This window comes from Methylobacterium sp. HJ2 (genome assembly GCF_056431005.1).
In genome coordinates this window covers 562,021-618,712 of record NZ_JBWJYM010000001.1, presented here as the reverse complement: position 1 = coordinate 618,712, position 56,692 = coordinate 562,021, and the positions used below count along the sequence as shown (strand labels likewise).

At 67.8% G+C, this 56,692-nt stretch carries 50 protein-coding genes and 1 pseudogene (2 of these 51 running past the window's edge); 28 read left to right on the top strand and 23 right to left on the bottom strand.

Annotated features, from left to right (window positions below; genetic code table 11):
* The 3 genes from ACS5RC_RS02930 to ACS5RC_RS02920 form a co-directional block, all read right to left on the bottom strand.
* Positions 1-378: the 5' portion of an SCP2 sterol-binding domain-containing protein gene (locus ACS5RC_RS02930; RefSeq protein ID WP_478342312.1), read on the bottom strand. 951 nt of this gene lie to the left of the window's left edge; the window shows 378 of its 1,329 coding nt (coding positions 1-378); it begins with the start codon at positions 376-378; the stop codon falls past the left edge of the window.
* A gap of 121 nt (positions 379-499) precedes the next feature.
* Positions 500-1,354 (bottom strand): class I SAM-dependent methyltransferase, encoded by an 855-nt coding sequence (locus ACS5RC_RS02925; RefSeq protein ID WP_478342311.1) that lies wholly within the window; start codon positions 1,352-1,354, stop codon positions 500-502.
* 293 nt (positions 1,355-1,647) lie between these two features.
* The gene (locus tag ACS5RC_RS02920) at positions 1,648-2,301 is read right to left on the bottom strand and encodes a TetR/AcrR family transcriptional regulator (RefSeq protein WP_478342310.1); all 654 of its coding nucleotides are present in this window, start codon (positions 2,299-2,301) and stop codon (positions 1,648-1,650) included.
* Between the two features lie 122 nt (positions 2,302-2,423).
* On the opposite strand from ACS5RC_RS02920, the gene ACS5RC_RS02915 reads away from it, so the two are divergent.
* The 3 genes from ACS5RC_RS02915 (at position 2,424) to ACS5RC_RS02905 (ending at position 5,865) form a co-directional block, all read left to right on the top strand.
* Entirely contained in the window at positions 2,424-3,605 is a 1,182-nt protein-coding gene (locus ACS5RC_RS02915; RefSeq protein ID WP_478342309.1) for an HlyD family secretion protein, read from the top strand.
* A 25-nt stretch (positions 3,606-3,630) separates the two neighbouring features.
* Positions 3,631-5,214 carry a DHA2 family efflux MFS transporter permease subunit gene (locus ACS5RC_RS02910; RefSeq protein ID WP_478342308.1) on the top strand — a complete coding sequence of 528 codons (1,584 nt, stop codon included), beginning with the start codon at positions 3,631-3,633 and terminating at the stop codon, positions 5,212-5,214.
* A gap of 135 nt (positions 5,215-5,349) precedes the next feature.
* Positions 5,350-5,865, top strand: a complete 516-nt coding sequence (locus ACS5RC_RS02905; protein ID WP_478342307.1) for a DUF1993 domain-containing protein — start codon at positions 5,350-5,352, stop codon at positions 5,863-5,865.
* A 479-nt stretch (positions 5,866-6,344) separates the two neighbouring features.
* Here ACS5RC_RS02905 and ACS5RC_RS02900 read toward each other — a convergent pair whose 3' ends face one another.
* Complete coding sequence (locus ACS5RC_RS02900; RefSeq protein ID WP_478342306.1) at positions 6,345-6,830, bottom strand: MarR family winged helix-turn-helix transcriptional regulator; 486 nt, start codon at positions 6,828-6,830, stop codon at positions 6,345-6,347.
* 115 nt (positions 6,831-6,945) lie between these two features.
* Between ACS5RC_RS02900 and ACS5RC_RS02895 the strand changes: the two genes are divergently transcribed.
* The 11 genes from ACS5RC_RS02895 (at position 6,946) to ACS5RC_RS02845 (ending at position 19,285) form a co-directional block, all read left to right on the top strand.
* Positions 6,946-8,331 carry a DHA2 family efflux MFS transporter permease subunit gene (locus tag ACS5RC_RS02895; RefSeq protein ID WP_478342305.1) on the top strand — a complete coding sequence of 462 codons (1,386 nt, stop codon included), beginning with the start codon at positions 6,946-6,948 and terminating at the stop codon, positions 8,329-8,331.
* Between the two features lie 99 nt (positions 8,332-8,430).
* Entirely contained in the window at positions 8,431-8,919 is a 489-nt protein-coding gene (locus ACS5RC_RS02890; RefSeq protein ID WP_478342304.1) for a MarR family winged helix-turn-helix transcriptional regulator, read from the top strand.
* A gap of 365 nt (positions 8,920-9,284) precedes the next feature.
* The gene (locus tag ACS5RC_RS02885; protein ID WP_478342303.1) at positions 9,285-9,800 is read left to right on the top strand and encodes a hypothetical protein; all 516 of its coding nucleotides are present in this window, start codon (positions 9,285-9,287) and stop codon (positions 9,798-9,800) included.
* Between the two features lie 180 nt (positions 9,801-9,980).
* Complete coding sequence (locus tag ACS5RC_RS02880) at positions 9,981-10,838, top strand: alpha/beta fold hydrolase (RefSeq protein WP_478342302.1); 858 nt, start codon at positions 9,981-9,983, stop codon at positions 10,836-10,838.
* Positions 10,835-11,272: a hypothetical protein gene (locus ACS5RC_RS02875; protein WP_478342301.1), complete on the top strand. Its 438-nt coding sequence runs from the start codon at positions 10,835-10,837 to the stop codon at positions 11,270-11,272. The genes ACS5RC_RS02880 and ACS5RC_RS02875 overlap by 4 nt, the downstream gene beginning before the upstream one ends.
* A gap of 38 nt (positions 11,273-11,310) precedes the next feature.
* Positions 11,311-11,859: a carbonic anhydrase gene (locus ACS5RC_RS02870; protein ID WP_478342300.1), complete on the top strand. Its 549-nt coding sequence runs from the start codon at positions 11,311-11,313 to the stop codon at positions 11,857-11,859.
* A 120-nt stretch (positions 11,860-11,979) separates the two neighbouring features.
* Positions 11,980-12,858 (top strand): NmrA family NAD(P)-binding protein, encoded by an 879-nt coding sequence (locus ACS5RC_RS02865; protein ID WP_478342299.1) that lies wholly within the window; start codon positions 11,980-11,982, stop codon positions 12,856-12,858.
* A gap of 139 nt (positions 12,859-12,997) precedes the next feature.
* The gene (locus ACS5RC_RS02860; protein WP_478342298.1) at positions 12,998-13,462 is read left to right on the top strand and encodes a DUF4126 domain-containing protein; all 465 of its coding nucleotides are present in this window, start codon (positions 12,998-13,000) and stop codon (positions 13,460-13,462) included.
* Positions 13,459-14,850 (top strand): FAD-containing oxidoreductase, encoded by a 1,392-nt coding sequence (locus ACS5RC_RS02855; protein ID WP_478342297.1) that lies wholly within the window; start codon positions 13,459-13,461, stop codon positions 14,848-14,850. The genes ACS5RC_RS02860 and ACS5RC_RS02855 overlap by 4 nt, the downstream gene beginning before the upstream one ends.
* Before the next feature lie 93 nt (positions 14,851-14,943).
* On the top strand, positions 14,944-16,209 hold the full coding sequence (locus ACS5RC_RS02850; protein WP_478342296.1) for a cytochrome P450: 1,266 nt from the start codon (positions 14,944-14,946) through the stop codon (positions 16,207-16,209).
* 1,042 nt (positions 16,210-17,251) lie between these two features.
* Positions 17,252-19,285, top strand: coding sequence for a YgiQ family radical SAM protein (locus ACS5RC_RS02845; protein WP_478342295.1), 2,034 nt, complete (start codon positions 17,252-17,254; stop codon positions 19,283-19,285).
* A 213-nt stretch (positions 19,286-19,498) separates the two neighbouring features.
* Here the strand turns inward: ACS5RC_RS02845 and ACS5RC_RS02840 are convergent, their stop codons facing one another.
* Genes ACS5RC_RS02840 through ACS5RC_RS02830 form a run of 3 tightly spaced genes read right to left on the bottom strand, consistent with a single transcriptional unit; the run spans position 19,499 to position 21,719 of the window.
* Positions 19,499-20,344, bottom strand: coding sequence for an ABC transporter substrate-binding protein (locus ACS5RC_RS02840; RefSeq protein ID WP_478342294.1), 846 nt, complete (start codon positions 20,342-20,344; stop codon positions 19,499-19,501).
* Positions 20,317-21,027, bottom strand: coding sequence for an ABC transporter ATP-binding protein (locus tag ACS5RC_RS02835; RefSeq protein WP_478342293.1), 711 nt, complete (start codon positions 21,025-21,027; stop codon positions 20,317-20,319). Before ACS5RC_RS02835 ends, ACS5RC_RS02840 begins: the two co-directional genes overlap by 28 nt.
* Positions 21,024-21,719, bottom strand: coding sequence for an ABC transporter permease (locus tag ACS5RC_RS02830; protein ID WP_478342292.1), 696 nt, complete (start codon positions 21,717-21,719; stop codon positions 21,024-21,026). The genes ACS5RC_RS02835 and ACS5RC_RS02830 overlap by 4 nt, the downstream gene beginning before the upstream one ends.
* A gap of 733 nt (positions 21,720-22,452) precedes the next feature.
* Between ACS5RC_RS02830 and ACS5RC_RS02825 the strand changes: the two genes are divergently transcribed.
* Positions 22,453-23,544 (top strand): molybdopterin-binding protein, encoded by a 1,092-nt coding sequence (locus ACS5RC_RS02825; protein WP_478342654.1) that lies wholly within the window; start codon positions 22,453-22,455, stop codon positions 23,542-23,544.
* A complete protein-coding gene (locus tag ACS5RC_RS02820; protein WP_478342291.1) occupies positions 23,541-25,529 on the top strand; it encodes a molybdopterin biosynthesis protein in 1,989 nt (662 codons plus the stop codon). Before ACS5RC_RS02825 ends, ACS5RC_RS02820 begins: the two co-directional genes overlap by 4 nt.
* A 261-nt stretch (positions 25,530-25,790) precedes the next feature.
* Here ACS5RC_RS02820 and fdhF read toward each other — a convergent pair whose 3' ends face one another.
* The 3 genes from fdhF to ACS5RC_RS02805 all read right to left on the bottom strand — a co-directional run bounded on the left by fdhF (position 25,791) and on the right by ACS5RC_RS02805 (position 30,914).
* Complete coding sequence (fdhF, locus tag ACS5RC_RS02815; RefSeq protein WP_478342290.1) at positions 25,791-28,763, bottom strand: formate dehydrogenase subunit alpha; 2,973 nt, start codon at positions 28,761-28,763, stop codon at positions 25,791-25,793.
* A gap of 55 nt (positions 28,764-28,818) precedes the next feature.
* Positions 28,819-30,537 carry an NAD(P)H-dependent oxidoreductase subunit E gene (locus ACS5RC_RS02810; protein WP_478342289.1) on the bottom strand — a complete coding sequence of 573 codons (1,719 nt, stop codon included), beginning with the start codon at positions 30,535-30,537 and terminating at the stop codon, positions 28,819-28,821.
* Between the two features lie 62 nt (positions 30,538-30,599).
* Positions 30,600-30,914: a hypothetical protein gene (locus tag ACS5RC_RS02805; RefSeq protein WP_478342653.1), complete on the bottom strand. Its 315-nt coding sequence runs from the start codon at positions 30,912-30,914 to the stop codon at positions 30,600-30,602.
* A 250-nt stretch (positions 30,915-31,164) separates the two neighbouring features.
* On the opposite strand from ACS5RC_RS02805, the gene mobB reads away from it, so the two are divergent.
* From mobB to ACS5RC_RS02770, 7 genes are all read left to right on the top strand, one after another.
* Positions 31,165-31,683: a molybdopterin-guanine dinucleotide biosynthesis protein B gene (gene mobB / locus ACS5RC_RS02800; protein ID WP_478342652.1), complete on the top strand. Its 519-nt coding sequence runs from the start codon at positions 31,165-31,167 to the stop codon at positions 31,681-31,683.
* 4 nt (positions 31,684-31,687) lie between these two features.
* On the top strand, positions 31,688-32,947 hold the full coding sequence (locus ACS5RC_RS02795; protein WP_478342288.1) for a molybdopterin molybdotransferase MoeA: 1,260 nt from the start codon (positions 31,688-31,690) through the stop codon (positions 32,945-32,947).
* 827 nt (positions 32,948-33,774) lie between these two features.
* Complete coding sequence (gene soxC, locus ACS5RC_RS02790; RefSeq protein ID WP_478342651.1) at positions 33,775-35,091, top strand: sulfite dehydrogenase; 1,317 nt, start codon at positions 33,775-33,777, stop codon at positions 35,089-35,091.
* Positions 35,072-35,614: a c-type cytochrome gene (locus ACS5RC_RS02785; RefSeq protein ID WP_478342287.1), complete on the top strand. Its 543-nt coding sequence runs from the start codon at positions 35,072-35,074 to the stop codon at positions 35,612-35,614. Before soxC ends, ACS5RC_RS02785 begins: the two co-directional genes overlap by 20 nt.
* 497 nt (positions 35,615-36,111) lie before the next feature.
* A complete protein-coding gene (locus tag ACS5RC_RS02780) occupies positions 36,112-36,609 on the top strand; it encodes a Ros/MucR family transcriptional regulator (RefSeq protein ID WP_478342286.1) in 498 nt (165 codons plus the stop codon).
* Between the two features lie 172 nt (positions 36,610-36,781).
* Positions 36,782-37,039 (top strand): hypothetical protein, encoded by a 258-nt coding sequence (locus ACS5RC_RS02775; protein ID WP_478342285.1) that lies wholly within the window; start codon positions 36,782-36,784, stop codon positions 37,037-37,039.
* A 429-nt stretch (positions 37,040-37,468) separates the two neighbouring features.
* Positions 37,469-38,305, top strand: a complete 837-nt coding sequence (locus ACS5RC_RS02770; RefSeq protein WP_478342284.1) for a glycosyltransferase family 2 protein — start codon at positions 37,469-37,471, stop codon at positions 38,303-38,305.
* 893 nt (positions 38,306-39,198) lie between these two features.
* Here the strand turns inward: ACS5RC_RS02770 and ACS5RC_RS02765 are convergent.
* Complete coding sequence (locus ACS5RC_RS02765) at positions 39,199-39,351, bottom strand: hypothetical protein (protein WP_478342283.1); 153 nt, start codon at positions 39,349-39,351, stop codon at positions 39,199-39,201.
* Positions 39,352-39,950: 599 nt separating this feature from the next.
* Between ACS5RC_RS02765 and ACS5RC_RS02760 the strand changes: the two genes are divergently transcribed.
* Complete coding sequence (locus ACS5RC_RS02760) at positions 39,951-40,325, top strand: response regulator (protein ID WP_478342650.1); 375 nt, start codon at positions 39,951-39,953, stop codon at positions 40,323-40,325.
* Between the two features lie 262 nt (positions 40,326-40,587).
* On the opposite strand, the pseudogene ACS5RC_RS02755 reads toward ACS5RC_RS02760, so the two are convergent.
* From ACS5RC_RS02755 to ACS5RC_RS02715, 9 genes and pseudogenes are all read right to left on the bottom strand, one after another.
* Positions 40,588-40,987: pseudogene (locus ACS5RC_RS02755) on the bottom strand (YidB family protein).
* A 118-nt stretch (positions 40,988-41,105) separates the two neighbouring features.
* Positions 41,106-41,849 carry a MauE/DoxX family redox-associated membrane protein gene (locus ACS5RC_RS02750; RefSeq protein WP_478342282.1) on the bottom strand — a complete coding sequence of 248 codons (744 nt, stop codon included), beginning with the start codon at positions 41,847-41,849 and terminating at the stop codon, positions 41,106-41,108.
* 79 nt (positions 41,850-41,928) lie between these two features.
* Entirely contained in the window at positions 41,929-42,330 is a 402-nt protein-coding gene (gene copM / locus ACS5RC_RS02745; RefSeq protein ID WP_478342281.1) for a CopM family metallochaperone, read from the bottom strand.
* A 23-nt stretch (positions 42,331-42,353) separates the two neighbouring features.
* On the bottom strand, positions 42,354-42,719 hold the full coding sequence (locus ACS5RC_RS02740) for a hypothetical protein (protein WP_478342280.1): 366 nt from the start codon (positions 42,717-42,719) through the stop codon (positions 42,354-42,356).
* Between the two features lie 20 nt (positions 42,720-42,739).
* Positions 42,740-45,889 (bottom strand): efflux RND transporter permease subunit, encoded by a 3,150-nt coding sequence (locus ACS5RC_RS02735; protein WP_478342279.1) that lies wholly within the window; start codon positions 45,887-45,889, stop codon positions 42,740-42,742.
* An 11-nt stretch (positions 45,890-45,900) separates the two neighbouring features.
* A complete protein-coding gene (locus tag ACS5RC_RS02730; protein ID WP_478342278.1) occupies positions 45,901-47,646 on the bottom strand; it encodes an efflux RND transporter periplasmic adaptor subunit in 1,746 nt (581 codons plus the stop codon).
* Between the two features lie 86 nt (positions 47,647-47,732).
* Positions 47,733-48,155 (bottom strand): hypothetical protein, encoded by a 423-nt coding sequence (locus ACS5RC_RS02725; RefSeq protein WP_478342277.1) that lies wholly within the window; start codon positions 48,153-48,155, stop codon positions 47,733-47,735.
* A 174-nt stretch (positions 48,156-48,329) separates the two neighbouring features.
* On the bottom strand, positions 48,330-49,463 hold the full coding sequence (locus tag ACS5RC_RS02720; RefSeq protein WP_478342276.1) for a nickel/cobalt efflux transporter: 1,134 nt from the start codon (positions 49,461-49,463) through the stop codon (positions 48,330-48,332).
* Between the two features lie 15 nt (positions 49,464-49,478).
* Positions 49,479-49,757: a metal/formaldehyde-sensitive transcriptional repressor gene (locus ACS5RC_RS02715; protein ID WP_478342275.1), complete on the bottom strand. Its 279-nt coding sequence runs from the start codon at positions 49,755-49,757 to the stop codon at positions 49,479-49,481.
* 44 nt (positions 49,758-49,801) lie between these two features.
* Here ACS5RC_RS02715 and ACS5RC_RS02710 point away from each other — a divergent pair, with 44 nt between their 5' ends.
* From ACS5RC_RS02710 to ACS5RC_RS02700, 3 genes are all read left to right on the top strand, one after another.
* Positions 49,802-50,074: a DUF1289 domain-containing protein gene (locus ACS5RC_RS02710; RefSeq protein ID WP_478342274.1), complete on the top strand. Its 273-nt coding sequence runs from the start codon at positions 49,802-49,804 to the stop codon at positions 50,072-50,074.
* A 507-nt stretch (positions 50,075-50,581) separates the two neighbouring features.
* Positions 50,582-50,773 carry a type II toxin-antitoxin system ParD family antitoxin gene (locus tag ACS5RC_RS02705; protein ID WP_478342273.1) on the top strand — a complete coding sequence of 64 codons (192 nt, stop codon included), beginning with the start codon at positions 50,582-50,584 and terminating at the stop codon, positions 50,771-50,773.
* Positions 50,770-53,154, top strand: coding sequence for a PAS domain-containing protein (locus ACS5RC_RS02700; protein ID WP_478342272.1), 2,385 nt, complete (start codon positions 50,770-50,772; stop codon positions 53,152-53,154). Before ACS5RC_RS02705 ends, ACS5RC_RS02700 begins: the two co-directional genes overlap by 4 nt.
* Before the next feature lie 127 nt (positions 53,155-53,281).
* Here ACS5RC_RS02700 and ACS5RC_RS02695 read toward each other — a convergent pair whose 3' ends face one another.
* On the bottom strand, positions 53,282-53,554 hold the full coding sequence (locus ACS5RC_RS02695) for a hypothetical protein (RefSeq protein WP_478342271.1): 273 nt from the start codon (positions 53,552-53,554) through the stop codon (positions 53,282-53,284).
* Positions 53,555-54,141: 587 nt separating this feature from the next.
* Between ACS5RC_RS02695 and ACS5RC_RS02690 the strand changes: the two genes are divergently transcribed.
* Entirely contained in the window at positions 54,142-54,279 is a 138-nt protein-coding gene (locus ACS5RC_RS02690; RefSeq protein ID WP_171070245.1) for a hypothetical protein, read from the top strand.
* A 314-nt stretch (positions 54,280-54,593) separates the two neighbouring features.
* Here ACS5RC_RS02690 and ACS5RC_RS02685 read toward each other — a convergent pair whose 3' ends face one another.
* Together ACS5RC_RS02685 and ACS5RC_RS02680 are read right to left on the bottom strand one after the other, a co-directional pair.
* Positions 54,594-55,997 (bottom strand): ATP-binding protein, encoded by a 1,404-nt coding sequence (locus ACS5RC_RS02685; protein WP_478342270.1) that lies wholly within the window; start codon positions 55,995-55,997, stop codon positions 54,594-54,596.
* Positions 55,994-56,692 carry the 3' portion of a response regulator gene (locus tag ACS5RC_RS02680; protein ID WP_478342269.1) on the bottom strand. It continues 21 nt past the right edge of the window, so the window shows 699 of its 720 coding nt (coding positions 22-720); its start codon lies off the right edge, out of view — the gene reads right to left on this strand; its stop codon occupies positions 55,994-55,996. The genes ACS5RC_RS02685 and ACS5RC_RS02680 overlap by 4 nt, the downstream gene beginning before the upstream one ends.

Below are 56,692 nucleotides of genomic sequence, written 5' to 3'. Positions count from 1 at the left end.
CGGGAAGCCGGCTGCCGGATGGAGGGCCGCGACGCCCTTGTTCTCCAACGCGACAGCCACCCGATGCGCGACCTCGTTGATCGCATGGGCGTTGCGGTGGAATTCCAGGTTCCCGATTGATCGCGCTGGCGAGCGGACGGCCTCGCGGTGCAGCCGTGTCACAAGGCTGATCAGCGTCCGCGCCTTGGGGAAAGCTTCAAGGATGTGAGGCTTCTCACCAGCGAGTTCCGGACGGTCGATGGAGACAAAGCCGACGTCGTCGGCGCCCGCCTCAAGGCAGAGTGTTCGTAGCCACTCCTGATCCAACGGGGCCGGCACTGGAGGCGGTTCGTTTCGGCGAACCCGAACGACAGTTGGGTGCTCTTCGAGCCGAGACATATCGATCTCCTGAAACCAATCCGTGCACGTTCAGGCGAGGCCTCGCGAACGGGTCAGAAAGTCCTTTTTGATCAGGCGGCGCACCGAACATCCGCAGCCAACGGTGATGGATGTCCTGGGCCTAGTCGCGAGACGCGATGTCTCGGGTCGCTTCGAAACTTGGGTCTCGCTTGAGGACCGCCGAAAGGATGGCCGCCCGACCCTCGCGGATGTTCCGGACGAGATTGGCGGCCCGGCCGGGGAACTCGGGTCCGAGAATGGTCGCCAGGGAGGGGCCCGGGGTCGGCTGCTCCGCTGCCGTAGAGAACCATGACAGGGCACTAGCAGTGTCGTCGCGCCAATGGATGGCCTCGAAGCCGGCTCGCCTCAAGGCAGCTTGCGTTGCATCGGCGCTCAACACGAAGCTCGTCGAGGCGTCCAATGCCCAAGGTACCGGATAACGCAGCTCGCCTTGGCGCTGGACCACGTCATAGATGGCCAGGCGGCCACCCGGCCGGAGTACGCGGTGTGCCTCCCCGTAGAGCCGTTCGCGATCCGATATGTTCATCGCGACGTGCTGCAGGAACACGACGTCGAAAGTCTCGTCCGGGACCGGCAGGTCGAGGGCGCTCCCGAGCTTGAACGTCACTCGGTCGCTCAAGTCGCATCGTTGGGCCAGGTAGGCAGCGGCCTCGACGAACTCCTGACTCAGATCGACACCGACGACCCGGCAACCAAACGTCGCCGCCAGGTAGCGGGCGGGACCGCCGAGCCCGGATCCTAGATCCAGGACCTCGGTCTGCCCGTCGATGCCCGCAAGCCCCGCCAAGTCGGACGTAGCTGCGAGGCCGCGCGTGTGAAACTGGTCGAGCGGGGCAAGCTGCTCGACCGTTAGACGCTGCTCACCTGGGGCTAGGTCCGCTAGCAACCCTACGATGCGCGCTGTCAGGTTGGAGGGGCTGTAGTGCTCCCTGACCGCCTCGATGAGCGCATCCATGACCTTCTCCATTGACCATCGAGCTGACTAAGGTGCATATGCACCATCACGTTTGGACAGTTCGAACGATGCCGCGTCAAACCACTTCAACCGCGTCGACGACCTTGCCTGTCTAACCGCTCCGGAATCACGGCAAAATGGTGTATATGCACCTTTCGGTCAAGCGGTCATTTCAGCTTTGCCGGCGATCCCAAATCGTCGGCCCACGCTCATCGGCACGAATGCGAAGACCATGCCCTGTGATGCCACGGCGGACCGGTTGCGACCTGTGCGGCCGGTCGGGCCCTGGCGGGTCAGGCTTTCGCTACGGTGCCGTACAGGAACACTTGGACACAATGGCGAGCCCTCGCCGCGATCTCCTCATGGGACGGCAGCGCACGCTGTTTCATCATCGCCGCTCTCTGCGGCTCCATCGCCATCATCCCCCGAAGCATTCCCGCCGCCATGTCGGGATCTTCGATACTGAGGACGCCTCGCTCGCATTGCTGGCCGAGATAGGCGGCCAGCACCCTCTGGGTCGCCACGACCGCATCCGCGAAGAAGCTGGTCGCGAGGTCCGGGAAACGGTCGCTCTCCGCGATGACCAGCTTCTGGATCGCCACCGTGTCCGGCGACAGGGTGAGAAGGCCGTACTGCTCCATGATCCGGCCCAGCGCCGCGGCGACAGGCAGCGCGTCCAGGGTGGTGGGATCGACCGCCAGCATGAACCGAGAGATGCGGTCCGTCACCGAACTCTCGAACAGGCCGGCCTTGTTCGGCACCAGACGGTAGAGCGTCTTCTTCGACACGCCGGCCGATTGGGCGACCTCGTCCATGCTGGTGCCGGCAAAACCGTTCGTCATGAAGGCCTGCCGCGCCGCCTCCGCGATGAGGCGGCAGGTTTCGTCGTCCGACCGTGTCGGCGGTCGGCCACGGGAGCGGCGGGCCGGCTGGGTTTGGGGGTCCATCAGAAAAAACTCGGCGGCTCGATTGACTCCGGAGATTATAGGAACCATTTTGGAAACTAGCAAGTTTCCTAATTGCCGGATCAATCCTGAGGCCGGCATCCGCCTCATAAGGAGCAGCGGTCATGTCGAAGCACCCGGATGCATTCACCGTTGACCGCCAGGTCTCGCCGGACGAGGCGCTGGCCGATCCGAAACTTGTCGCCCAAGCCAACGAGTTGCACGCCGCTCGGAAGGGGCGGGGTGGGTTCCGCCGGTTGCTCATGGTCGGCGCGAGCCTCGCTGCAATCGCCGGCGGTTCGTACTACGGCTGGGACTACTGGACGGTCGGCCGCTTCAACGTCTCGACCGACGACGCCTACGTCCAGGCCGACAGCGTCACCGTCGCTCCCAAGGTCTCGGGCTACCTCGGCGAGGTGCTCGTCGGCGACAACGAAGCCGTGAAGGCCGGCCAGGTCCTGACCAGGATCGATGACCGCGACTACCGGGTCTCCCTGGATCAAGCCAAGGCCGATGTACTGGCCGCGCTGGCGACCATCGAGAGCAAGAAGGCCGCCTTAGAGACGCAGCAGGCGGTCATCGAAGCCGCCAAGGCGACCGTGACCGTCAGCCAAGCCACGCAAGTCTTCGCCGAACAGGAGAACAAGCGCTACGCCGACCTCGCCTCCACCGGCTACGGCTCCGTCCAGAACGCCCAGCAGGCGGCCTCCCGAATCGCCGCCTCCCGGGCGACCGTTCAGCGCGACGTCGCGGCGCTCGCCTCCGCAACCAAGCAGGTCGGCCAGCTCAAAGCCGAGCTCGCGCAGGCCGAGGCCGCCCTGGCACGCGCCCGGGCCCTAGAGCACCAGGCGGAGCTCAACCTGTCCTACACGGAGGTCCGCGCCTCGGTAGACGGCGTCGTCGGTAACCGCACGCTTCGCGTCGGCCAGTACGTCAATGCCGGCACCCAACTCATGTCGGTGGTCCCGACCGCGGCCGTGTACGTGGTAGCAAACTACAAGGAGACGCAGCTCACCGATGTCCGCCCGGGCCAGCGTGTCACGGTCGAGGTCGACATGTTCCCGGGCCGCACCTTCACCGGTCACGTCGACAGCTTGGCGCCTGCTAGCGGCCAGACCTTCGCGCTCCTTCCCCCGGACAACGCCACCGGCAACTTCACGAAGGTGGTGCAGCGCATCCCCGTGAGGATCACGCTGGACCCGGCCAGCGTCCGCACGGGCGACCTGCGGCCCGGAATGTCCGTCGAGCCGGTGATCGACACCAAGGCGCAGGCCCAGGGCCGCTCAGCCTTCGCGCAGGCCGAGTGAGGCATCGTCCCAGGAGGGTCGTCCCATGTCGAACGTCCAGCAACCCACCGCCTCCCAGCCGGCCCGCGCCAGCACCCGCGAGTGGATCGCGGTCTCGGCCAGCATGATCGGCGCCTTCATGGCGATCCTGAACATCCAGATCACCAACGCCTCGCTCCTCGACATCGAGGGCGGCATCGGCACGGGCGTCGACAACGGCGCCTGGATCTCGACCTCGTACCTGATCGGCGAGATCATCGTGATCCCGCTCACCGACTACCTCAGTCGGGTCTTCTCCTTCCGCCGCTACATCCTCGTGAACAGCATCCTGTTCCCGCTGTTCTCCATCGCCTGCGCGTTCACCCACGACCTCGGGTCCATGATCGCGATGCGGGCCCTGCAGGGCTTCGCCGGCGGCATCCTGATCCCCATGGCCTTCACCATGGTGTTGACCAAGCTACCGAAGCCCCAGCAGCCCATCGGCCTGGCGCTCTTCGCCATCGCGGTGACCTTCGCCCCGGCCATCGGCCCGACCATCGGCGGCTACCTGACCGAGAACTACGGCTGGCAGACCATCTTTTACGTCAACGCCGTCCCGAGCGCCGTGATGGTGGTGGCCCTGGCCCTCACGCTCGACCCTTCGCCGATGCGGCTCGACCTCCTGAAGGAAGGCGACTGGGCCGGCGTCGTCACCATGGCCATCGGCCTGGCGGCCTTCCAGACGGTGCTGGAGGAGGGCAACAAGGACGACTGGTTCGCCTCGCCCTTCATCCTGCGGCTGGCCATCGTCGCCGCCGTGTTCCTGACGGCCTTCGTTGCCATCGAGCTGACGGTCGCGAAGCCCCTGATCAACCTGCGCCTCCTGAAGCAGCGCAACTTCGGCATCGGCGTCCTGGCGAACACGCTCGTCGGCTTCGCCCTGTTCGGCACCGTCTACATCCTGCCCCAGTACCTGGGACAGGTGCAGCGCTACAACGCCGAGCAGACCGGCAACGTGCTGGCCTGGACGGGCCTGCCGCAGCTCCTGCTCATCCCGCTCGTGCCCATCATGATGAAGCGCTGGGACGTTCGCTACGTCGCGTTCGTCGGCATCGCCATCTTCGCCGCGAGCTGTTTCATGAACATCCAGCTGTCGCTCGACAACTCGGGGGACCAGTTCTTCCTCCCGAACGTCGTGCGGGCCATCGGGCAGGCGCTCGTCCTGACCCCGATCAGCGCCATCACGACGGGCGCCATCGCCCCGAGCGAGGCCGGTGCGGCCTCCGGGCTGTCGAACATGATGCGCAACCTCGGCGGCGCCGTCGGTACGGCGACTTTGTCGACCGTCCTGACCAAGCGTGAGCAGTTCCACTCGAACATCATCGGGCAGTCGATCACGCTGACCCGAGACGAGGTCCGCGCCCGGCTCGAACAGATGACCGACTACTTCATGGCGCACGGCGTCGCGGATCGCGCCGTAGCCACGGCGAAGGCCGTCGGCCAGCTCGGCGCCGTCGTGAAGCGGCAAGCCCTGATCATGGGCTTCAGCGACACCTTCGCGGTGATTGGGGTCATCCTGTCCATCGCGGCCATCGCCGTCCTACTGGCACGCAAGTCCGGAGCTGGTGCAGGCGCGGCGGGCGCGCACTGACTTGGATTCCGTCTCGGTGTCCGTTTCGAACGGGCAGAGGCAACTGCGAAGAGAGATGAAACGACCGAATGGCCCTGCAAAGGGTCCGACGGGTGACGGCCTGACCATCGAAGACCTGCAACGGAGAACAGAGCGATGTCCCTCTCGATGTATCGAGTCTCCATCCCCGTTTTCACTCGCGGGCTCGGGGTGCTTGCGGACCTGCTGGCTAGAGGAGCCGTTCACGTTCAGGAGAATGGTCTCGTTTCCGGTTCCATCCTGGCCACGCGGCTCGCGCCCGATATGATGCCCCTGTCGGCCCAGGTTCAGCGGGCGAGCGACACGGCGAAGTTCGCCGCCGCCCGCCTTGCCGGGGAAGCCGGGCCGTCCTTCGACGACGACGAGGCGAGCTTCGAGGAACTGCGTCAGAGATGCGCCAAGACGGCGTCATATCTGGATACGATACGGCCCGAGGCACTGGAGGGCAGCGAGACACGACAGGTCGCCTTCGGTGGCGGGGCGCTCAAGGCGACCCTCCCGGGCGATGACTACCTGCTCCGCTTCGCGCTGCCGAACTTCTATTTCCACGTGACCACTGCCTACGACATCCTGCGGCACGTTGGAGTTCCTCTGGGCAAGCTCGATTACCTCGGGATGCACGAGCGAAACTGAACGAAAGCGCCGCCGTTCTCGAATGGCGCACCGAGGGGCTGACGCGCTGGTGAAGACGCGATGTTGAGCGAAACATCGCGTCACCATGTCGGTCGGCTTCGCGCAGGAGCCGGCGGCCTGAAGGCGCCCACTTGCCGCGTTGGTGGGAAGCGGAACAGACTTCACGCTCGCAAACATGGCGACCTAGCGTTCGGTCCGATACCCGATCAGGGAAACTCGCGTCGGCGGAGAAACTCGGCCCATCGCCGAAAGGAGTTGCACGAGATCCTCGATTGGCGCGCAACGGGCAACTTGAGTTGTTGTGCTCCCGGCAGGCCCGCGCGGGCCATCGCGACGTCAATGTCGCTGGTGCCTGTGCGCTGCGGCCGTTTGATCATGCGCCTATGGAAGATCGGCGAGATCTCAATCGGACGCTGGATCAGCATACCATCGGCGTCGAGCAGCGGCCTATCTTGGATGGGGCTGCGAAACGATCCACGCTACGCGTCCATCAGGCCGTCACTGATTTCCATGATGGCAGCGGCTCCTGCTTCGCCGAGCAACGCTAACGCCCGCTTCTGCGCGGCGCGCCAAGCGGGGATTGTGGAGAGAAGCAGCTCCCTACCCTGCGGTGTGACAGCGAGGGGTCGCGCCCGAGCCCCACCGTCAGGTCTGCGCTCCTCGATCCACCCTGCTGCCAGCAGGGGTTTGAGGTGGCGTGTCAGGGTCGAGCGATCCTGCTGGTTGAAGTTCGCGATCTCCGTGCGGCTCGCCGGGCCAATGCGGAGGATGACCGAGAGCAGGATGAGCCGCGGTGCATCGATGCCAAAGGGTCGGTATGCCTCGTTATAGATGCCGGTCAGCACCTTTGAGATGAGCTGGGTCTGAGTCACGACGAGGTCGCTGGAGACCTCCGCGGGTACGTTCGCGCATTCCATGGCAGAGACCCTTTTCATGATCGAGCGATAATGCTGCATATACATCATGGATCTAACGAAGCCACCGCCGAATGGTCGAGCGGGGGGCGGATGCCGACGTTGATCGCGAAACCGCATCGAGGAACGCACATTGCTCCCGCCGCCTCAGCCTAAGCCTCGGACTTTGAGCTCGGGCGAGCCTACGGGACACCCGCGGCTGATCCTGGCCGCCTGCATCCTCGCATCGAGCCTGGCCTTCGTGGACGGGTCGGTGGTCAATGTTGGGTTACCCGCGCTGGACCAAGACCTCGGCGGCAATGCAGCGGGCCTGCAATGGGTGATCAACGGCTACCTTCTCCCGCTCACCGCATTGCTTCTGCTCGGCGGGGCGCTCGGCGACAGGATCGGACGGCGCAGGACATTGATCCTCGGCGTCCTGCTTTTCGCGGTCGCGTCGCTCGCCTGTGGCCTGGCGGCGAACCTCGCGACGCTGGTCCCCGCCAGGGTCGGGCAGGGCTGCGGCGCCGCGCTCCTCCTGCCGAACAGCTTGGCCATCCTCGGCGCCTCGTTTGCCGGGGAGGCGCGTGGTCGCGCGGTCGGAACCTGGTCGGCGGCAGGCGCAGCAACTGCTGCCATCGGACCGGTGCTCGGAGGCTGGCTCATCGACGGGATCGGCTGGCGCGCGATGTTCCTCGTCAATCTGCCTTTCGCCGCGGGCGCCGCGTTTCTGGCGTGGCGCTACATGGAAGCGGATCGAGCGAGCGATGACGCCCATCTCGATCTCGGTGGCGCGGGGCTCGCGACCGTCGGGCTCGGCGCGATGACCTGGGGACTCATCCTTGGCTCCAGCGGTCGGGGTTTCGATTTGGATGCGATGGCGCTTCTCGCCGTCGGGGTCGCGTTCCTTGCCGCGTTCGTCCTGTGGGAACGGAATCTGGGCGACTCGGCCTTGATGCCGCTCGCCCTGTTCAGCACCAGGACCTTCGCCGGCCTCACGCTCCTGACGCTGCTTCTCTATGGGGCGCTCGGAGGTATGCTCGTCCTGTTGCCTTACGTTTTGATCGAGGCTTTCGGGTATTCGAGCACGGCCGCCGGAGCGGCGCTGCTGCCGCTGCCGCTCGTCATCGCCATTGGCTCACCGGTCCTCGGCGGCCTCGCTGGCCGCATCGGATCCAAAGCCCTACTCACTGCCGGTCCACTGGTTGTCGCGGTCGGGTTCCTGCTATTCCTGCGTACCGGCGCAGACGCTGATTACTGGTCAACGGTGCTGCCCGGCCTGGTCGTCGCGGCGCTCGGCATGGCCTGCGCCGTCGCGCCCCTGACGACCGCGGTTCTCGGGTCCGTCGATGCGCGCCACAGCGGCTCCGCCTCGGGGTTCAACAGCGCGGTCGCCCGTGCGGGCGGTCTCGTGGCCACGAGCCTGATCGGGGGCATCCTGTCTGCGCGCGGAGCAGCTCTGATAGAGGCATTTCACCTCGCCACTCTCGTAACTGCCGCGGTCTGCATAGCTGCCGGTGCCAGCGGCCTGATGCTGGAGAAGCGGGAAGGCCGCAGCCTGCCTCGTATGTAGGATTGCGATAAGGTGGTGACCCGTCCCATTCGGCCATGGAGCGTCATCGTGCAGGCTGCGCAGCTGATCGGGATACGGGGCCTTGACTTGATGGTGTAGGTGCATCATATCGAGGCGATGGCGAAGAGGAAGGCTGCCGATCCCGGAAAGGATATCATCCAGGAGATTGGCAGCACATGCGTCCTGATGCGGACGCGCCTGATCTCCCGCGTCGTCACGGCGATCCATGACGAGGCGCTCCAACCTTTCGGTATTGGCGCCGCGCAATTCGTTCTGCTTGTGGTCATCGGTACGCTGGAACCGGCGAGCCGGTCGGAGATCGGGCGGTATCATCATCAAGATCGGTCGACCTTGTCGCGCAATCTCAAGGTCATCATCGGACAGGGTTGGGTTGAGGAAGACCGGGCCCGGGCACAGGGCCGAACTAGACCCCTGGTTCTGACAAAGGCCGGGATGGACTTGTTGATGCAGGCGACACCAGCTTGGCGGAAGGCCCAGGCAGCGGCCAAGGCGTTGCTCGGCCAAGTCGGCACGGAAGCCGTGACGACGATTGCCAATGGCATACTGGCTAAGCCGACGTATGCCTGAGCAGGCATTCAAAGTCTCACGAGCGAAAATTCCGACCTTTGGAGTAGGGTAGCGCTGTATCGGTTCGGTGATGCGTCTCTTGACCTGCCAATGATAGTGTATATGCATCATAGGGCAGATCGTGTCGCTAGCTTCGTCGCGAGCTCAGGCCTAGCCTACTGCAATGGTGTTTTCGGCGAATATGTCGGATAAAAATGATGAATACTCAGAGCTTCGACACAAGCCAAGCTTACTCGACAAATATATGTATAAAAACAATATTTACTATCGAAATAGTATGATTATTTCTGTCTAATAAGCACTGATTTCCGGATCCGGAATAATAATTATCGATATGAAATGCCTTAGTAGTCACGGAGATTCAAATGGATGACCGCGCATTGTTTGGCCTAAGCGTCGTACTCGGCTTGATGGCGTGGGCGGCGGTCTGCTTGACGTACGTTTGGCCGTGGGTCAGCCGGAAACCGTTCATGGAGGCGGCTCGACCGCTCATCATGCTCCATCTCTTTCGCTTCGTTGGCGCTTCTTTCCTAATCCCAGGGGTCGCGGGCGTAACGCTTTCCAACGACTTTGCTGTTCCGAGTGCATATGGAGATCTCCTCGCTGTCGTGCTTGCCTGGATTGCACTCGCAACTATGAAACGCTTGATCGGAGTCATTGCGCTCTGGGTTTTTAATGTTTGGGGAACGCTCGACCTCTTGTTCGCATTCTACAAGGGCACGGTCGGAGGTGATTTTCAGCCATCGGCGTTTGGCGCAACATTCTATATACCAACGCTGTACGTACCATTGTTGTTTTGCTCGCACTTTATGCTATTTGTCCTGTTATATAAGCAATCGGCATCTAACATCAGTCGAAGTCCGAAGGAAAAGCTTATTTGAAGCTGCGCACCTCGACTGGAAAATTGACACAAAAGCCGCGACCGCCCCTCTACTGCTTGTTTTTCCGTGGTAAACGTGGATTGCGTCAGCGGTGTCCCGAATCTCGTACTTAATGTTGCACATACACCAAGCAAGGCCATAGGGGTTGCGATGCTTACGTCACCATCTCCCATAACCGGGATGCCGTCCTTTGTTGAGCACCGCATCACCGGTCCGCTGGGTGAAATCCATGCTCGTGACTATGCAGGTGACGGCCCTGCCTTCGTGCTGATGCACGGGTTCCCCGACAACCTGCACATCTACGACGACCTGGTCCCCCATCTGGTTGCAGCCGGCCGACGAGTGGTGACCTTCGATTTCCTGGGCTTCGGGCAGTCGGAGAAGCCCGCCGGAGCACCGTACAGCTTCCGGCAGCAACTCGGTGACCTCGAAGCGGTCGTCGATCAGCTCGGGTTGGACCAAATCGTCCCGGTCGCGCACGACTCTTCCGGTGCCGCGGCGTTGAACTTCGCGCTAGGGCATCCCGGCCGGACCGCAGCCCTCGTCATCCTCAACGCCGCCTTCGCCTCCTCGCCGGTCGCGAGATGGCCGGAACTCATAACCCTGTTCGCGACCCCAAGCCTCGGGGCGCTGTCCGGTGCTCTCATCCAGAGCCCGGAGCAGTTCGGATGGGTCGTGAAATTCCAGCGCGAGGCGTTCAAGCGGCACCTCGCCGACAAGCACAGGGCGCACTACGACGCCTTCCTCGGTCCGGTCATCGACAGGAACTTCCGCGTGGACGGCGCGGGACCGGCCTTCGTGCAAATGACCGCGCAGTTCTTCGAAGAGCTGGAACGAAACGCGGCGCGCGTCCAGGAGCTCGTCAACCTCGACGTGCCGGTGAAGGTCATCTGGGGCGAGAACGACCCTTACCTGAACGTCGACCACGCGCGTGAGTACGTCTCCTTCCTGAGGAACGCATCCCTCAGCCTGCTCCCGGCCGGGCACTGGCTGCAGCTCGACGAGCCTGCCCTCGTTGCCGCGGAGATGCTGTCATGAGCCGCCTATTCACTCGCCCGGTCCCTTGGCTACTCGGCGGCCTCGCTATGGCAGCCCTGCCCAGCACTTCCCGCGCCCAGGGGGTGACCGTACCGGAGACGGCGGCGTCGCGGGCTCCGGCCCCCGTTCCCACGACGAAGGTCCTGGCCATTGGCAGCTTCACGGCGAAGGCGACCCCGGCGGACTGGCAGAAGGTGCTGCCTGACGAGGTGCGCGCGACCGTGCTCCTCTACCTCGATGGCAAGATCGACCAGTGGTTCGTGAAGCAGGATCAGAGCGGCGTCGTGTTCCTCATGAACGTCACCGAAGCCGGTGAGGCCAGGGCGCTCCTGGAAAAACTTCCGTTTGGCCCGGCTGGACTGATGGAGTTCCAGCTCATCCCGCTCGGCCCGATCAGCCCCCTCCGGACGCTTCTGAACAATCCGGCCAAGTGAACGGCCGACCGGGTCCCTCGCGCGAATAGGAAAACATCATGGATTTCGTGGAGACGCTTACGCAGCGCAACAAAGCCTTCGCCGAGCGGACGTTCGCTTCGGGCCTCAAGATGTTGCCGTCCGAGAAGACCATCATCGTTGGCTGCGTCGACCCGCGGGTCGATCCCGTGGATGTCTTCGATCTCGCTCCCGGTGAGGCCGTCGTCATCCGCAACGTCGCCGGCCGCGTCGACATGACGACGCTCCAGACGATGGCGATCCTCAGGAGGATCGCACAGGGCGCCGGCAAGGACATCGGCGAGGGCTGGAACCTGATCGTCCTCCACCACACCGACTGCGGCATCAACATCGGGTACCGGCTCGTGCCCGACCAGATCGCGGAGTACCTGCGCGTGGACGAGGCCGCCCTCGAAGGCCTGGCCATCACGGATCCCTACAAGGCGGTGGCCTTGGACGTGGCCGCGGTAAAGGCCAACCCGCGGCTGCCCGCCGGCCTCGTCGTCACGGGTGTCGTCTACGACGTCGCGACCGGACGCGTGGACACGGTCGTGCCGCCAAGCCGGCTCCGCCCGGACGCCGACGCCTGAGCGTCACTCCCCAAGGATGCCCGCGTCCATGCAGGGACGCGATCACCGCTGACGTGAACGCCCCTCCGCAATCGAGGTGCGGCGCGCGGTTCCGGTCATGGACGCAGAAGGATGCCGACGATGCAACGCAAGGTCTTGATCACGGGCGCCACCGGGGACACCGGCCGTGCCGCCGTGAGGTCGTCCATCGAGCTCGGTCTCTACGTCAGGGCAATGGTCCACAAGCAGGACGCCCGTTCCGAGGCGCTTGAGAAGCTAGGCGCCGAGGTCGTCGTCGGCGACCTGCAGGAGATCGACACCGTCCGCACCGCCATGGAGGGCGTCGACGCGGCCTACTTCGTCTGGCCGGTCGCCCCAGGCCTCCTGAGTGCCGCCGTCAACTTCGCCCAGGCCGCCAAGGAGGCGGGGGTCGGGACCATCGTCAACCTCTCGCAACGCTCTGCCGACCGCCACTCGAAGAGCGAGTCCTGCCGGGACACCTTCATCGCCGAGCAGGTCTTCGACTGGTCCGGCGTCCCGGTGATCCACCTGCGGCCGACCTACTTCCTCGAATGGCTGCTTTATCCGTGGCAGCTCCCGTACCTGAGGCAGGGCGTGCTGCGCATGCCGGTGGGGAAAGGGCGGCACTCGCCGATCGCCGCCGACGACCAGGGTCGCGCCATCGCGGCGCTCCTGAAGGATCCCGCGGCCCACATCGGCAAAACCATTCCGCTCTCGGGTCCCGTCGAGATGGACCACGAGCAGATGGCTGTCGAGCTGTCCGAGGCGCTCGGACGCAAGATCATCTTCCAGGATCTGCCAGTCGACGAATACTGCGCCTCGCTCGCCGCGATGGGCGTGCCTGCGTACATCGTCCAGCACTTCGGCGGTGCGATGGAAGAGTACCAGCACGGAGCGATGTCCGGAGCGGACAACAATGTCGAGCTGCTGACAGGCAGGCGTTCGATGACGGTCGGCGAGTTCGCTCGCGCTCACGCCGACGTTTTGAACGGGGCCTGAGAGGATCGAGGCTTCTTCTTGTGCTGAGCCGCTTCGGGCATTCCCCGAAGAATTCGGTGCCGCATGTTCCTGCGGCACTCACCCAAACTCCGGCATGACCTTGGCTTGCCTGGCAATTACCCCGCGATGGAGATCACCGGTGACCGTTTATCTTCTGGCGTTGCTCGTCGGTATCATCGCGGGCCTGCGCGCCTTCACGGCCCCAGCGGTCGTGAGTTGGGCTGCGGCCTTGGGTTGGCTCAACCTCGACGGGTCGTGGCTCGCCTTCCTAGGCTACCGGTTCACACCCTACGTGTTCACGGTGCTCGCCCTGATCGAGTTCGTCACCGACCAATTGCCAAGCACCCCGAGCCGTAAGGTCCCGATGCAGTTTGCCCCGCGACTCCTCAGCGGCGCCCTGACCGGGGCTGCCATCGGTGTCCCGTCCGGCCAGCTCGTCGGTGGCCTTGTGGCAGGCGTCGTCGGCGCCGTGGTAGGCACTCTCGGGGGCGCCGAGGCACGCGGACGCCTCGCGGCATCCTTCGGCAAGGACCGACCGGCGGCGCTCATCGAGGACGCCGTCGCGATCCTCGCCGGCGCGCTCGTGCTGGGAGCACTGGGATGAGCCAACGGTTCGATGCCATCGTGATCGGCGCGGGCCAGGCCGGTCCGGCCCTGGCCGGGCGCCTCACCGCCGCGGGCCAGCGCGTGGCGGTGATCGAGCGCAAGCTCTTCGGTGGCACCTGCGTGAACACAGGCTGCATGCCGACCAAGACCCTCGTCGCCAGCGCGTACGCCGCCCATCTCGCGCGTCGGGCCGCCGAGTACGGCATCGTGCTTCAGGGTGGCGTCGGCATCGACGCCAAGGCAGTCGCCGCGCGTCAGCAGGGTGTCTCGGCCCGGGCAAGGGCCAATGTCGAGACTTGGCTGCGCGGCATGACCGGCTGCACCGTCCTCACCGGACATACCCGCTTCGTGTCGGCGCACGCGGTGGCGGTTGGGGACGAGATCCTGGAGGCCGAGCGGATCTTCATCAACGTGGGCGGCCGCGCGCGAGTGCCTGAGATGCCTGGCATCGACGCGGTGCCGTTCCTGACCAACACCTCGCTGCTGCAGCTCGACACGATCCCGGAGCACCTCGTGGTGGTCGGCGGCAGCTACATCGGGCTGGAGTTCGCGCAAGCCTACCGCCGGTTCGGGAGTAAGGTCACCGTCGTGGAGATGGGGCCGCGGTTGATCGGCCGCGAGGACCCGGACATCTCCGAAGCGGTCGCCGGCATCCTGCGAGACGAGGGCATCGCCCTGAGGCTGAACGCCGAGTGCATCAGGTTCGAGCCTCATGCCGACGGCGTCGCTGTCGGGGTGAACTGCACCGAGGGCGAGCCGGAGGTTGTGGGCACTCACGTGCTGCTGGCGGTGGGCCGCCGGCCCAACACGGACGACCTTGGCTTAGAGGCGGCCGGCATCGCCACGGACACGCGCGGCTACATCACCGTCGACGACGGCCTTCAGACCAGCGTGCCGGGCGTCTACGCGCTCGGCGATTGCAACGGGCGAGGCGCCTTCACCCACACCGCCTACAACGACTTCGAAATCGTAGCCGCCAACCTGCTAGACGGGGCGAGCCGCCGGGTCAGCGATCGGATCCCCGGCTACGCCCTCTACATCGACCCGCCGCTGGGACGCGTGGGGATGAGCGAGGCAGAGGTGCGCGCGAGCGGTCGCCCGGCTTTGATGGGCACCCGGCCGATGACGCGGGTGGGTCGGGCCGTGGAGAAGGGCGAGACCAAGGGCTTCATGAAGGTGCTGGTGGATGCCGAGAGCCAGGCCATCCTGGGCGCGGCGATCCTGGGCACCGGCGGTGACGAGGCGGTCCACGGCATCCTCGACATGATGAACGTGGGCGCGACCGCGCCGACCCTGCAATGGGCGGTCCCGATCCATCCCACCGTGTCCGAACTGATCCCGACCGTGCTCGGAGATCTCAAGCCACTGCCGTCGAGTGGTGGCTGACCGAACGAATTGACCGAGAGCTCGTGATGGAAGGCTCGGTGGCCACGAAGCCGCCAACCCGACAGGTGAGCCTGCACTTGGCAGCAACCCGACATGCCTGACGCCCGTCCTCACGCCGAACAGCGGGATGCGCTGTTCTCCGAGATCATCGACCAGAACAATCGCGCCGACCCGTACCCACTCTATGCGCGGTTGAGGGAGAACCCGGTCTCCCGACAGCGCGATGGAAGCTACGTCGTGAGCTCGCACGCGGCGATCCGGAGCCTGATCTTCGACCCCCGTCTCAGCTCAGAGGACCTGCCGCCGTCTCGACGCCCTCACACCGGGAACCCGCTTCGAGATTGGTTCCTCAACCCGATCAAGAACCGGATCGTAAGCGCGCATCGCCCGCTGATCTTCCGTGACCCTCCGGACCACGACACCTTGAGACGCTTCGTGATGCGCCAGTTCATGGTGGGGCGGGTGAACGCGCTGCGTGAAGGCATCGTGCGCGAGGTGGACAGGCTCATCGACGCGTGTCGTGGACGCGACTGGATCTGCCTCGTGGATGACTTCTCCTACCCCCTCCCGGTCACGGTGATCTGCGAGCTTCTCGGCGTGCCGGAGGCGGACGAGCCGCGGTTCCAGGCCTGGGCGACGCAACTCGCCACCGCCATAGAGCCGGACGCTCGCCACGATGAGGCGGGCCGACACAGGACGGTGGCGGCCTTCGATGAGATTTCCGCCTACATGCGCGACCTGATCCGTGAGAAGCGACGCCGCCCGGCCGACGACATGCTGAGCGGGCTTGCCGCCCCGGCCTCCGCCGGAGGCAAGCGGATGGGCGACTTTGACCTGATCGCCACCGCCGTCCTGTTGCTGGTGGCCGGCCACGAGACCACGGTGAACCTCATCACCAACGGGATGCTTCAGCTCCTGCGTCACCCTCACGAGTTGGAGCGGCTGCGGGCCGATCCCGAGCGGGCGCCGCGGCTGATCGAGGAACTTCTGCGCTTCGATCCGCCGGTGCACTTCCGGACCCGAAAGGCGCTTGGGGCTATCGAGATCGCCGGCGAGACCATCCCGAAAGGCGCGCCCGTGATCCTGGTCTTCGCCGCCGGCAACCGCGACCCCGCTCGCTTTCCCGAACCCGACCGCTTCGACCCCGACCGTGAGGATAACCAGCACTTCGGCTTCGGTGGCGGCCTGCATTACTGCATCGGTGCGCCGCTCGCGCGGATCGAGGCCGAGATTGCCCTCGTCGCACTGAGCCGCAGGCTCGTGTGCCCACGCCTTCTCCAGAACCCGCCGCCCTACCGGCCAGGCGCCTCACTGCGGGGGCCTCAGCAACTCGGGATCGCTATCGCAGGAGTCGTCTGAACCAAATTCCGGGGGCCGAACAGGGACAGGAGGGAAGTCACCGGAGGAACTCGGTGCGGCATCCACCACCTGCGCTTGCACCAAACCCTGGGCGGTTTGGCGCCGTCATCGCAACCGTCCCCAGACCGATGCAGGGATGGGCCTGCAGCCTCTTGTCGGCAAGCATCCGATAGGCCATTTTGGTGGTACACACAATTTCATGCCCGGCGGTCTAAGTCATTGCCCGGCAACGTTTTTCTGGAAGGCGGGCGGGAATCCCCCCCTCTCCGCCACTCGCGTCCGATAATCGCTTAGATTTATTACGTTTTCTCAGGCCTTTAGCATTTTGGCCCCAGCGTAGGCCCCAACACAGCCCTCGGATCTGAACGGACGTCGGCGGACGCGACGCGGCGTTGTTACGCTGATACAGTGGGATCGCTCGCGTCGACATATGCTCCGTGAGCTCGGGCCGGATTGCACACCCTCGAGTGCATCGTGCTTGGCTGAAACGGAAGCACCAGCTTGCCCAGTCAACCTGCGCCTGGTGATCTTGCAATCGATGTAATCGCCTCCCGCCGGGTTAGCCTTGCGCATTGGCGCGTCTGTGGCCGACGCTGAGGGTGCGGTCGTGGGTGCGCCGAGCTGCTCGTCTGGCTGGTCCAGGCCCGGCTGCTTGCGCGCTCGCGGTTGGGCAGCTTTGAAAAGGGGCCCCATTCTTTATTCGGCATTGGGGGGCGGCCTCGGGCAACGGGCGCGTGGCCTGCCCCCTGAAAAGCGGTCCTCTCTGTGGTTCGGATTGGGCTCGCCGCAAGAGCGGAGAGACTTCTTCCGAGGCAACCTCGCCGTATGACTCGCAGTCTTCGATGCCCATGCGCGGACATCACGCAAACACGACTGGAGGAAAGACATCGTCCGGCAAGAGACGCTCGCTTCTGAAATCGTGCCGGCGTTCCGCTCCTGGCGCAGATTGAAACCGAGTCTCAGCCGCCTCGATGCGTTCGCGGTTCCCGGCGCCCCTGCTCTTCGTTGAGATCGCGGCCTGGGCGGTCTATGCACGGCCCCCATGGACCTCCAAGCTTCCGCGAGCCGATCCTTGGCTCCTCTCGTCTCCCCGCTGCCTCGTCCCAGGAAGGCGGCGCCGTTCCTGCCCATGAGTCGCGCCGAGATGGACAGGCTCGGGTGGGACGCCTGCGACATCGTCCTGGTGACGGGCGACGCCTATGTCGATCATCCGAGCTTCGGCATGGCGATCATCGGCCGGCTGCTCGAAGCGCAGGGGTTCCGGGTCGGCATCATCGCGCAGCCCGACTGGCAAACGGCGGAGCCGTTCAAGGTGCTCGGCCGGCCGACGCTGTTCTTCGGCGTCACCGGCGGCAATCTCGATTCGATGGTGAACCGCTACACGGCCGACCGTCGTCTCCGCCACGACGACGCCTACACGGCCGGTGGAGAAGGCGGCCGGCGGCCGGACCGCTCGACCATCGTCTACACGCAGCGCTGCCGCGAGGCCTACAAGGACGTGCCGATCATCCTCGGCGGCATCGAGGCCTCCCTGCGCCGCATCGCCCACTACGATTACTGGTCCGACAAGGTGCGCCGCTCCATCCTGGCGGATGCGAAGGCCGACCTGCTCCTCTACGGCAATGCCGAGCGCGCCGTGGTCGAGGTGGCGAACCGCCTCGCGGCCGGCGAGGCCCCGCACGCCCTCGACTCCGTCCGGGGCGTCGCCCTGTTCCGCCGGGTGCCCGAGCACTACACCGAGCTGCCCGCCGACGATCTCGATTCGGCCGACGAGGCGGCCAGCCGCCGCCCCGGCGAGACCGTCATCCGGCTTCCTGCCTACGACGAGGTCAAGGAGGACAAGGAGGCCTATGCCCGCGCCTCGCGGGTGCTGCACCGGGAGGCCAACCCCGGCAACGCCCGTCCCCTCGTCCAGCGCCACGGCGACCGCGACCTGTGGCTGAACCCGCCGCCGATCCCGCTCTCCAGCGAGGAGATGGATGCGGTCTACGATCTGCCCTACGCCCGCGCGCCCCATCCCTCCTACGGCGACGCGAAGATCCCCGCCTGGGACATGATCAAGTTCTCCGTGACGATCATGCGCGGCTGCTTCGGCGGCTGCACCTTCTGCTCCATCACCGAGCACGAGGGCCGCGTCATCCAGAACCGCTCGGAAGGCTCGATCCTGCGCGAGATCGAGCGGATCCGCGACAAGACGCCGGGCTTCACCGGCGTGATCTCGGATGTCGGCGGCCCGACGGCGAACATGTACCGGATGGCCTGCAAGGACCCGAAGATCGAGGCGGCCTGCCGGCTGCCGTCCTGCGTCTTTCCGGACATTTGCCCCAACCTGAATACCTCGCACGACGACCTGATCCGGCTCTATCGCAAGGTCCGCGAGGTAGAGGGCGTCAAGAAGGTGATGGTGGCGTCGGGGGTGCGCTACGACCTCGCGGTCCGGAGCCCCGAATACGTCGAGGAGCTCGTGACCCACCATGTCGGCGGGCGTCTGAAGATCGCCCCCGAGCACACCGAGCGCGGCCCCCTCGACCTGATGATGAAGCCAGGCATCGGCACCTACGACCGCTTCAAGGAGATGTTCGACGCCGCTGCCAAGAAGGCCGGCAAGAAGTACTACCTGATCCCGTATTTCATCGCGGCGCATCCGGGCACGACCGACGAGGACATGATGAACCTCGCGCTCTGGCTCAAGAAGAACGATTACCGCGCCGACCAGGTGCAGACCTTCCTGCCCTCGCCGATGGCGACCGCCACGACCATGTACCACACCGAGATCAACCCGCTGCAGGGCGTGCGGCGCGGCGGCAGCGAGCCAGTCGAGGCAATCAAGGGGATGCGGCAGCGCCGCCTGCACAAGGCGTTCCTGCGCTATCACGACCCCGAGAACTGGCCCCTGCTGCGCGAGGCGTTGCGTGAGATGGGCCGGGCCGACCTCATCGGGCCGAGGCCGGATCAGCTCGTGCCCTTCTCGCAGCCGCCCGGAACGGGCCTCGGCAAGGCGCGAGGTCAGCCTCACCCCACGCGCCATCCGGGCGCGCCGCGTTTCACCACCAAGGGCGTGCCGCTCAGAAAATGACGTCCGGCGCGCCTGGAATTGGACGTTCCCCGGACGGCTTTCGAGGTTCCATACCGCCGGACGGACGATCTGAAAGCGACCGTTCTCGGGCGTTCGGGGACGACACCAAGGGTCGGGTTTCCGCCACCAGGAGCCGACCTCCTCCACACTGCCTGAGGCCCCTCGATAAAGCGCGTCGACGCCAGTCCGGCCTTCCGACGCGCGGAAACCGGGTCAGCGCGTCACATGCGCGCCGGCGCTCGGGAAAAACAGCTGTTCGCCGCCGATCGTGTAGCTCGCGATCGCCCGCTGCCCCTCCGGTGAGACGAGCCAGTCGATAAAGGCCTGTCCTTGCTGCGCCTTCACGCCAGGGTGTCTGTCGGGGTTCACCAGCATCACGCCGTAGGGATTGAACAGGCTCGAGTCCCCCTGAACCAGGATGACCAAATCGGCGCGATTCTTGAAAGCGAGCCACGTCCCCCGGTCGGCGAGGATATAGGCACCGAGGGCTGAGGCCGTATTGAGCGCGGCGCCCATGCCCTGGCCGACATCGCGGTACCAAGGGCCACGCACGGCCGCGAGATCGACGCCCGCCTCCTTCCAGCTGCGCAGCTCGGCGCTGTGGGTGCCCGAGCGGTCGCCGCGCGATACGAACGCGGCCTTGCTGGCCGCGAGCTTGGCGAAGACCTCACGCACGCCCAGGCCGCGCACGCCGGCCGGATCGGAGGCCGGGCCGATCAGCACGAAATCGTTGTACATCACGTCGTAGCGCCTCTTCGCGAAGCCCTCGGCCAGGAACTTGTCCTCGGCCGGGCGGTCGTGGACCAGCACCACATCGGCATCGCCGCGGCGCGCGGCGTCGAGCGCCTGGCCCGTGCCGAGAGCGACAACCTTCACGTCGATCCCGGACGCTTCCCGAAAGAGCGGAAGGATGTGCTTGAACAAGCCGGACTGCTCGGTCGAGGTCGTCGAGGCGACGATGATCGAGGTCGGTTCGGCGTGGGACGACCGCAGGAGGCCGGCCGCGCTCAGGAGCGCGGCCAACCCCAGGGTCAGGAAGCGGCGACGAAAGGGGTCCACGGCAACTCCCGAGCGAGGTAGGCCCGCGCCTCGGAGGTGCGGGGCGAGAACAGGATCTGGCGGGATGGACCTTGCTCGACGGCGCGACCGGAGGCCAGCACGATCACCGTGTCGGCGAGGCGGCCCACCTGCCCGAGATTGTGTGAGACGAGCACCACCGTGGTGCCCGCCCGCGCCATCGCGGACACCAATCCCTCGACGATCTCGGTCGAAGCAGGGTCGAGGTTCGCGGTCGGCTCGTCGAGGAGAAGCAGGTCGGGTCCGACCGCCCAGGCGCGGGCCAGCGCGAGCCGCTGCTGCTCGCCGCCGGAGAACCGCGTCGCGGCATCGCGTGCGCGCTCCGAGAGGCGGACGCGGGCGAGCGCCTCCTCCACCCGCGCCGCGCGCGCAGCACGGGGCAGGCCTCCGAGAGCCAGGGTGATGTTCGCGGCCGCGGTTGCCCGGATCAGCGCGGGCCGCTGAAACACGAAGGCCCGCCGGTGCGGGCCGACGCGGACCGTTCCGCCGTCGGGCCGCAGCAATCCGTCGATGACCCTGAGGGTCACGCTCTTGCCCGCTCCGTTCGGGCCGATGACGGCCGTGACGCTGCCCGCAGCGACCTCCAGGCAGAGGTGGTCGAGCACCGTTCGCCCATCGAGGGACAGGGTCACGTCTTCGAGGCGGATGGCCGGCATCGCGCTCATCCATACACGCGCGCTGCGTGCCGGCGGAGCCAGGCCACGGCGACGTTCACCACCAGAATGAGGCCGATCAGCACGAGGCCGAGCGCCAGGGCGAGGCTGAGATCGCCCTTCTGGGTCTCCAGCGAGATCGCGGTCGTCATCGTGCGGGTATACCCATCGATGTTCCCGCCGACGACGAGGACCGCTCCGATCTCCGAGATCGCCCGGCCGAACGCGGCGAGCGCCGCGGTCACGAGGGAGAAGCGCACGTCGTAGATCATCGCCGCGGCCTGACGGGGTGCGGAGAGCCCGAGGGAGCGCAACTGCTCCCCGAGATGCACCTGGGCGTCGGCGACGACCTGCTGCGTCAGGGCGGCGACGAGCGGTGTCGCGAGCGTCGCCTGTGCGGCGATCATCGCGCCGGGTGTGAACAGGAGGCCGAGCGGCCCGAGCGGACCGGAGCGGGAAAGGACGAGGTACAGCGCAAGGCCGACGAGCACCGGCGGCAGCCCCATGAAGGCATTCAGCACGCCGATTGCAGCGCCGCGTCCGGGAAAGCGGGCGACAGCCACGAACGCCCCCAGGGGTATGCCGAGCACGAGGCCGATGCCGACGGCAGTGAGGCTGACACGCAGCGACAGCCACGCGATCGCCAGCACGTCGCGATCCAAGCTGAACAGGCGGGACAGGATTTCCAGGAGCGTCTGAATCATGCGTCTGGGTCGGTCCTCAGGAATGGGACGAGACGGATGGCAAGATTGCCCGATGAGTCCGCCTCGAAACGCGGGATCGGCGGCATGGACCCCTCATGCCGACCAGAGACGCGCGTGCGGATAGGGGATGAGCATATCGTCGGCGGCGACCGTTGTCGTGTCGTCGGGACGGTCGACGAGGCCATCGCTCTCCGTCAACGCTGTGAGCGCGCGCACCTTCGCGCGCGAACCTGTTCGCCAGGGGGCCTCGTCGGAGGCCAGGACCAAGTCATGCCGCCGCTGGCCGCGTCCGGTCCGGCCTTCAAGGCGGCGAGGCCGTGCCGGAGCGGGCGCGCGACGGCCGGGCTCGACCGGTCAGACCGCCGACGAGAGCGTGTCCTGCACGGTCGCCGCCTCGATCCGTTCACCGACCTACACAGCCGAGCTGCGGCTGGAGCGGAATCGTGTGGCCCGTACAGCAGCGGCTGAGGATGCTACCCGCTCACCAAGAGGGTGGGTCCGGCGTGGCTGATCACTTGCGGGGCCGTCGCCGGATAAGCTCGTCCGCCCCCTTCTTCGAGCGGAAGAGCGAGAGTGGCAGCAGGGATCGAAGGCGGTGGCCGCCGACATCGGATTGGCGAAGCGCGAGAGCAGGCTTGAAAGCTCCGGTTTTCGAATGCGCGATCGGGTGGATGATGGCCGTTCGCGATGCCGACCCTTGCTCATCGAACCCGGATGGTGCAACGCCGCCACGATGACCCGACATGCGTCCTCGGCGCTGATCCCGCTCAAGGAGGCGGCGAACCTGCTGAGCGGCGAGGCTGCTCCGGTCGCCCCCGCAACCGTTACGCTCGCGGAGGCGCTTGGACGCATCGCCGCAGGAGCGGTCGTCGCGCGCTCCGCCCTGCCCGTGGGCATGACGGCCATGCGAGACGGCTTCGCCGTCGAGGCCGCTTCGGTGGGAGGCGCGTCGGCCTACGCGCCGATCTTCCTGGCGCGATCACCGCCCTGGGTCGAAGCGGGACAGCCGCTGCCTGCCGGCACCGATGCCGTTCTGCCCCCGGAGGGATTTGCGGACGGCATGGTCCTCGCGGACATCGCCACGCGGGAAGGCGTGTCCGGGGCGGGCGACGACGTCGCTGGCAACCAGACGCTGATCGAGGCGGGCACACAGATCGAGCCCCTTCACCTGCTCGTCCTGGAGGCGGTCGGCCTGAAGGCTTTAGACGTCCGTCAGCCACTCGTGCGGGTCGTCACCGCGGGGGCGTCCAGCCTCGATACCGTGTCGCCCCTGCTCAGGCGTCTGATCGCGCGGGCAGGCGGGGCGACCGAGGGCGTTCGCGCTCGGGACGTCGGGGACATCGTCGAGGCGATCCGCGGCGGTACGGCAGACGCGGTTCTGGTGATCGGAGGTAGCGGTTTCGGCCGCTCGGACCACAGCGCGGCGGCCCTTGCCCGCGCCGGAGAAGTCCGCGCGCACGGCATCGCGATGCGCCCCGGGGAGACCACCGCCGTCGGCTCCGCTCCCGGCAGGCCGGTTCTATTGGTGCCCGGGCGCCCCGAGGCGGCGCTCGCCGCGTTCTTGGCGCTCGGCCGTCCTCTCATCGCGAGGCTTGCCGGCGCGCGGGACCGCCTCCCTCGGCGGCATGTCCTCGTCCGGAAGATCGTCTCGTCGATCGGCTTGTCCGAGGTCGTCTTCGTCCGAAGGGGATCGGATGGCGTCGAGCCACTCGGCGGGGCCGGCCTTCCGCTCAGTCGGTTGGTGCAGGCGGACGGGATCATCGTGGTCGAGCCGGAGAGCGAAGGCTTCCGGGCTGGCGAGGCGGCGGAGGTTTGGCCCCTGTGAGCGCCGACGCGGACCATGACGAGGGCACGGATTTCGCCGAGCGCATCGCCGCGGCCTCAAGCCAGGAGCAATTCCTCAGGGTGATGAGCCGGGACGATGCGCTCGCGAAATTCCGGGCGGCGGTCCCGCACACGCTCCTGCCTTCCGAGACGGTGCCGTTGGAAGACGCGCTCGGGCGCGTGCTCGCCCGCGACGTCGCCTCCCCGATGGACGTCCCGCCCTTCGATCGTTCCCTGGTCGACGGGTTCGCCCTGCGCGCGACGGACACGGAGGGAGCCGGGCCGGCGAGCCCGCGGCGTCTCACGCTGAACCACGAGATCCTTGCCTGCGGCGTGGCGCCGACCGTCGTCGTCCAGCCGGGAACGGCGACACCGATCTCCACCGGCGGCATGATCCCCCGCGGCGCGGACGCCGTGGTGATGGTCGAGCACTCGGAGTTCGACGCCGGGAGCCTCGCCGTCGATGTTCTGACCGCGGTTCGGCCGGCGCAGTTCGTCGGATATGCCGGGGCTGACATGGCACGCGGCGAAACGGTGCTGCGCAAGGGAACGCGGATCACCGCCCGCGAAGTCGGCATGCTGGCCGCGTGCGGCCTCGCGGCCGTCGACGTCACCAGACTCCCGCGCGTCGCGGTCCTGTCCACGGGGGACGAGCTCGTCGCACCGGGCGACAGCCTGCCTGAAGGCGCGATCTACGATTCGAACGGCCCGATCATCGCGGCCGCGGTGACCGAGAACGGCGGGGAACCGGTTCGGCTCGGGATCGTGCGCGACGATGCCGCCGTCCTTGAGGGAGCGCTGCGCTCCGCCCTGCGAGACAGCGACCTCGTCGTGCTCTCGGGGGGCACGTCCAAAGGCGCCGGCGACGTTTCGCACCGGGTCCTGTCCCGCCTCGGCGAGCCGGGAATCCTGTTCCACGGCGTGGCCCTGAAGCCCGGGAAGCCCCTCTGCGTAGCGGTGGCTCAAGGAAAGCCGATCATCGTCCTGCCGGGATTCCCCACCTCCGCGATGTTCACCTTCCACGACTTCGTGGTTCCGTTCGTGCGGGCGCTTGCCGGGTTGCCACCGCGGGAAGACGAAACGATTGCGGCGCGCGTGTCCCAGCGGGTGGCCTCCGAACTGGGTCGCACCGAGTTCGTGATGACCTCGCTCGCCCGCGGTCCCGAGGGGACGATCGCCCTGCCGCTGCCGAAGGGCTCGGGCTCGGTCACCGCCTTCTCGCAGGCGGACGGATTCTTCGCGGTTCCAGCCGCGCGCGCAGGCGTCGAGGCCGGAGAGGACGTCGCCGTAATCCGCCTGGGCGCCGGCGTTCGGGCGCCCGACCTGACGATCGTCGGCAGCCATTGCATCGGTCTGGACCGGGTGGTCGGCCTGCTCGCGGAGCGTGGCTACCGCGCCCGCACCATCTGGGTCGGGTCGGCCGGCGGCCTCGCCGCCCTGCGACGCGGCGAATGCGATGTCGCCGCCATGCACCTCTTCGATCCCGAGACGGGCCGGTACAATTCCCCGTTCCTCGCCGAGGGGATGTCCCTCGCGCCCGGTTGGCGCCGCCTTCAGGGGATCGTGTTTCGCCGCGGCGACGTCAGGTTCGAAGGCCGGGAGGCCGCGGACGCGATCATCGCGGCGCTCTCGGACCCCGACGCCGTGATGGTCAACCGCAACGCCGGATCGGGCACGCGCCTGCTCGTCGACGGGCTCCTGAACGGTGCCCGGCCGGCGGGCTTCTGGAATCAGCCACGCTCGCACAACGCCGTGGCCGCGGCGGTCTCGCAAGGCAGGGCGGATTGGGGCGTCGCCATAGCGAGCGTCGCGGATGCCTATGGGCTGGGCTTCCGTCCGCTGACGGAAGAAGAGTACGACCTTGCATATCGCGAGCACAGCAAGGGGATGCCGGCGCTTGCGGCCTTCCTGAGATTGCTCGGCGAGCCAGAAACGGCCGCGGCTTTGCGCGATCTGGGCTTCTCGCCGGCCGCTGGAACCTCGTGACGAGCGCTTGGCTTGCCGGCCTTGTCGCAGGCTGCGTGCCCCTGACCGACCCGATCAGGATCGCATAATCGGCATCCGCCGATTCGCGACGAGGCGGATCAACCCTGGTCGAACGAGACGACCGGTCTTGGCCCTCGTCGGGATGATCGAGGATGCCGTTTCGCGTCGGGACGCCTGCCAGCCTCGAGAGCTATCTGCCATGGAACGGCTCGCCTTGAGGTCCGGCGGCACGCTCATGCGTGCCGCCGGAGGTCGAGCCGCCTACTCGGCGGCCATGGGCGTCGCGTGGACGGCGGAGGCCCGGGCCGCGCAGAACTTGAACTCGGGGATCTTGCCCATGGGATCGAGCGCCGGGTTCGTCAGCAAATTGGCCGCGGCCTCGGCGTAGCAGAACGGCATGAAGATCATGCCGACCGGCACGTCGCGGTCGGAGCGCACCTTCAGATGAACGGCGCCGCGGCGCGTCTCCAGCTTCATGGTATCGCCGGGCTCCAGCCCGAGCCGGTAGAGCTCCTTCGGTGCCATGAAGGCGACCGCCTCGGGCTCCAGCGCATCGAGGACGCCGGCGCGCCGGGTCATCGAGCCGGTGTGCCAGTGCTCCAGCACGCGGCCGGTCGACAGGACCATCGGGTAGTCGTCGTCCGGCAACTCGTCCGGGGGCACCACGGCGGCCGGGACGATCTTCGCGCGCCCGCTCTCCGTGGGGAAGCCGGCGTAGAAGATGATCTCGTTGCCCGGCTTGTCCGGCGCGTCGACCGGGTAGGTCACAGCGCCCTCGCGCTCCAGGCGCTCCCAGGTGATGTTGTTGAACGACGGCATCACCATGGCCATCTCGCGGAAGATGTCGGCCGGGCCGCCGTAGTTCCAGGGCAGGCCGAGGCGCTTCCCCAGTTCCTGAATGATCCACCAATCCTGCCGCGCGTCGCCCGGCGGCGACACCACCGGTTGCGAGATCTGCACGCGCCGGTCGGTGTTGGTGAAGGTGCCGGCCTTCTCGGCGAAGGCGGAGGCCGGCAGCACCACGTCGGCGTGGAAGGCGGTCTCCGTCAGGAACAGGTCCTGTACGACGAGGTGGTCGAGCATCGCCAGCGCGTGCCGGGCGTGGTTGAGGTCCGGGTCCGACATCGCCGGGTTCTCACCCTCGACGAACATGCCCTTGATCTCGCCGGCGTGGATCGCGCGCATGATCTCGACGACGGTGAGGCCCCTTTGCGGGTCGAGCTTCTGACCCCAGAACTCCTCGAACATCTCCCGCACCGCGGCCTTCTCGACCGACTGGTAATCCGGGTAGACCATCGGGATCAGGCCGGCGTCGGACGCGCCCTGGACGTTGTTCTGTCCACGCAGCGGATGCAGGCCGGTGCCGGGGCGCCCGATCTGACCCGTGATGAGGGCCAGGGCGATCAGGCAGCGCGAGTTGTCCGTGCCGTGAACGTGCTGGCTGATGCCCATGCCCCAGAAGATGATCGAGGACTTGGCGCGGGCGTAGAGCCGGGCGACCTCGCGCAGGGTCTCCGCGTCGATGCCGCAGACCGAAGCCATCTTCTCCGGCGTGAACTCGACGATCTTCTCTTTCAGAGACTCGAAGTTTTCGGTGTAGCCGGCGATGTACTGCTCGTCGTAGAGCCGCTCCTCGATGATCACGTTGAGCATCGCGTTGAGCATGGCCACGTCCGAGCCGGGCTTGAACGCGAGGTGCTTATAGGCGTGCCGCGACAGCACCTGCCGGCGCGGGTCCATGACGATCAGCTTGGCGCCGCGCTGCTTCACCGCGTTCTTGAGGAAGGTCGCAGCGACCGGGTGGTTCACGGTCGGGTTGGCGCCGATCACGATGATGACCTCGGCATCGAGCGCCGCCGAGAACGGCGCCGACACGGCGCCCGAGTTCAACCCCTCCATGAGGGCCGCCACCGACGAGGCGTGGCACAGCCGCGTGCAGTGATCGACGTTGTTCGAGCCGAACCCGAGCCGCACCAGCTTCTGGAAGAGGTAGGCCTCCTCGTTCGAGCCTTTCGCGGAGCCGAAGCCGGCCAGCGCCTTGGCGCCATGCGTGTCACGAACCGTCTTGAGGCCGCCGGCGGCGCGGTCGAGCGCCTCCTCCCAGGTCGCCTCGCGGAAGTGCGTCCATGGGTTGGCCGGATCGACCTGGTCGTTGGCGTCCTTCTTGACGTTGTCCAGGCGGATCAGCGGCGCCGTCAGGCGGTGGGGATGGTGGACGTAGTCGAAGCCGAAGCGACCCTTCACGCAGAGCCGGTTATGGTTGGCCGGTCCGTTGACGCCCTCGGCGTAGACGATCTTCTCGTCCTTCACCTTGTAGGAGACTTGGCAACCGACGCCGCAATAAGGGCACAGCGAGGTCACCTCGCGGTCGGGATAGACCGTCCGGGTCTTGTGCTCGGCGTCGAGATAGGCGGACGGCATCAGCGCGCCGGTCGGACACGCCTGGACGCACTCGCCGCAGGCCACGCAGGTCGAGCCGCCCATCGGGTCGTCGAAGTCGAACACGATCTTGGCGTCAGCCGAGCGGTAGGCCATGCCGATGACGTCGTTGACCTGCACTTCGCGGCAGGCCCGGACGCAGAGGTTGCACTGGATGCAGGCGTCGAGATTGACGCTCATGGCCGGGTGACTGAAGTCGCCCGTCCAGCGCTCGGCCGCGGGAAAGCGGCTCTCGGATACGTCGAGGAAGTCGGCCTGCACCCAGAAGTGCGATGTCGGGTCGTGCGACGTCTCGCGCTCGGGCTGGTCGGCCACGAGCAGCTCGAGCACCATGGCGCGGGCCTTGGTGGCGCGCTCGGTCGCAGTCTTGACCTTCATGCCCACGGCGGGCGTGCGCTTGCACGAGGCGGCCAGCACGCGCTCGCCCTCGATCTCGACCATGCAGGCGCGGCAATTGCCGTCCGGACGGTAGCCGGGCTCGGGCTTGTGGCAGAGGTGCGGGATGTGGGTGCCGAGGCGCTTGGCGACGGCCCAGATCGTCTCGCCGGGGCCGGCCTCGACCTGCTGTCCGTCGAGCTCGAACGCGATCGTCGGAGGTGCGGTCGGCCGCTCCTTCAGGTCGTGCAGCCCCGACGGCTCCGGCGCCGCCTGGCCGCCCGCCTTCGCCCCTTCCGAGTAGGAGCCGCCGGCCTCCGGTTTCGAGCCCTGGGCCGGACCACCTGCATCCTGCAGCCCGTCGGCCCGGATCTCGGTCTTCTCGGTCTTGTCGCCGTGCTGTTCGGGGGCGTTGCTCATGCGGCCGCTCCTGGCTCGGACATCGGGGTAGGGTTCGCGGGCGCCATCGGTTCCCTCACTCCGCTGCCGCCGCGTGCGGGGCGGGGAACAGGTCCGGGAAATACTTGATGACGCTGCTGAGGGGATTCGAGGCGGCCTGGCCGAGGCCGCAGATCGAGGCGTCCCGCATGCACTGGGACAGCTCGCCCAGGAGCTCGGTGTCCCAGACGCCCTGCTCCATCAGGATGCGGGCCTTCTGGGTCCCCGAACGGCAGGGGGTGCACTGCCCGCAGCTCTCGTCCTCGAAGAACTTCATCAGGTTCAACGCGGCACCGCGCACATCGTCCCGGTCCGACAGGACCACGACGGCGGCGGACCCGATGAAGCAGCCGTATTTCTCCAGCGTCCCGAAATCGAGCGGGATGTCGTTCATCGACGCCGGCAGGATGCCGCCCGACGCGCCGCCCGGTAGATAGGCCGCGAAGGTGTGGCCGTCTGCCATGCCCCCGCAATACTCGTCGATGAGTTCCTGGATGGTGAGGCCGGCCGGGCCGAGCTTCACCCCCGGCTCCTTCACACGCCCCGAGACCGAGTAGGAGCGCAGGCCGACACGGTCGTTGCGGCCGTGGCTCTTCCACCACGCGCCGCCCCGCTCGATCAGGTCGCGCACCCAGAACAGCGTCTCGATGTTGTTGATCAGCGTCGGACGGTTGAACAGGCCGACCTGGAACGGGAACGGCGGCTTGTGGCGCGGCAGCCCGCGCTTCCCTTCGAGGGACTCGATCAGCGAGGATTCCTCACCGCAGATGTAGGCGCCGGCGCCGCGGCGCAGATGGATGCGCGGGCCGCCCTCAGGGAGCTTCGCGATCTCGCGCGTCAGGATCTCGCGGGAGATCGGGTATTCGTCCCGCAGGTAGATGTAGATCTCCGGCGCCTCGACGACGTGGGCACCGATCAGCATACCTTCGAGGAAGCGGTGCGGGTCGGTGTTGAGGTAGAGCTGGTCCTTGAAGGTGCCGGGCTCGCCCTCGTCCCCGTTGACCGCCATCAGCCGGGGTCCGGGCTCGCCACGCACCGAACGCCACTTGCGCCCCGTCGGGAAGCCCGCGCCGCCGAGGCCGCGCAGCCCGCCGTCGTCGAGCACCTTCAGGATCTCGTCGACCGGAAGGTCGCCGTTGCGGAGCCGGTCGAGGGTGGCGTACCCGCCGCCGGCCCGATAGGCATCGTAATCGACATAGTCCGGGATGTGGGCGTGTGTGTCGCCAGCCTCCACCGCGGCCCTCACGGAGGCGAGGTCGGCCTTGTGCAGGAAGTTGTGTCCGACCTCGACGGCGGGGGCGTGGTCGCACAGGCCGACGCAGGGCGCGCGCACGACGCGGACGGCGTCGGAGGCGAGTTCCCGCTGGAGCGTCTCCAGCAACGCGTCGGCACCGAACATCGCGCAGGTGATGCTGTCGCAGACCCGGACGGTCAGCCTCGGGATGGAGGCGTCCCCCTCCTTCACCACGTCGAAATGCGCGTAGAACGTCGCGGTCTCGAACACCTCGGCGAAGGCCAGGGCCATCTCGTCGGCGAGCGCCGCCAAGTGCTCGGCGCTGATCTGACCGTAGGTGTCCTGAATCAGGTGAAGGTGCTCGATGAGCAGGTCGCGCTGGCGCGAGCGGGAGCCGAGAAGCTCCTCGATCTCGACCTTCGCTCGCGGCTCGACCTGGCGCCCCTTGGGTACGCTGCGCGCCTTGTTCCGCCCCCGGCCAGGATGGGAGAAGGTCCTGACTGTCCCTGGTGCCTCACTCATGCGGTATCTGGTTTCCAACTGCTGGGGCGGGTGGTCGCGGCGTCTTGAGGTTCGGTCGGGGCCTACTGGCCGCCGAAGGCCCGGAGCGGCTGGCCGGCCTCGGACCGATGTTTCATCGCAACGGCTCGGGTCGCCTCGTCCAGGGACGTGACTCTGGGGCCGACGACGGAGCGAAGTTCGGTCTCGAACGCGTCGAGGGCCTCGTTCAGGCGGTCCATCAGGGTATTCGGGGCGTCTCCGGCCGGGGAGACGACCGCTTTCGCGAGCGCATCGCGGACACGGCCGGCAAGCTCCTGCGTGAGCGGCGGTTTCGCGTCGACGCAGTAGGCGTCCGTCACGATGGCGGCCCAGTCCGCCGCAGGGGATGCAGCGCCCATGCTCATGCTCGCGCGATCCAGGGAAAGTCGAAGTCGTGCATGGCGTGCCCGTTCGGGTCCGTTGGCGTGGCGTTCGCCCGTGGCATGCCACATGGCAGCCGTTAGAGCGCAGGTGTTATATCGTTTTTGAAGGCGTTTCAATTTGCATGGAGCGGGGGCACACCCTCCGACGGCATGGCTGGCACTTGCCCTGATCGATCGAGCGGGGCAGTGAAAACGTTGCGGTGGGAGGCGGTAAGCGGTGTCCGGCATGCGCGTAATCGGACTTGCCGGGTGGAGCGGGGCCGGAAAGACGACCCTTCTTGTTCGGGCCATCCCCGTGCTCGTTGCCAGTGGCGTGAAGGTCGCGACCCTCAAGCACGCCCACCACGACTTCGACACGGACCGGCCCGGCAAGGACTCCTACGAGCACCGCAAGGCGGGGGCGAGCGAGGTCCTGATCTCGTCGGGCCGCCGGTGGGCCCAGGTCCACGAGCTGGGGGACGAGGCGGAAGCGACCTTGGGTCAGCTCCTGCGGCGGATCAGCCCCTGCGACCTTATCGTCGTGGAAGGGTACAAGCGGGAGCCGATCCCCAAGATCGAGGTCCATCGCGTCGACAACGGCCGCCCGCCCATCCATCCTCTGGACTCCACCATCGTGGGCATCGCGAGCGACGTCGATTTTCCGGCATCGGGCGTTCCCGTCGTGGATCTGAACGACACGGAGGCGGTGACGGGGCTGATGCTCGACGTGGCCGTTCCCTTCGAAGACGTCATCGGGAGGCTCTAGCCGGATGGCCCAGCTCAGCGACGACTGCTTCGCGTTCGGCGGCCCCCTGATGACCATCGAGGACGCGCACGCGCTATTCGTCGACCGCCTTGAGGCGATCGTCGGCACCGAGACCGTTCCCGTCGAGGACGCCGACGGTCGCATCCTGGCCGAGGATTGCGTCGCCCCCATCGATGTCCCGCCCTTTCCCAACTCAGCCGTCGACGGCTACGCGGTCCGCTTCGCGGATCTGCGCGCCTCCGATGCGACGGTTCTGCCGGTCGGCGCGGTCGTCGCGGCCGGCAACTCGTCCGAAGGCGTGTCGGTGGCGGGCTCCGCCGCCCGGATCTTCACCGGGGCCCCGATGCCCGCGGATGCAGACACCGTCTTCATGCAGGAGGACGTCCAGGTCCTGCCCGACGGCCGGGTGTCCGTGCCGCTCGGGCTGAAGCGCGGCGCCAACAGCCGCGTTGCGGGCGAGGACGTGGCAAAGGGCTCGCCGATCATCGCGGCCGGCCGGCGTCTCCGGCCGCAGGACCTGGCCCTGGCGACCGCGGTCGGCCTGCGCACCTTGAACGTCCGCCGCACCCTGCGGGTCGGCGTATTCTCGACGGGCAACGAGCTCGTCGCGGCGGGGACGCCCTTGAGGCCAGGCGCGATCTACGACTCGAACCGTATCCTGCTGCTTGCTCTCCTCCGGCGGATGGGCGTCGCGGCCCATGACCTCGGCGTCATCCGTGACGACCCGGCGGCACTCGCCGCGAGGCTCGCGGCGGCGGCCGACCAGCATGACGTGATCCTCACTTCGGGCGGCGTATCGACCGGCGACGAGGATCATGTGAAGACCGCCGTCGAGACCATCGGGCGCCTCGTGTTCTGGAGGCTGGGAATCAAGCCGGGACGGCCGGTGGCGATGGGCATGATCGACGGCAAGCCGTTCCTGGGTCTGCCGGGCAACCCCGTGGCTGTCTACGTCACTCTGGTGTTCGTCGTGCGACCGCTCCTTGCCCGGCTCGCCGGCGAGACTTACGCGCCGCCGTGCGGCTTCACCGTCAGGGCGGCCTTCTCGTACCGGAAGCGAGCGGGCCGCAGGGAATTCATGCGGGTCAGCCTTTCCCGGGACGCCGCCGGCACCTGGGAAGCCCGGAAATTCCAGCGCGACGGCGCGGGCATGCTCTCATCGCTCACCGAAACCGACGGCCTCGTCGAATTGGAGGATGACCGGATCGAGGTCGTTCCGGGCGACGTGGTGCGGTTCCATCCGCACGAAGCCCTGTGGTCGTGAGACCGCACGAGAAACTCTCAAGAGACAGACTACGTCCGAACCGTGCCGGGCTCGCGCGTCCGTCCATTCCAATCGGCTCGATCGCTTCTGATTGGCTGTGCGAACGGTCGCTCGGTCGGCGAGCCTGGGCCACGATGTTCCATGGTGCGTGACGGAGCCAAGCAGGTGCGGAACTCCGCCTCCTCCAGGTGGGCGAGGCCATCCGCGGGACCTACACCGTCCCCATCCCGGCTTTGCACAGATGCATCGAGGTCGCATCCTCGGCGGCACGGCCGACGGCGACATCGTCGGCTTCGTGACCGGCACGTGGTCGCCACAGGACCTCATGGCCTGGGCCGGGCGTCTCGTCCGTCGGCCCGGCGTGTGTCGACGGCGGGGTCGGCGAGGACGGCGTGGCGGAGCGCTCCTGCTGCGCGTGTGCGGGAGCGGCATCGTTCGACACGGCGCACGTGCGCCGTGATAGCCGAGGACGAGGTCGCTCCGACCACCGTCGTACGGAGCTCTCTGCCTGACCTCGGTGATCATCTGCTGCGGCATCTGCCGCTGCGCTCCGAACTGTCCGAACTCCGACGGCTCGGGGCCATCCTCCAGGGCGGACCGATCCTTCGGAGGCCACCTGAATTAGCGCCAGAATTGCGGCCGCCAAAGAGCACGCGTCACGGTTGCAGGGTCCAGAGCGGATGTGTACGATCGAGGCGAGCGACCGAGATGAATATCAGTACTGACTTCTTGCCTCGCACGACCAAGGCAAGACTCATTACCAGCGGCAGTATAGAGAACAGCTTTTCGAAATTCCAGCGGTTCAGCACTAGCGAGAGTTGAGCGTGATGAGTCGTCGGCACCCCCCACCGCGACAGGATTCTACCGTCGGCGGTGATCCGGCCGTCCCGGATGGAGAAGCATTGCGGTCGCGGCGGCAGTTCCTTGGCGGAGCGGCGGCCGTTGCCGGTACGATCGCCGGGGGCGTTGGAAGCGATCCCGCAAACGCCGAGGGCCAGGCTTCGCCGCTCAGCGTGCCCGATTGGATGAAGGTCCCTGGCGCCGATGTGGGGAGCCAGGCCTACGGGGAACCCTCGCCGTTCGAGAAGCACCTCATCCGGAACATTCCGAAGAACTTGAAGCAGTACACCTCCGCCTCAAGCCGCACCCCGCTGCAGGATCTCGACGGTATCATCACGCCCAACGGCCTGTTCTACGAGCGCCACCACGGCGGCATCCCCGAGATCGACCCGGCCCAGCATCGGCTGCTGATCCACGGCCTCGTCGCGACACCGCTGGTCCTGACAATGGAGGAGATCCGCCGGTTTCCGTCGGAGTCGCACATCCATTTCATCGAGTGCTCCGGCAATCCCGGCTTCGAAGCGATGACCGGCCGCACGGCGTCGGATCTTGTCGGGCTCGTCAGCTGCGCCGAGTGGACGGGCGTCCGTCTTCGGACAATCCTGGAGGAGGCGGGCCTCAAGCCCGAGGCGCGCTGGGTGGTCGCGGAAGGCGCCGACGCCGCCGCGATGACGCGCAGCATCCCGATCGAGAAATGCCTCGACGACGCGATGCTCGTCTACAGCCAGAACGGCGAGCGCCTGCGACCGCAGCAGGGCTATCCGCTGCGTGTGCTCCTGCCCGGCTACGAGGGCAACATGAACGTGAAGTGGCTGCGCCGCCTCAACGTCACCTCCGAGCCGATCTACGCACGGGAGGAGACATCGAAATACACCGACCTGATGCCGGACGGCACGGCGCGGCAATTCACCTTCGTCATGGAAGCCAAATCGATCATCACCCGGCCGTCGGGCACCCAGCGGATCCGCGAGGGTTTCAACGAGATCACGGGCATCGCCTGGACCGGCCGTGGGCGCATCACGCGCGTCGAGATCTCGGTCGACGACGGGCGGAGCTGGACCGAGGCCCAGCTGCAAGCCCCTGTCCTCACGCGAGCGCTGACCCGCTTCCGCCTGCCCTGGACCTGGAACGGCCAGCCGACGACCATCCTCAGCCGCGCGACGGACGAGACCGGCTATCTGCAGCCGCATTTCACCAACCTGATCGAAATCCGCGGCACGAAATCCTTCTACCACAACAATGCGATCATCCCCTGGCGGATTGCGGCGAGCGGGGAGGTCACGAATGGCTTCATCAATACTTAAGGCGGCCCTCGCCGCCGCGCTTCTCGGGGCGCTCGCCGTCCAGGCGCAGGCCGGCGAACGCTTCGGGTTCGGCCGACCGGCCACCGCGGCCGATGTCGAGGCCTGGGACCTCGATATCGATCGGGACGGCCGGAAGCTGCCGGCCGGACACGGCACCGTTGCTCAGGGTCGCACGCTCTTCGCGAGCCAATGCGCGAGTTGCCACGGTGCGAAGGGCGAGGGCGGGATCGGCGACCGGCTCGCCGGAGGTCAGGGCAGCCTGAGGACCCAGAGCCCGATCAAGACGGTCGGCAGCTTCTGGCCCTATGCCCCGACCCTGTTCGACTACATCCGCCGCGCGATGCCGCTCAACGCGCCGCAATCGCTGACACCGGACGAGACCTACGCAATATCGGCCTACATCCTGAACCTGAACGGCCTCGTCGCGGACGACGCCGTTCTGGATGCGACCGCGCTGGCGGCGATCCGCATGCCGAACCGCGACGGCTTCGTGTCGGATCCACGTCCGGACATTCGGCGCTGACCCTCGCGGTGCTTGGTTGCGGCGACTGAAGCGCGGGACATCCGCTCCTTCGCCCGCGCACCGGACAAGCCGGAGAGCGCGAATCTCGCGGCGCGGTCAGGGGCGATCGGAGCGCCGCCGGCAGTGGTGGCGCCATGGGCGGCGCATTGCGCGTTCGAGCGCATCCAGGCGACCACAGGTTTGACTGCGGCGCACAGGGCGCACAGGGCTCACAGCGTGACCCCGCGCGGCGAGGCGCAGACCCTGGGCTGCCACGAACATCAGTCGATGCCGCAGAGGCATCCACACCGCGCCCCAGACGGAATCTGTCTCAACAAGATTTGGCCTTGGTACACTGGCAGACACTTCGCTGCTGACAGGTGCCTCAAAGGCCGGCTGGACTGACAACACGCCGCTTTTCGCGAGAATTTGTCTGAAAAATCTGCGGATACGTGGTTCAGCCGGTTGAGATGCTACCTGCAGTGTGGATGGTGTCCAACTGCAACTCAGAGGACGCCATGAACGACAATACTAAAGCCGCAGACGTGGGGCATGTCGAGCTGACGGCCAGCATCGTGGCGGCCTATCTCACCAGCAACCACATCCAGGCGGGTGAGCTTCCGATCCTCATCACCAGCGTTCACGCCGCCATCGCGGGCCTTGGACAGCCTGCCAAGACGGCCGAGCCGGAGTTTGACAAGCCGACGCCGGCTCAGATCCGCAAGAGCATCCAGCCCGGCGGCCTGATCAGCTTCATCGATGGCAAGTCCTATAAGACGCTCAAGCGCCACCTGACCAAGCACGGACTCGATCCGGCCAGCTACCGCACACGCTACGGGTTGCCGGCGGATTATCCCACCACGGCTGCGAGCTACTCGGAGCAGCGCTCCGCGCTCGCGCGTCATCTCGGGCTCGGCCGGAAGAGTGAACAAGCCACTCCTGAGGCGGTGCCTGCGGCAACCGCATCGGACGCTCCGAAGCGCCGCGGCCGGAAGAAGGCTGACGCAGCCGAGTAAGGCCTCGCCGTTCAGCATGCGAGCGGGCCGGGCGTCCCGCCGCCCCGTCGCGGCGGGATGCCGCTGCGGCCGCAAGGGGCCGGTACGGTTCGTGAAAGCCTTCAGGCTGATCTCACGAGGCTGTGCCAGTCCGGCACGAGACTCGATCACTTTGAACGCTCTGGAGACGACGATGGTCCGCAAGGGCGAATTCCTGATCGTGCTGGTCGCATCCTTCGTGCTCACCGCCGCGGCCTTGAAGATCATGCCGCGGCATCCGGTCGGCCACGTGGCGCAGACCCCACCGGTCCGAAGCCCGGCGCTCAGCAACGAGGCGCCAGGCATCCGCGTGGTCCACCCCGGCTATGAGCGCAGCGCCGCGGTCGAGCGCAAGCCCTGGGCTGATCCCTACAAGACAGCCCCGGCCGCTGCAGTCCCCGGAGCGCGTTGAGGCGGCTGGTTTGTCGCGATAGGTCAACCCGAGAGCGCTCCGCCTGCGCTGGCGACGTTCGCGCCGAGGGCGAGCGCCTTCGAGCGCCTCGGTGGCCCGCGTCGCGGGCCGACGTCCGGCCATGGCCGCGATGACGCGATCCCGTTCGCTCGTCACAATCGGAAAGCCTGAAGCGAGGTGGACGCTGCGCGTCGCATCGCCTCTTCAGCAATCCCATGCGGTCGCGCCCGTTCGCCCAGAATAGAACATTGCGGCCATCAACCGCTTTCGCCGCACTCTCGGCTCGAACGCGAAGGCGTAAGACTGGAAAAGATCGAACTTCGACATGAGAACCACGCACCAGTAAAATAATCCAAATCCCTAAGGCCGACATCAGCGCGCGCACGCCCCGAGAGCGACGCCTGGAGTCGGGTTGCAAAGGGGGCGATTATGGAACTGAGTCTGATCGTCTGCACTGTGGGCCGCACCGAGCAATTCAGAAGACTGCTCTCATCCCTCAGTCACTCGACCCGTATGCCTGATGAAATTCTCATCATCGATCAGAACCCGGCAGGCTATCTCGATGGCTGTCTTGCCGAGGCGAAGAATCTACCGCTTCGGCGCATGGTCAGCGAACGCGGATTGTCGAAAGCCCGCAACGTCGGCCTGTCTGTAGCGCAGGGCGATGTCATTGGCTTCCCGGATGACGATTGTTGGTATCCATCGGATACGATCGAACGTGTGATCGCGGCTTTCAAAGCGGATCCGCACTTGGATTTCCTTGTGGGACGGACCATTGATACGGACGGCAAGACATCGGTGAGCCCCCACATGGATGCCCGATGCGCGATCACGCGAAACAACGTCTTTCAGGCCGGCAACTCGAATGGCCTGTTCATGAAACGCGCGGTCGCGCAGGCGATCCACGGGTTTGACGAGACGCTTGGTGTTGGTTCGCGAACGATTTTCCAGTCTGGGGAGGAAACCGACGTCATGCTGCGGGCTCTCGCCATCGGAGCCTTCGGTCTCTTCGACCCAACGATCACCATATATCACGAACAGGGCGATCCAGACGCAGCGGCCCAGATTAAACGGATCGGTCAATATTCGGCCGGGTTCGGACGCGTGCTGCGAAAAAATAATTTTGGATGGATGTCCGTTCTCAATCCTGTTGCTCGAACGCTTTTTCGAGCGTCCTTGTGCACGATGAGATTCGATTTTTCGGGCGCCGCGCGGCGATGGGCCTGGGCCAGTGGAGCGGTAAAGGGATTTCGCACAAAACTATAAATGCCGATCGCTGGCGAGATTTGATTCATTCGCAGGATCATATCCTATTGAAATCTCGTGAAGATCGCTTAGCGGAACTCAAATCTGACCCCGTGGCGCAGCGGGGAGCGGGGAGCGGGACGTTGTAGATCCATCTCCTAACCCCTGCGAGATCTGATGTTCCTCGTCTCTCATGGCCCGTCGTGCTCGCCGAAGAGCCTTGCGAGCGCGTTGCCGTCAGGCGTCTTCGATACGGCACAGCGGCTGTCTTGAGCCTGAGACCGGTTTGATGCTCAAGCCATAGGCGTGCTGGACCGACGGACATGTTGCAGCGGGCTGCAAAAGGCATAGCCCAATCCGGACTACGACTCAGTTTCCGCCTGCCCGCCTCACAATTTGGGGGTACGCCCGACGTGCAGAAGCGTCGCCCCTTCGCGGCAAGAGAACCTCTGTCTCAATCGAACGGAAACCGGAAGCCGAACGTCCTGGATTTCTGTGCCGATATGCCCCTCAACGCAGTCAAGGCCTTTGATCGCACGTTTAGGCGCCACCTGTACGCGTGCCGATCCGGTATTGGATCGGCCTGTCGGTGATCGCGCCACCGAAGCCGTCGGTGCTGGGACGAGGGACCCATCGCGCGACCGCCGTGGGAGCAGGTGCAAGGAACGCTCATCGGCGCCCGTCATCGCCGATCAGACGGGCATGGGTGATGCTTCGCTGGGCCTGGAGGCGTCCGTCGCGCTTCAGCGACCAGCCTCGGGACGTCGGAGCCGGGACCCTTGGATGACAACTGAGCCTTGCCAGTCCAGGCTCAGAGGGCGGTCGACAGGGTTTTAGGCGCGCCGGCCGGCTCGGCATGAATGGCCGAGCACGACGCGCTGGGGGAGAGCGGTGCCGTCAGGCCACGCATCGCATCATCCCCGCACATTCCACGGAATGAACATGGCCACCGTGACCACCGCGAAGGCGGCCAGCATCCAGGGCTCGCCGAGATAGAACGCGCCAGCCAGCAGCCCGAACCACATGGCCAGGATGCAGGCGTACAGCGCGAGGACGTGGAGGTTCATCCCTTCTCGGACGCCGCCAGGAGGGTCGCGATCGGCATCAGCATAAGCGCCCTGTCGTCATGCGGGGTTCTCATCCACGGACCGAAGATGGGCGGGCGCAGGGCGTTTGTTTCACTGCAGAACAGTCGCTGCCGTGATGCGGTGGCCGGGTTTGCTCCCGTTGCATCGACCTCCTGAGTCAAGCTCCGATCCTGAGCGATGTCTACAGGGCCACGAGCGCAATTGTCGATGCGATCGACGGATTGGCCGAGACCCTGGCGCGCGATGGGGAGCGCGGTTTCCCCAAGCCGGCGGCAACGGCAGGGACGCACCTGAAGGCGCCGATCACAGCTCCGGCCACCGCGACCTGGACGGGCCCGTCGACCCTGTCGGCAGCGAACAGGCGCCGGAGCCCTGGCGGACACCACGCCGCGGCCGCGGCAGGCCACGTGGACGGTTGGATGGCGCAGACACGAACGCACAGGGACGCCGGGATGCCCCTGGCGGCAGAGGCTCAGGGCCACCCCCCGCTAGCTGCGGCGCATACGACCGATCCACGCCGCGACGTAGGATTTTATCGCCGGCCGGAAACCGTTCCCCGCGTCGGCTGTTGGATGTCGATGTCGAGGAAGCGCGATCCCGAAACATCGATGGTGCTGGTGGTCGAGGACGACGACCTCGTCCGCATGGTGGCCGTCGAAATGCTGGAGGACGCCGGGTTCGCCGTGGTCGAGGCGCGCCAGGCGGACGAGGCATGGTTCATCCTGCACGAGCGCCCCGGCATCGGCGTGCTGTTCACGGACGTCGACATGCCCGGGACGATGTGCGGCGTGACCCTCGCCGAGCGCGTCCACGATGCCTGGCCCGATATACGGCTTGTTCTCACCTCGGGCCGCAAACGGTTCGCGAGCGGCGATCTGCCGGATCATGGCTTGTTCGTCGCCAAGCCCTACAGCGCCAGCGAGGTCGTCGAGGCCATCCACCACGCCGAGTGAGGCCGAGACCCGTCACGGCACGCGTCGCGATCGCCTCCGCGATCCTCATGGCTTCCGACCCTCTCCCGCGGCACGGCGCGATACGACCCTGCGCTTGACGACCTGGCGGAGATTGGCCGGTCGCGTGGATTTCCGCAGCGTCGCGAACCCCGGTGCACCCTCCTTGGCGACGGTGGGGCTCTACCGGGACGAGAACACCCGGGCAGGCCCGGCAGCCCTCCCCCCGACCGCTCGGCGAGCACGGTTGCGCCCATGCTCGGCATCACGACGTCCCAGAACCCCACGTCGAAACCGCCCCAGTCCGGACCGAGGCGGTCGAGGCTAGGGCGGCAAGACCTGCGGAAGCCTCCCCGGACAGCCGGGAGAGCAACTCTTCGCGGGTCAGGCCGGTGCGTTGCGCCAGGGTCGCGCGGACATCGGGCCGGATGGCTTGCTCCAGGTGTTGGGGCGCGATTTCCCGGTTGGGACCTCGGTCGACCCGGGATTGCGCGATGGCCCCGTGCCCGGCCTGCTGGAAGCGCGCCAGCATCTCCCCCGATCCGCTGTTGAGGAAGCCGCCAGGCCGGCTTCGCCAGCATCTCGGCGCGCGGGTCACGCTTCCGTTAGCCGGCCAGGGCGAGAAGCCCGAGCAGCGCCGTCATGGCGGGGGAACCATCGCTCATGGCTCGCCTTCGGTTGGCCGCGGCGGGTCAGGTCCGCCCGCCTGATCGTTGGACCGTCCAAGCGGACGCCTGACGGATGCCGCAGGAAGGCGGTCCCAGCGACTGCTGCGCCGCGCGATCAGCGGTGCATTGCCAGCATCCAGACGGCCATCGCGACCATCATCACGTTCTCGGTCAGCGAGACGAAGCCGAGCGGCACCTTGCTCGACCCGCCGACGCAGGCGCATTTGATGTCACGCCGGTCGACGTAGACCGCCTTGAACACCGAGACCGCGCCGACGGTGCCGATGAACAGCGCCACGGGGATCGAGAGCCAGTTCAGGGCCCCGGCAATCATCAGGACGCCCGCGATGCCCTCCAGGAACGGGTAGGCGTAGGCGTAGCGCACCCAGCGCCGGCCGAGCAGGTCGTAGCCCAGGAACATCGAGGAGAAGCTCTCGACGTCCTGCAGCTTCACGAGGGCGAGCACGCACATGCTGAAGGCGATGAACCACTCGGCGGCGCGCATCGTCAGCGGCGTGCCGTAGGCGGCGTAGCTCGCCGCGAGCGCCATCAGCGCCGTCATCGAGAACACGGCGATGACCGGTACGTAGGTCGGCTTGTTCGGGTCGTTGGCGGCCTTGCCGAAGTGGCGCTGCAGGTCGTCGAAGCCGCCCACGCGCTCGCCGTCGATGAAGGTTTGCGGCGTCGACTTGACTTGGTGCTCGGCCTTGAAGCGGTCGGTCTCCGCGCGCGTGGCCAGGAGATGGTCCTCGACCTCGAAGCCCTCGCGTTCGAGGAGATCCTTGGCCTTCAGGCCGTAGGGACAGGTGTGCTCGGGGGTGACCATCCGGTAGAGGACGGCCTTGCGGGCGGCTTGCATTGCGGTCTCCTGGGTGGACGGGAACATCGTCGGGGGAGCGGGCCGGGGCCTGTCTGCGGGTATCCCCCGGCGACGGCGGTTATTTCCCGTGAAGCTTCAGCCACGACTCCATGTCGGAGATCTCGGTGGTCTGGTCGTCGACGATCTTCTGCGCCATCGCCTTGGTGGCCGGGTCCTTGGCGTGTTCCAGCGCGACCTTAGCCATAGCGACCGCGCCCTTGTGGTGCGGGATCATATGCGTGCGGAAGTCGACGTCGGGGTCGCCGGTGTAGGGGACGTCCATGTCCTTCATCATCGCCCTGTCGGCGTCCCGGAAGGCCTTCGTCGAGGCGTCGCCCTTGGGGTCGGCCCTCATCGAGCCCATCGAGGCCGGGTCCTTGCCGGACATGGAGCCGTGGTCGTGCGGGCCCTGCGCGGGGGCGGCGCCGGCCAGCCCGGTCGATAGCAGGGCGGCGACGAACAGGGTGCGGCGGTGCGTCATGGCTTGTCCTCTCTCGGCGGGAATCAGTTGAACGTGCCGCTGGCGGTGGCGCCGCCCGGGCCGGTGAGCTGCACGGCGCCCTTCGGGCCATCGCCCAGCGCCGTCGCGGCCGTGCCCGTCAGGCGGTTGCCGTCGGCGGGCTCCAGCGGGACCCGGGTCGGCCGACCGCCGACGACGAGGATGACGGCGCCCTTGAAGCCGGCGGCCGGGACCGGGTTCTGGCCCGCGTCGGACAGGAACACGTCGACGGTCGCGCCCTTGGCGACGAGCTCGACGTGGAACTCGCCCGCGTCGGTCACGGGCCCGCCATGCCGGCCGCCGGTGTCGTGGGCGCTGGCGGCGGTCGCGGCGAGCAGGACTGCGGTCAGGATCACTCTCGGTAGGATCACGCTCGTGTCTCCTCTGGGGGTCAGTAGGCCTCGGCCGGACGCGGGGGCGCGCCGTCCGGGGATGGGTGGGCCGGCGCCTCGGCGTGGAGGGCGCGCAACCGCTCCAGCGGCTTGGCGCCGAAGCGCAGGACCAGGACGGGGGTCAGGACGGTGTCGAGGAGCGTCGCGCTGACGAGCCCGCCGAAGATCGTCACCGCGACCGGATGCAGGATCTCCTTGCCCGGGCTCGCGGCGTCGTAGAGCAGCGGCACCAGGGCGACGCCGGCCGAGAGCGCCGTCATCAGCACCGGGGTCAGCCGCTCCAGGCTGCCGCGCACGACGAGGTCGGGCCCGAACGGGACCCCTTCGTGCAGCGACAGATTCAGGATGTGGCTGATCTTGAGGATGCCGTTGCGCGCCGAGATGCCGGCCAGCGTGATGAAGCCGATCATCGACGCCACAGAGAGCGGCTGGCCGACCAGCCACAGGGCCGCCACAGAGCCGATCAGCGCGAGCGGCACGTTCCCCATGATGATGAGGGCGAGCGCGGCCGAGCGGTAGCGGCTGAAGAGGATGGCGAAGACGAGCGCCAGAGACAGGCCGGACAATGCCGCGATGGTCCGGCTCGCCTCCTCCTGCGCCTGGAAGGTCCCCTCCAGGCTGGTGAAGAAGCCCGCGGGCAGTGGCTCCTTCGCCACGGCCTCGCGGATGGCCGCCACGACGGTGGCCGTGTCGCTGCCGCCCACGGTGTTGGCCTGGACCACGATGCGGCGCCGGGCGTTCTCGCGCAGGATCTGGTTCGGACCGTCGGTCTCGCGGATGTCGGCGACCTGGCGCGCCGGCACCCAGCCCGAGGGCGTCTCCAGGAGAAGGTCGCCCAGGCCCGCGGTGGTCCGGCGGTCCTCGGACAGGCGCAGCACCACGTCGAAGCGGCGCGATCCGTCGACCACCGTCGAGACCACGCGCCCGTTCGAGAGACGGCTGATCTGCTCGACGATGGCAGCCGGCTGCACCCCGTAGAGGGCGGCCCGGATGTAGTCGACGCGCACCTCAAGCTGGGGGATGCGCACCTGCCGCTCGACCTGCAGGTCGGTGAGCCCCGGGATTGCCGCCATCCGGTCGCGCAGCGCGTTCGCGACCCGCCGCAGGGCGTCGAGATCCTCTCCGTACACCTTGAGCGCGATCTCGGCGCGCACGCCCGAGAGCATGTGGTCGAGTCGGTGCGAGATCGGCTGGCCGACATTGACCGCCACCGGCAGGGCCGCGAGGCGTCCGCGGATGTCGGCCACCAGCGCCTCCTTCGGGCGCTTCGTCGCTTCGTCGAGGGCCACCTCGATCTCCGAGGAATGGACGCCCTCGGCGTGCTCGTCGAGCTCGGCCCGGCCGGTGCGGCGGCCCACCGCCTTCACGCCCGGGATGTCGAGGAGCAGCCTCTCGGCGATCCGCCCGACCCGGTCGCTCTCGGCGAGCGAGATGCCCGGACTGAACGTCATGTTGACCGTGAAGGAACCCTCGTTGAAGGGCGGCAGGAAGGCCCGCGGCAGGGTCCAGGCCGCCACGCCCGCGGCGGCAACGGCAACCGCGACCGTGCCGAGCAGCAGGCCTTCGTGCCGGAACGCGGCCCGCAGCAGGGCGGCGTTGCCACGCTTGAGCAGCCTCAGGAGACGGCTGTCATGCGCCTCCAGGTTCCTGAGCCCCGGCAGCAGCAGGGAGGCCAGCACCGGCGTCAGGGTGATGGAGGTGAGCAGGCTCGCCAGGATCGAGATGATGTAGGCCTGCCCCAGCGGGGCGAAGAGCCGGCCCTCGATGCCCGACAGGGCGAAGAGCGGCACGAACACCAGGATGATGATGAGCGTGGCGTAGACGATGCCCGAGCGGACCTCGTTCGAGGCCTCCACCACCACCTGGAACAGGCTCTTCGGGTTGCCGGCCCGCCGGTTCTCCCCGAGCCGGCGATGGATGTTCTCGACGTCCACGACCGCGTCGTCGACGAGCTCGCCGATGGCGATGGCGAGCCCCCCGAGCGTCATCGTGTTGATGGACAGCCCGAACAGGTGGAACACCGCCGCGGTCGTCAGCACCGAGACCGGGATGGCCAGCAACGAGATGGCCGTGGTGCGCAGGTTCAGGAGGAAGGCGAACAGCACCACCGCCGCCACCAGCACGGCCTCGACGAGGACGCGCTCGACGTTGCGGATCGAGATCTCGATGAAGTCGGCTTGCCGGAACAGGATCTGGTCGGCCCGGATGCCGGCCGGCAGGGTCGGGCCCATCGCCTTCAGGGCCGTCTCGATGCTGCGGGTGAGCCGCACCGTGTCGACGTCCGGCTGCTTCTCGACCGAGACGATGACCGCGGGCTTGGCCATGTAGCCGGCGTCGCCGCGCTTCACCTTCGCGGCGAAGGCGACCTCGGCGACTTGGCGCAGATAGACGGGCGCGTCGCTGACGGTCGCCACAACGAGGTTGCGCAGATCGTCGAGGCTCAGGGTCCGGCCGATGTTCCGGATCAGGTACTCGCGCGCGTTCTGGTCGGTGAAGCCGCCGCCGGCATTGGTGCCGAACTGGGCGAGCGCGGTCTCCATTTGTGCGTTCGTCACGCCGAGCGCGCGCATCGCCGCCGGGTTCGGGCTGACCCGGAACTGCCGCACCTCGCCCCCGATGGGGATGACCTGCGCGACGCCCGGGATGGTGAGCAGCCGCGGCCGCAGGGTGAAGTCGGCGACCTCGCGCACCTGCATGGGGGTCGCGGTGTCGCCCGTGACGGCGACCAGCAGGATCTGCCCCATGATGGAGGAGATAGGACCCATCACCGGGGTCACGCCCCGGGGAAGCTGGTCCTGCACCAGGGCGAGGCGCTCCGCGACCTGCTGCCGATTCCGATAGATGTCGGTGCCCCAGTCGAATTCGACGGAGGTGATGGACAGCCCCACGCCCGAGACGGAGCGCACCCGGGTGACGCCGGGAAGCCCGTTCAGCCGGGTCTCGATGGGGTAGGTGACGAGCTGCTCGACCTCCTGGGGCGCGTACCCGTCCGCCTCCGTCATGATGGTGACGGTGGGCTTGTTGAGGTCCGGGAAGACGTCGACGGGCAACTTCGTCGCGGTGAAGGCGCCATAGAGCACCAGCGCCGCGGCGAGCGCGAGGACGAACAGGCGGTTGCGGACCGACAGGCCGACGAGGGCGGTGAACATCCGGCTCCTCCTCAGCGGACCTGATCGAGGAGCTCGGCACCCTGGGTCACGACCCGCTTGCCCGGTCCGACCCCCTCGGCGACGAGCAGGCGGTCGCCGTCGAGCGGCTCGACGCGGACCGGCCTCGCCTCGAAGCGCTCGGCCGCACTGTGCTCGTACACCACGTCCTGCCCGTTGCCCGCGCGCACGACCGCCGTGCGCGGCAGCGCCAGACCGGTCCGCTCGCTGTCGGTCCCGGCGAGCACGGTGACGAACTGCCCGATGCGCAGGCCCAAGGGGTCACCCTGGACGGCGAACTGCACCGGGATGGCTTGATTGCGGTCGGCGAGGCCCGAACCCCGGTAGGAGAGCTGGAGGGTCCGGCCGCCTGCGAGCCGTGCCGTGGCGTCCTGCGCCGCCGTCAGGGCGTCGAAGCTCAGCGCCTCGACCCAGAGTCGGTTCGGGTCGACGACCTGGAAGACCAACTGCCCGGGGATCGCCATCTGGCCGGCCACCGCCGCGGCTTGCGCGACCACGCCGTCGACCGGCGCCAGCAACGGCTCGGGCTCCCGCCGGATCCTGTCGAGGGCCGCGCGTCGGTCCTGCAGGCCCTTGCGCTCGGCCAGGGCGTCGTCGAGCTGCGTCTGGGCCACGGCTCCCGTCAGGGCGAGGCGCTTGTAGCGGTCGACCCGCCGCTCGACGATAGAGATCTGCTGGTCGAGATCCCCTTGGGTCTGGCGCATGTCGGAAACGTCGACCGCCTGGATCGGCGGCGTGACGGTCGCGAGCACCTCGCCCTTGCGCACCCGGGTCCCGAGGCGGGGAAACAACCCGGATGGCGGCGGCGAGAGGCGACCGCCGACCGAGGATTGCACGACACCGCTAGCGTTGGGGTCCGGGATGACGCGGCCGGGCAGCTCGACCGAGCGGTGGAAGCGGCCCATCTCGGTCACGGCGGTGCGCAGGACCAGCAGGCGCTGGGTCGGCTTCGGCACGAAGACGGAACCGTCGGGCAGGCGCTGCGCGAGGTCCGGCGACGCGGACGCGCCCTGTCGCGCTTCGGTCGGCGCGGCCGCGTTCAGAGGTACGCCGTGGTCCTCGTCGCCGTGCGCGAAGGCGGCGGAGCCCAGCGCGAGGACGATGCCGATGGCGAGCAGCGCGATCGGCGTGGCACTTCGGCGCCCCCGCGCGAGCCCGGTCACGAGCATGCCGAGCAGGAAGGCGACGGCGACCGCGCCGACCAGCGTCGGGTCCTTCGCGCCGAGGCGCTCGCGGACATTGCGGGCGAGTTTCGAGACGCGCGACGTCACGGCCTCCATCGCTGCAGCCGAGGACGTCGTCGGTTCGGTAGAGGTCGTGGCCGTCCCGTCCGGGACGGTGACCGAGATCGCGAGGACATCGACGTCCTCGCCCGCCGTGACGGTGACGGCGAATGCGTGCCGCCCGGGCTTCGACAGCCACGGAGCATGCAGCGCGTAGCCGCCGTCGGGCCTGGCGGTCGCGGTCCTCGGACCCTCGGGGGTCTCGACCTCGACCGTCGCGCCGGTGACCGGCTCGTTCGTCCGGAAGCGGTCGAGGAACAGGATAAGGATCCCGCCGCGCGGGACGGCGACCAGCTCGAAGGCCTCGGTGACGGCCTCGCCGCGCGGGGCGATGGTGTTCGAGACGGGCGGCTGGACGGCGCCGTGGTCGTGGCCTTCGTGGGCGAGCGCGGGCCCCGCCAGGACGGCGGCAAGCAGCGCCACCGCGCCGAGGGCGGCGGCAGGACGGGTCAGCATAAAATGGTATCCTCAGCAGATGGGATGCCGGGCGCGGCCCATTGCGGGCGCATCTCGGGCGTCGCGCGCCTCAGGCGCGCCTCATCTCACGCGAGGGTTCGTGGGGGCTCGGGCAGGGCCTCGGGGCCGCGACCGATGCGGCCGGCGACGTCGCCCGGGACCAGCGTGACGGCGGTGACCAGGCAGGGAGCCAGGGCGTCGAACTCGGCGAGGACGCCGGTGGCGCAGCAGGTCATCGTCCCACAGCACCGGGTCGTGCAGCCCAGCCGACAGCCATCGTCCTCGGCCGACACGATGCGCGCCTCGATGGCGGCGGGCGAGACCCCGGACCACGACGATGCCTCGGCGCGGAACACCGTCCTCGCCGGGACTACTGCGACCTTCGTTGCCGAAGGAGCGGATGAAGGCTGCGCGACGGTTGGGCGGAGACCGTGGTGCCCATGGCCCTCGTGGGCCTGGACGGCGGACGGCGCGACGTAGGCGATGATCGCGAGGATCATCACCGCCATCAGGCGCAGGATCTGCCGGTCCGGGCTCATAGATAGGGGCTTACACCGGTTCGGGTGGCGGGACCATGTCAGCGGCTGGGCCGTGAATGCGGAGCATGACCGCGCTTCTTCCGATGACGTCACGACGAGATGGCGCTTCCCACCTTTGGAAGGTCAAGGGCGCAGGAAGGCCCGTCAAGTCGGGGAGGCCGCGGTCGAGGCGGCGGCATGGTCCTGGTGCCCGTGCCGGATGCCCTCCCAGCCGAGCCAGCCGGTGTAGAGGCCGACCAGGACGATCAGGGCGGCCGACGCGTAGGGAGCCCGACGGGCGAAGGTGCCGAAGCCGGACCAGCGCGCGACGACGTGCCTGACGCTCAGCGCCGCGATGACGCCGGCCGAGACCATTGTGAGCGCGAGGCCGACGCTGAAGCAGACGACCAGCACGAAGCCAAGGCTGACCTGCTTGAGCTGGATGCACAGGAGCAGGACGGTGATGGCCGCTGGGCACGGGATCAGGCCCCCCGTCAGGCCGAACAGGACGATCTGACCGGTCGTCACCTGCCGGCCGGCGAAGCGGCGACGGATATCCTCGGCATGGGCGCGGGCGTGGGCGTCGCTCTCATCGCCCAGGTTCATGGGCCCGTGGTCATGGTCATGGTCATGGTCTTGCTCGTCGAACGCGATCTCGTGGATCTCGTCTCCGGAGGGGCCCCTGATGCGCAGCCGCGCGGTGAAGGCGTGCGGCTCGGGGATCGTCTCCAGGCTCTCGAGGCAGTCGCGCCCGCTCGCGAAGGCGAAGGTCTGGTGGCGACCGTCGGGGCGGATTGTCTCGATCAGGAGGTCGCCGGACGGCGGCAACGCGCCCCGCTCCGCGCGCACCTGCCAGCGCGGCGGCACGCCGTCCTCAACGATCTCCAGCCGCAGGAGGCCGGTCCCGCTGGTGACGTGTTTCGCCTCGTCGTGATGGTGATGCGGGTCAAGGTGCTGCTCGCGCCAGGTGCGCCATGCCATCCAGAGCGCGATGCCGACGATCAGGACCGCGGAGGCGAACTGGAAGTAGGGCTCGGACGCCTCGCCGCCCCATTCCTGGCCCAGGTACTGCCCGCCGAGGGCGATCGCCCAGACCACCGCCGTGTGCGAGAGCGTGGCCGCGAGCCCCAGAAGCACCGCCTGCGTGACCGTCCCCCGGACCGCGATGATGAACGCGGCCATCATCGTCTTCGAGTGGCCCGGCTCCAGGCCATGCAGAGCGCCGAGGAGGATCGCACTGGGCACGAACAGCCAAGCATGCGCGCCCCCCTGCTGAAGCAGGTCGGTCAACGGCGTCATGGGGCAGATCCTTCGCTATTTGAGGTAGGTTCGCAGCACCTCGATCAGCTCCGCCGCGCCCCGGGCCCGCTCGGGGTCCGGCTCGGCGTCCGGGTTCACGACATGGTGGCGGATGTGGTCTTCCATCAGCTCGGCGGTCAGCCCGTTGATGGCCCCTCGCATCGAGGCGACCAGCATCAGGACGTCGCTGCAGCCGAGCTCGGCCTCCAGGGCCCGCTCGACGGCTTCCGCCTGCCCCTTGATCCGGCGCACCCGCGCCAGGAGCTTGGTCTTGTCCTTGATCGTGTGGGCCATCGCGGCCTTCCCCCGTGTTCGTGATATATAGGGGGGTACCCTATATGTGTCCAGCGGCCGACGGGCCGCGCGGCGTACGGAGCCCTAACATGAAGACGGACGACCCCTGCACCGGGGTTTGCCAATGGGACGGGCGGACGGGCTGGTGCTTCGGCTGCGGTCGCACCGTCCCGGAGATCCGCGCGTGGCGGAAGATGACGCCCTATCGACGGACCGCCCTGGCCCGCGATCTGCCGCGCCGGTTGCAGCAGGTCGCAGGACCGACGACGGACGCTCCGCAGGACGCGAGACCGCGTCGGTCCAGGCGGCCGGCGTAGGCTTACACGGACCTATGCATCCCGCCGCAGGAGCGGTCTGACGCGTCCAAATCGCCGGAGTTCTCCTCTCGAATCCCGTTCCGGGTTCAGGTCCCTCCTCGCCTTCGATCAGCCCCCCGGCTCCGCCTGTGACGGCCCGGCGAGTGCCCCGCGCTGTCGCGTCGGACGGCCTTAGGGCGGCGCCGGAGGCGACCTTCCGGCCCGTCGCGCGTTGAGCCTCGCTCCCCGCCCGGGAGCCCACGGGGGTCACACCATGCAATCCGATACGCCGCACCCGAGCGACGATCCGTTGCCGCCCATCGGCGACCCGCCACCGGATCCGGCGCCGCCCGCGGGCGACCCGCCGACCGAGCCGCCGGCACCGCAGCCGCCGGGGCCCATCAGCGAGACGTGAGCCGAGGGGGATCGTCGCGGCTCGGAGCGGCGGCGTGGCGGCCCCTGCCCGCCGACGGATGTGCGACAAGCGCGCCGCTGGTCATATCTGTTCGCACAGGCCATCACGGCGCCATGTCGGTGCGGAAGAACGTCTCGATCTCCCTCAGTCCCGAGCTGCACGCCGTGGCGGAGCGGCTCCTCGCCTCCGGGCGCTACAACAATTTCAGCGAGGTCGTCCGGGCGGGCCTGCGCCTCCTCGACGAGCGTGAGGCGGCATTCCAGGAGCAGCGCTCCGCGCGCGCCAAGGGGTCGTCGGAGGCATGAGAGACGGCGCGTTCTCGATTCAGGCGTTCGACTGGAGCACCACGCCCCTCGGTCCGCGGGCAGGCTGGCCCGCCACCCTGGTCACCATCCACGACATGATGTTGGCCTCGCCCTTCCCCATGTGCGCGGCGTGGGGGCCGGAGCTGACCCTCCTGTACAACGACGCCTACGCCGACTTCCTCGCCACCCGGCACCCGGACGCGCTCGGACGGCCGATCCGGGAGGTCTGGCACGACGTCTGGGCCGACATCCACCCGCTGATCGAGCGGGCGATGGCCGGCGAGGAGGTGCACTTCACCGACCTGCACCTCGTGATGACCCGCAAGGGCTACCCCGAGGACACCTACTGGACCTTCGCCTACAGCCCGTTGCGCGAGGGCGGGGTCACCGCCGGCTTTCTCAATATCGCCAACGAGACCACCGAGGGCGTGCTGGCGAGCCGGCGCCGCGACGCGGCCGAGACCGAGCTGCGGCTCGTCACCGACGCCCTGCCCTTCCTGGTGTCGTTCATCGACCGTTCGCTGACCTACCGCTTCGCCAATGCCGCCCACGAGGAATGGTTCGGCCTTCCTCCCGATCAGGTCGTCGGGCGGACCATCGCCGACATCGCGGGCGCGGAGGGCTACAGCGCCCGCCGCCCCATGATCGAGCGCGCCCTGGCGGGCGAGGCGGTCCAGATGGACCTGGACTGGCCCCGGCGTGATGGCCGGCGGCGCATCGCCGATATCCGCTACCTGCCTCGCCGCGACGCCGGCGGCGCCGTGGACGGGTTTCACGTGTTCGTCCAGGACGTGACCGCCCTGCGTGACGCGGCGGCCCTGCTGAGCGCCCGCGCCGACAGCCTCGCCCGCGAGGCGGCCGAACGCACAGCCGAGATGAACCACCTCTGGAACATCTCGCCCGACCTCCTGCTGGTGATCGACTTCCAGGGCGTCTTCCGCCGCGTGAATCCGGCTTGGACGACGCTGCTCGGCTACGCCCCCGAGGAGTTGGTCGGCCATTACGTCAACGAGTTCGTGGTCCCGGACGACCACGCCGAGACGGTCGACGCCTACGCCTTGGCGGCCGAGGGGGGCCTGCCGCGCATCGTCAACCGCTATCGCCACAAGGACGGCTCGCTGCGCTGGATCTCCTGGGTGGCGGCTCCATCGGGCGACGTCACCTACGCGACCGGCCGGGACATCACTGCCGAGCGGGAGCGGGCCGAGGCGCTGAGCCAAGCGGAAGAATCGTTGCGCCAGTCACAGAAGATGGAGGCGGTCGGCCAGTTGACCGGCGGCGTCGCGCACGACTTCAACAACCTTCTGACGATCATCCGCTCGTCGGTCGATTTCCTGCGCCGGCCGGACCTCCCCGATGCGCGCAAGGACCGCTACCTCAACGCGGTATCCGAGACCGTGGAGCGGGCCGCCAAGCTCACGGGCCAGCTGCTCGCCTTCGCCCGCCGGCAAGCCCTCAAGCCGGAGGTGTTCGACGTCGGGCAGAAGGTGCGCGGGATCGCCGAGATGCTCGACACTGTCACGGGCGCGCGTGTCCGCGTGATCGCGGAGGTGCCGGACCGCCCCTGCTTCGTCCGGGCCGACCTGAGCCAGTTCGAGACCGCCCTCATCAACATCGCGGTCAATGCCCGCGACGCCATGGATGGGGAAGGGACGCTCACTCTGCGTCTGGGCTGCAACACGAACCTTCCGCCGATCCGCGGACATGCCGGGTCGCGCAACGCCTTCGCCGCGGTCTCCCTGACGGATACGGGTTCGGGCATCCCGGCGGACCAGCTCGGGCGGATCTTCGAGCCGTTCTTCACGACGAAAGAGGTTGGCAAGGGTACCGGCCTCGGACTCAGTCAGGTCTTCGGCTTCGCCAAGCAGTCCGGCGGCGACGTCGACGTGGCGAGCGCCGTCGGGGACGGCACCACCTTCACCCTCTATTTGCCGGAGGTCGAACCCGAGGAGAGCCTCCGGCGCGACCCGTCGCAGAACGGGGACCTGGCACCGTTGGGCGCGGGCCAGCGCATCCTCGTGGTGGAGGACAATGTCGCCGTGGGCCAGTTCGCGACGCAGATTCTGGAGGATTTGGGCTACAGGCCCACATGGGCGGCCAATGCCGAAGAGGCGCTGGACAGGCTCGGCGGCGACGGCAACGGGTTCGAGGTGGTGTTTTCCGACGTCGTGATGCCGGGCATGGGCGGGATCGCGCTCGCTCATGCCTCAAAACGACGGCTGCCGCATCTGCCGGTGGTTCTGGCCTCCGGATACAGCCACGTGCTCGCGCAGGAAGGCACGCACGGGTTCGAGCTGCTGCACAAACCCTATTCTGCGGAGCAGCTCGGACGCATCCTGCACCGAGCGCTCGACCTGCCGCGCGAAGCGCCGGCCACCTAGTCGGACGCGCCACGGGTGGCGGTCGCGGAGATCTCCGTCGTGTCAACCGCTTGAGGGGTAGGACGCGCCGATGCGCCCCGCCCCTGCCACGCTCTCTCGCCGGGTGACTGCCCCGGCTAACGGAGGGTCACATCCGGTGGCCGCGGTGGCCCATCATGTGGCCGCGCATATGGTGGCGCCGCATCATGTGGTGGCCGCGGTGATGGCGCATCATGTGGCCGCGCATGTGACGGTGGCCCATCATGTGGCCGCGGTGACCGTGCATGCCGTCCATCCTGACCTCGGTAACAGCGACCGGGGCTTCGATCGCGCCGATCAGGCCGGGGGCGGCGGACGCCGGGGCGGCGGAGGCGACGCCCAGGGTTGCCAGGATGGCGGCGGCGAACAGGGACTTCCTCATGGGCTTCCTCGCATTGTCGTTGCCGGTGAGGCGTCGGAAATGACGCCGTCCGGGATTGGGGAACGGCACAGCTTCGGCTCCGTTCCGCGGAGTACGTTGTTCTCCACGCCATCCTTACCGAAGTCCGTCCTTCCCCGACGGTCGCAGCGGTCGATTCGATATCTGCTCCGGCCGGTCGCAGCTCACGGCAGTCGACGGTCGCCGGGGCAAGCGCGCATCGCATTCATCGTTGGCGAGCCCGCATCCCGGACGCCGGACCCGGTTTGCACGGATTGCCGCGGCGAAGCGGATCTCCACGATTCGGGGCAGAGGCGCGGCCGCCGAGGAGCTCGGCATCTCGGTCGAGCAGATCGCGCGCCGGGTCCAGGGCTCGGCGGAGCTGACTCGTACCGGGGAGGCGGCGACGGCCGGGCTTGTATCTGGGATCGCCGCACACCGCCGTGCCGGCGTTCAGCGCGACCTTCGAGGCTGCGCGCGGGCGCTACCGCCCAAGGCTTCGCCATCGTGTCCGCAGAGGTCGAGGCGCTTGCAAGGCGGAACGCGGGGTACTGACTGGGCATTGCCGGTCATTCCCTGAGGAGACCCAGATGACCGAGAAGAAGGGCCACGGCAGCGACACGGCGAAGAAGGCGAATGCCAAGGCGAGCCACGAGGGCAAGTCGAACCCGCGCACCTCGTCCTCGGCCCAGGCCGAGCTTGGAAAGAAGGGGGGCAAATCGAAGTAAGGACGGTTCGGTCGAGAGCGGCGTTCGGCGAGACGGTGCCGGTCCGCGCGACGCAGCGGGCGGCCTGCGACGGCGCCCCTGGGGCGACGGCCGCTGTCCGCTAGAACCGGGTGACCCTCCTGAGTGCGTACAGGGGGCTCGGGTCGCGACGCCCGCCGGGGCGTCAATGCGGTCCGAGAAACCATCGGGGAAGGCGACGCATCTCAGGGAAGAATGGGGCGCTGGCCCCAGCCGGTGGCGTACGATCGGAGCCTTCGGCCTCGTGGGCCGCGCGATAGAGCCGTCGGAAGACCCGTAGCCCGCGGCTCCGGGCGTCAGTCGCGTCCCGGCACGCCCGCAGATGTCTCGGTCCCGGTCAGGGGCTTCGCCTCCGGAGCAGGCAAAGTCACCTGCGCCCGGAGCCCGCCAGCCCGACGATTCAGGAGGGCGATCTCGCCGCCATGGGCTCGAACGCCGGAGCGCGCGATGGCGAGGCCGAGGCCGGTCCCCCCGGTCTCGACGCTGCGGGAGGCGTCGAGGCGGGCGAACGGCGCGAACATCTCCTCGATCCGGTCCGCGGGGATGCCGGGTCCGTCGTCGTCGACGGTCGCGACGACGGCGCCATCGCGGCGTTCCAGGGTGATCCTGGCGCATCCGCCGTAGCGGACGGCATTGGAGATCAGATTGCCGAAGGCGCGGCGCAGCGCCGTCGCGCGCCCGTGGAAAGGCAGTGCCTCGGGGGCGGACAGGGACACGTCGTGTCCCAGGACCCTTTCATCATCGACGAGAACCGTCAGCAGAGCGGCGAGGTCGAACGGGCCGTCCTCCTGGCTGAGCGCGTCCTCCCGCGCGAAGGCGAGCGTCGCCTCGACCATTCCGCGCATGTCCGAGATCGTGCGCACCATCGCCTCGCGCAGCTCCGCATCCTCGACCATCTCCGCGCGCAGCCAGAGCGAGGCGATCGGCGTGCGCAGGTCGTGGCTGATGGCGGCGAGCATCCGAGTCCGGTCCGTGACGAAAGCCCGCGAGCGCGCCTGCATCAGGTTGAAGGCGGCCGTCATGGTCCGAAGCTCGCGCGGCCCCCGCTCCGGCAGGGGCTCCACGGCGACGCCCCGGCCGGCGCGCTCGGCGGTCCGGGCCAGGGCCTTCACGGGCCCGACGATGCCCCGCAACGCGATGCCGGTCACGGCAAGGACGGCGGCGACGCTGGCGGCGACTTGGATCAGCCCGACGCGGATCCAGGGCGGCGTCGGGAGCGCGAGCGGCGCCTCGCCGTTCAGCCATCGGCCATCGTCGAGCCGGACGGACACGCGCAGGATCTGCGGCTTGTCGGCGAGACGGTCCGACGTCGCTTCGGGCTGACGGTCCTGATCCCGTTCGACGAGCAGGAGGCGGGCTTGGCTCGCCCCGTCCCGCATGCGCCGGTCGAGGCGACGGGCGAGAATGGCCTCGTCCGCGTCCATGGCGTTGTCCGGCACCAAGCTGGCGGTGTCGATGGTGAACCGGTGGCGGGGCGAGCCGTAGGCCTCGATGACCCGGGGCACGGCGTCCGGCGGCACCGTATCGAGCAGGCGAACCAGGGTGGCGACGCGGTCGACCACCTGGGTGCGCGCGGCGGCTCGGCCGACCCAGGACGTTTCCCGCGTGAACATGGCGAAAGCCACGACCTGCGCGCCGACGACGGCGAACACCAGCAGGAGGGCCAGCCGACCGCCGAGGGAGCCCGGTCCCAACCTCACGACGCCACCCTGACATCGGTCGCGAGGACGTAGCCGCCGCCCCAGACGGTCTTGAGAAGCTCCGGACGGGCCGGATCGCGTTCGAGCTTGCGCCGGAGCCGGCTGACCTGGTTGTCGATGCTGCGGTCGAAGCCCTCCGCGGCCCGGCCGCTGGTCAGGTCGAGGAGCTGGTCGCGCGACAGGACGATGCGCGGATGGCGCGTCAGCGCGCAGAGCAGGCGGAACTCGGCCGTGCTGAGGGCCACCGCCAGACCGGCCTGGTCGACCAGCTCGCGGCGGTCGGTGTCGAACACCCAGCGGTCGAAGGCGAGCCGGCTTCCATCGGTGGCATCGCGCGCGCGGGGAAGCGCCCGGGCACGGCGCAGGAGATTCTTGACCCGGGCCAGGAGCTCGCGCGGGTCGAACGGCTTCACCACGTAGTCGTCCGCGCCGATCTCGAGCCCGACGATGCGGTCCGTCTGCCCGGCCAGCGCGGTCAGCAGGATGACAGGCGTGTCGTGGACCTCGCGGATGTGACGGCAGAGCGAGAGCCCGTCCTCGCCCGGCATCATCACGTCGAGGATCACGAGGTCGATGGCCGAGCCCGACAGCGCCGCCCGGGCGGCCGTCGCGTCGGCGGCAACGCTGACCCGGAGGTCGTGCCGCTTCAGGTAGGCCGCGAGCGGGTCGCGGATGTCGCGGTGGTCGTCGACCAC

What these genes read in the sequence shown, in the direction of transcription:
- ACS5RC_RS02925 (WP_478342311.1), bottom strand. Translation starts at nt 1,354, where the DNA reads ATGGATGCGCTCATCGAGGCGGTCAGGGAGCACTACAGCCCCTCCAAC.
- ACS5RC_RS02920 (WP_478342310.1), bottom strand. Translation starts at nt 2,301, where the DNA reads ATGGACCCCCAAACCCAGCCGGCCCGCCGCTCCCGTGGCCGACCGCCG.
- ACS5RC_RS02915 (WP_478342309.1), top strand. Translation starts at nt 2,424, where the DNA reads ATGTCGAAGCACCCGGATGCATTCACCGTTGACCGCCAGGTCTCGCCG.
- ACS5RC_RS02910 (WP_478342308.1), top strand. Translation starts at nt 3,631, where the DNA reads ATGTCGAACGTCCAGCAACCCACCGCCTCCCAGCCGGCCCGCGCCAGC.
- ACS5RC_RS02905 (WP_478342307.1), top strand. Translation starts at nt 5,350, where the DNA reads ATGTCCCTCTCGATGTATCGAGTCTCCATCCCCGTTTTCACTCGCGGG.
- ACS5RC_RS02900 (WP_478342306.1), bottom strand. Translation starts at nt 6,830, where the DNA reads ATGATGTATATGCAGCATTATCGCTCGATCATGAAAAGGGTCTCTGCC.
- ACS5RC_RS02885 (WP_478342303.1), top strand. Translation starts at nt 9,285, where the DNA reads ATGGATGACCGCGCATTGTTTGGCCTAAGCGTCGTACTCGGCTTGATG.
- ACS5RC_RS02880 (WP_478342302.1), top strand. Translation starts at nt 9,981, where the DNA reads ATGCCGTCCTTTGTTGAGCACCGCATCACCGGTCCGCTGGGTGAAATC.
- ACS5RC_RS02875 (WP_478342301.1), top strand. Translation starts at nt 10,835, where the DNA reads ATGAGCCGCCTATTCACTCGCCCGGTCCCTTGGCTACTCGGCGGCCTC.
- ACS5RC_RS02870 (WP_478342300.1), top strand. Translation starts at nt 11,311, where the DNA reads ATGGATTTCGTGGAGACGCTTACGCAGCGCAACAAAGCCTTCGCCGAG.
- ACS5RC_RS02865 (WP_478342299.1), top strand. Translation starts at nt 11,980, where the DNA reads ATGCAACGCAAGGTCTTGATCACGGGCGCCACCGGGGACACCGGCCGT.
- ACS5RC_RS02855 (WP_478342297.1), top strand. Translation starts at nt 13,459, where the DNA reads ATGAGCCAACGGTTCGATGCCATCGTGATCGGCGCGGGCCAGGCCGGT.
- ACS5RC_RS02850 (WP_478342296.1), top strand. Translation starts at nt 14,944, where the DNA reads ATGCCTGACGCCCGTCCTCACGCCGAACAGCGGGATGCGCTGTTCTCC.
- ACS5RC_RS02845 (WP_478342295.1), top strand. Translation starts at nt 17,252, where the DNA reads ATGGACCTCCAAGCTTCCGCGAGCCGATCCTTGGCTCCTCTCGTCTCC.
- ACS5RC_RS02835 (WP_478342293.1), bottom strand. Translation starts at nt 21,027, where the DNA reads ATGAGCGCGATGCCGGCCATCCGCCTCGAAGACGTGACCCTGTCCCTC.
- ACS5RC_RS02830 (WP_478342292.1), bottom strand. Translation starts at nt 21,719, where the DNA reads ATGATTCAGACGCTCCTGGAAATCCTGTCCCGCCTGTTCAGCTTGGAT.
- ACS5RC_RS02825 (WP_478342654.1), top strand. Translation starts at nt 22,453, where the DNA reads ATGACCCGACATGCGTCCTCGGCGCTGATCCCGCTCAAGGAGGCGGCG.
- fdhF (WP_478342290.1), bottom strand. Translation starts at nt 28,763, where the DNA reads ATGAGCAACGCCCCCGAACAGCACGGCGACAAGACCGAGAAGACCGAG.
- ACS5RC_RS02810 (WP_478342289.1), bottom strand. Translation starts at nt 30,537, where the DNA reads ATGAGTGAGGCACCAGGGACAGTCAGGACCTTCTCCCATCCTGGCCGG.
- ACS5RC_RS02805 (WP_478342653.1), bottom strand. Translation starts at nt 30,914, where the DNA reads ATGGGCGCTGCATCCCCTGCGGCGGACTGGGCCGCCATCGTGACGGAC.
- mobB (WP_478342652.1), top strand. Translation starts at nt 31,165, where the DNA reads ATGCGCGTAATCGGACTTGCCGGGTGGAGCGGGGCCGGAAAGACGACC.
- ACS5RC_RS02795 (WP_478342288.1), top strand. Translation starts at nt 31,688, where the DNA reads ATGGCCCAGCTCAGCGACGACTGCTTCGCGTTCGGCGGCCCCCTGATG.
- soxC (WP_478342651.1), top strand. Translation starts at nt 33,775, where the DNA reads ATGAGTCGTCGGCACCCCCCACCGCGACAGGATTCTACCGTCGGCGGT.
- ACS5RC_RS02785 (WP_478342287.1), top strand. Translation starts at nt 35,072, where the DNA reads ATGGCTTCATCAATACTTAAGGCGGCCCTCGCCGCCGCGCTTCTCGGG.
- ACS5RC_RS02780 (WP_478342286.1), top strand. Translation starts at nt 36,112, where the DNA reads ATGAACGACAATACTAAAGCCGCAGACGTGGGGCATGTCGAGCTGACG.
- ACS5RC_RS02775 (WP_478342285.1), top strand. Translation starts at nt 36,782, where the DNA reads ATGGTCCGCAAGGGCGAATTCCTGATCGTGCTGGTCGCATCCTTCGTG.
- ACS5RC_RS02770 (WP_478342284.1), top strand. Translation starts at nt 37,469, where the DNA reads ATGGAACTGAGTCTGATCGTCTGCACTGTGGGCCGCACCGAGCAATTC.
- ACS5RC_RS02765 (WP_478342283.1), bottom strand. Translation starts at nt 39,351, where the DNA reads ATGAACCTCCACGTCCTCGCGCTGTACGCCTGCATCCTGGCCATGTGG.
- ACS5RC_RS02760 (WP_478342650.1), top strand. Translation starts at nt 39,951, where the DNA reads ATGTCGAGGAAGCGCGATCCCGAAACATCGATGGTGCTGGTGGTCGAG.
- ACS5RC_RS02750 (WP_478342282.1), bottom strand. Translation starts at nt 41,849, where the DNA reads ATGCAAGCCGCCCGCAAGGCCGTCCTCTACCGGATGGTCACCCCCGAG.
- copM (WP_478342281.1), bottom strand. Translation starts at nt 42,330, where the DNA reads ATGACGCACCGCCGCACCCTGTTCGTCGCCGCCCTGCTATCGACCGGG.
- ACS5RC_RS02735 (WP_478342279.1), bottom strand. Translation starts at nt 45,889, where the DNA reads ATGTTCACCGCCCTCGTCGGCCTGTCGGTCCGCAACCGCCTGTTCGTC.
- ACS5RC_RS02730 (WP_478342278.1), bottom strand. Translation starts at nt 47,646, where the DNA reads ATGCTGACCCGTCCTGCCGCCGCCCTCGGCGCGGTGGCGCTGCTTGCC.
- ACS5RC_RS02725 (WP_478342277.1), bottom strand. Translation starts at nt 48,155, where the DNA reads ATGGCGGTGATGATCCTCGCGATCATCGCCTACGTCGCGCCGTCCGCC.
- ACS5RC_RS02720 (WP_478342276.1), bottom strand. Translation starts at nt 49,463, where the DNA reads ATGACGCCGTTGACCGACCTGCTTCAGCAGGGGGGCGCGCATGCTTGG.
- ACS5RC_RS02715 (WP_478342275.1), bottom strand. Translation starts at nt 49,757, where the DNA reads ATGGCCCACACGATCAAGGACAAGACCAAGCTCCTGGCGCGGGTGCGC.
- ACS5RC_RS02710 (WP_478342274.1), top strand. Translation starts at nt 49,802, where the DNA reads ATGTGTCCAGCGGCCGACGGGCCGCGCGGCGTACGGAGCCCTAACATG.
- ACS5RC_RS02705 (WP_478342273.1), top strand. Translation starts at nt 50,582, where the DNA reads ATGTCGGTGCGGAAGAACGTCTCGATCTCCCTCAGTCCCGAGCTGCAC.
- ACS5RC_RS02700 (WP_478342272.1), top strand. Translation starts at nt 50,770, where the DNA reads ATGAGAGACGGCGCGTTCTCGATTCAGGCGTTCGACTGGAGCACCACG.
- ACS5RC_RS02695 (WP_478342271.1), bottom strand. Translation starts at nt 53,554, where the DNA reads ATGAGGAAGTCCCTGTTCGCCGCCGCCATCCTGGCAACCCTGGGCGTC.
- ACS5RC_RS02690 (WP_171070245.1), top strand. Translation starts at nt 54,142, where the DNA reads ATGACCGAGAAGAAGGGCCACGGCAGCGACACGGCGAAGAAGGCGAAT.